55 protein-coding genes and 1 tRNA gene (1 of these 56 running past the window's edge) are annotated in these 57,671 nt (G+C 40.0%); 36 read left to right on the top strand and 20 right to left on the bottom strand.

The genetic code is table 11. The features are described 5' to 3' along the window. The 9 genes from kbl to VGE44_RS18300 form a co-directional block, all read left to right on the top strand. Positions 1-268: the 3' end of a glycine C-acetyltransferase gene (gene kbl, locus VGE44_RS18340; RefSeq protein ID WP_331081898.1), read on the top strand. Its footprint begins 920 nt before the window's first position; only the last 268 of its 1,188 coding nucleotides appear in the window; its start codon lies beyond the left edge, outside the window; it ends in the stop codon at positions 266-268. Positions 269-314: 46 nt separating this feature from the next. Next, complete coding sequence (locus tag VGE44_RS18335; RefSeq protein ID WP_331081896.1) at positions 315-584, top strand: DUF6364 family protein; 270 nt, start codon at positions 315-317, stop codon at positions 582-584. Further along, complete coding sequence (locus VGE44_RS18330) at positions 574-1,029, top strand: PIN domain-containing protein (RefSeq protein ID WP_331081894.1); 456 nt, start codon at positions 574-576, stop codon at positions 1,027-1,029. Before VGE44_RS18335 ends, VGE44_RS18330 begins: the two co-directional genes overlap by 11 nt. Next, positions 993-2,027 carry a phenylalanine--tRNA ligase subunit alpha gene (gene pheS, locus VGE44_RS18325; protein WP_331081892.1) on the top strand — a complete coding sequence of 345 codons (1,035 nt, stop codon included), beginning with the start codon at positions 993-995 and terminating at the stop codon, positions 2,025-2,027. Before VGE44_RS18330 ends, pheS begins: the two co-directional genes overlap by 37 nt. Next, on the top strand, positions 2,027-2,443 hold the full coding sequence (locus tag VGE44_RS18320) for a hypothetical protein (RefSeq protein ID WP_331081890.1): 417 nt from the start codon (positions 2,027-2,029) through the stop codon (positions 2,441-2,443). The genes pheS and VGE44_RS18320 overlap by 1 nt, the downstream gene beginning before the upstream one ends. Before the next feature lies 1 nt (position 2,444). Next, complete coding sequence (locus tag VGE44_RS18315) at positions 2,445-3,020, top strand: TetR/AcrR family transcriptional regulator (RefSeq protein ID WP_305366587.1); 576 nt, start codon at positions 2,445-2,447, stop codon at positions 3,018-3,020. 316 nt (positions 3,021-3,336) lie between these two features. Further along, a complete protein-coding gene (gene rlmD / locus VGE44_RS18310; protein ID WP_331081887.1) occupies positions 3,337-4,746 on the top strand; it encodes a 23S rRNA (uracil(1939)-C(5))-methyltransferase RlmD in 1,410 nt (469 codons plus the stop codon). 47 nt (positions 4,747-4,793) lie between these two features. After that, complete coding sequence (locus VGE44_RS18305; RefSeq protein WP_331081885.1) at positions 4,794-5,192, top strand: hypothetical protein; 399 nt, start codon at positions 4,794-4,796, stop codon at positions 5,190-5,192. Positions 5,193-5,281: 89 nt separating this feature from the next. Then, the gene (locus VGE44_RS18300) at positions 5,282-5,791 is read left to right on the top strand and encodes a phosphoribosyltransferase family protein (RefSeq protein ID WP_331081883.1); all 510 of its coding nucleotides are present in this window, start codon (positions 5,282-5,284) and stop codon (positions 5,789-5,791) included. 9 nt (positions 5,792-5,800) lie between these two features. Here the strand turns inward: VGE44_RS18300 and VGE44_RS18295 are convergent, their stop codons facing one another. From VGE44_RS18295 to VGE44_RS18285, 3 genes are all read right to left on the bottom strand, one after another. Continuing rightward, positions 5,801-6,304: a shikimate kinase gene (locus VGE44_RS18295; protein ID WP_331081880.1), complete on the bottom strand. Its 504-nt coding sequence runs from the start codon at positions 6,302-6,304 to the stop codon at positions 5,801-5,803. Positions 6,305-6,494: 190 nt separating this feature from the next. Next, on the bottom strand, positions 6,495-7,649 hold the full coding sequence (locus VGE44_RS18290; protein ID WP_331081878.1) for a BT_3928 family protein: 1,155 nt from the start codon (positions 7,647-7,649) through the stop codon (positions 6,495-6,497). 69 nt (positions 7,650-7,718) lie between these two features. Further along, positions 7,719-8,258 carry a DUF1599 domain-containing protein gene (locus VGE44_RS18285; RefSeq protein WP_331081876.1) on the bottom strand — a complete coding sequence of 180 codons (540 nt, stop codon included), beginning with the start codon at positions 8,256-8,258 and terminating at the stop codon, positions 7,719-7,721. Positions 8,259-8,312: 54 nt separating this feature from the next. On the opposite strand from VGE44_RS18285, the gene folP reads away from it, so the two are divergent. Next, positions 8,313-9,176, top strand: coding sequence for a dihydropteroate synthase (gene folP, locus VGE44_RS18280; protein WP_331081874.1), 864 nt, complete (start codon positions 8,313-8,315; stop codon positions 9,174-9,176). An 84-nt stretch (positions 9,177-9,260) separates the two neighbouring features. Then, the gene (gene cdaA, locus VGE44_RS18275) at positions 9,261-10,052 is read left to right on the top strand and encodes a diadenylate cyclase CdaA (protein ID WP_324485797.1); all 792 of its coding nucleotides are present in this window, start codon (positions 9,261-9,263) and stop codon (positions 10,050-10,052) included. Positions 10,053-10,112: 60 nt separating this feature from the next. On the opposite strand, the gene VGE44_RS18270 is transcribed toward cdaA, so the two are convergent. Continuing rightward, the gene (locus tag VGE44_RS18270) at positions 10,113-10,523 is read right to left on the bottom strand and encodes a BrxA/BrxB family bacilliredoxin (RefSeq protein WP_331081871.1); all 411 of its coding nucleotides are present in this window, start codon (positions 10,521-10,523) and stop codon (positions 10,113-10,115) included. 480 nt (positions 10,524-11,003) lie between these two features. On the opposite strand from VGE44_RS18270, the gene ahcY reads away from it, so the two are divergent. The 8 genes from ahcY to VGE44_RS18230 all read left to right on the top strand — a co-directional run bounded on the left by ahcY (position 11,004) and on the right by VGE44_RS18230 (position 22,542). Further along, positions 11,004-12,320 carry an adenosylhomocysteinase gene (ahcY, locus tag VGE44_RS18265; protein ID WP_324485798.1) on the top strand — a complete coding sequence of 439 codons (1,317 nt, stop codon included), beginning with the start codon at positions 11,004-11,006 and terminating at the stop codon, positions 12,318-12,320. 426 nt (positions 12,321-12,746) lie between these two features. Further along, positions 12,747-13,469: a pyridoxine 5'-phosphate synthase gene (locus VGE44_RS18260; protein WP_331081868.1), complete on the top strand. Its 723-nt coding sequence runs from the start codon at positions 12,747-12,749 to the stop codon at positions 13,467-13,469. Positions 13,470-13,496: 27 nt separating this feature from the next. Then, entirely contained in the window at positions 13,497-14,549 is a 1,053-nt protein-coding gene (gene mnmH, locus VGE44_RS18255) for a tRNA 2-selenouridine(34) synthase MnmH (RefSeq protein ID WP_331081866.1), read from the top strand. Between the two features lie 82 nt (positions 14,550-14,631). Continuing rightward, positions 14,632-15,690, top strand: coding sequence for a selenide, water dikinase SelD (gene selD, locus VGE44_RS18250; RefSeq protein WP_331081864.1), 1,059 nt, complete (start codon positions 14,632-14,634; stop codon positions 15,688-15,690). A 67-nt stretch (positions 15,691-15,757) separates the two neighbouring features. Then, complete coding sequence (locus tag VGE44_RS18245; protein WP_331081862.1) at positions 15,758-16,330, top strand: hypothetical protein; 573 nt, start codon at positions 15,758-15,760, stop codon at positions 16,328-16,330. Between the two features lie 158 nt (positions 16,331-16,488). Next, on the top strand, positions 16,489-19,371 hold the full coding sequence (gcvP, locus tag VGE44_RS18240; protein ID WP_331081860.1) for an aminomethyl-transferring glycine dehydrogenase: 2,883 nt from the start codon (positions 16,489-16,491) through the stop codon (positions 19,369-19,371). Positions 19,372-19,630: 259 nt separating this feature from the next. After that, on the top strand, positions 19,631-21,856 hold the full coding sequence (locus tag VGE44_RS18235; protein WP_331081858.1) for an ABC transporter substrate-binding protein: 2,226 nt from the start codon (positions 19,631-19,633) through the stop codon (positions 21,854-21,856). A 104-nt stretch (positions 21,857-21,960) separates the two neighbouring features. Then, positions 21,961-22,542 carry a YceI family protein gene (locus VGE44_RS18230; protein WP_331081856.1) on the top strand — a complete coding sequence of 194 codons (582 nt, stop codon included), beginning with the start codon at positions 21,961-21,963 and terminating at the stop codon, positions 22,540-22,542. 184 nt (positions 22,543-22,726) lie between these two features. Here VGE44_RS18230 and VGE44_RS18225 read toward each other — a convergent pair whose 3' ends face one another. Next, positions 22,727-23,491, bottom strand: a complete 765-nt coding sequence (locus tag VGE44_RS18225) for an MBL fold metallo-hydrolase (protein ID WP_331081854.1) — start codon at positions 23,489-23,491, stop codon at positions 22,727-22,729. A 57-nt stretch (positions 23,492-23,548) separates the two neighbouring features. On the opposite strand from VGE44_RS18225, the gene recJ reads away from it, so the two are divergent. From recJ to VGE44_RS18210, 3 genes are read left to right on the top strand one after another with little or no spacing between them, the layout of a single operon-like run. Beyond that, on the top strand, positions 23,549-25,267 hold the full coding sequence (gene recJ, locus VGE44_RS18220; protein ID WP_331081852.1) for a single-stranded-DNA-specific exonuclease RecJ: 1,719 nt from the start codon (positions 23,549-23,551) through the stop codon (positions 25,265-25,267). Beyond that, the gene (lptB, locus tag VGE44_RS18215; RefSeq protein WP_331081850.1) at positions 25,264-25,998 is read left to right on the top strand and encodes an LPS export ABC transporter ATP-binding protein; all 735 of its coding nucleotides are present in this window, start codon (positions 25,264-25,266) and stop codon (positions 25,996-25,998) included. The genes recJ and lptB overlap by 4 nt, the downstream gene beginning before the upstream one ends. Before the next feature lie 24 nt (positions 25,999-26,022). Further along, positions 26,023-27,531, top strand: coding sequence for a GH3 auxin-responsive promoter family protein (locus tag VGE44_RS18210; RefSeq protein WP_331081848.1), 1,509 nt, complete (start codon positions 26,023-26,025; stop codon positions 27,529-27,531). Between the two features lie 255 nt (positions 27,532-27,786). Here VGE44_RS18210 and VGE44_RS18205 read toward each other — a convergent pair whose 3' ends face one another. Together VGE44_RS18205 and VGE44_RS18200 are read right to left on the bottom strand one after the other, a co-directional pair. Beyond that, positions 27,787-28,830: a TerC family protein gene (locus VGE44_RS18205; protein ID WP_331081846.1), complete on the bottom strand. Its 1,044-nt coding sequence runs from the start codon at positions 28,828-28,830 to the stop codon at positions 27,787-27,789. 2 nt (positions 28,831-28,832) lie between these two features. Beyond that, the gene (locus tag VGE44_RS18200; RefSeq protein ID WP_331081844.1) at positions 28,833-29,804 is read right to left on the bottom strand and encodes a polyprenyl synthetase family protein; all 972 of its coding nucleotides are present in this window, start codon (positions 29,802-29,804) and stop codon (positions 28,833-28,835) included. Positions 29,805-30,100: 296 nt separating this feature from the next. On the opposite strand from VGE44_RS18200, the gene VGE44_RS18195 reads away from it, so the two are divergent. The 6 genes from VGE44_RS18195 (at position 30,101) to VGE44_RS18170 (ending at position 35,199) form a co-directional block, all read left to right on the top strand. Next, entirely contained in the window at positions 30,101-30,343 is a 243-nt protein-coding gene (locus VGE44_RS18195) for a GIY-YIG nuclease family protein (protein WP_331081842.1), read from the top strand. 62 nt (positions 30,344-30,405) lie between these two features. Beyond that, positions 30,406-30,492: transfer RNA gene (locus VGE44_RS18190), tRNA-Ser, on the top strand. Between the two features lie 370 nt (positions 30,493-30,862). Beyond that, on the top strand, positions 30,863-32,590 hold the full coding sequence (locus VGE44_RS18185) for an FAD-dependent oxidoreductase (RefSeq protein WP_331081840.1): 1,728 nt from the start codon (positions 30,863-30,865) through the stop codon (positions 32,588-32,590). 65 nt (positions 32,591-32,655) lie between these two features. Then, positions 32,656-34,038, top strand: a complete 1,383-nt coding sequence (locus VGE44_RS18180) for a neutral/alkaline non-lysosomal ceramidase N-terminal domain-containing protein (RefSeq protein ID WP_331081838.1) — start codon at positions 32,656-32,658, stop codon at positions 34,036-34,038. Between the two features lie 68 nt (positions 34,039-34,106). Beyond that, on the top strand, positions 34,107-34,604 hold the full coding sequence (locus VGE44_RS18175) for a RidA family protein (RefSeq protein WP_331081836.1): 498 nt from the start codon (positions 34,107-34,109) through the stop codon (positions 34,602-34,604). A gap of 34 nt (positions 34,605-34,638) precedes the next feature. Then, the gene (locus VGE44_RS18170) at positions 34,639-35,199 is read left to right on the top strand and encodes a RidA family protein (protein ID WP_331081833.1); all 561 of its coding nucleotides are present in this window, start codon (positions 34,639-34,641) and stop codon (positions 35,197-35,199) included. A 91-nt stretch (positions 35,200-35,290) separates the two neighbouring features. Here the strand turns inward: VGE44_RS18170 and VGE44_RS18165 are convergent, their stop codons facing one another. The 7 genes from VGE44_RS18165 to VGE44_RS18135 form a co-directional block, all read right to left on the bottom strand. Continuing rightward, complete coding sequence (locus VGE44_RS18165) at positions 35,291-36,232, bottom strand: sugar phosphate isomerase/epimerase (protein ID WP_331081831.1); 942 nt, start codon at positions 36,230-36,232, stop codon at positions 35,291-35,293. Positions 36,233-36,290: 58 nt separating this feature from the next. Further along, entirely contained in the window at positions 36,291-37,595 is a 1,305-nt protein-coding gene (eno, locus tag VGE44_RS18160; RefSeq protein WP_331081829.1) for a phosphopyruvate hydratase, read from the bottom strand. Between the two features lie 65 nt (positions 37,596-37,660). Further along, a complete protein-coding gene (locus VGE44_RS18155; protein ID WP_331081827.1) occupies positions 37,661-38,635 on the bottom strand; it encodes an aminoglycoside phosphotransferase family protein in 975 nt (324 codons plus the stop codon). Between the two features lie 53 nt (positions 38,636-38,688). Next, the gene (locus VGE44_RS18150; protein ID WP_331081825.1) at positions 38,689-40,344 is read right to left on the bottom strand and encodes a sodium/sugar symporter; all 1,656 of its coding nucleotides are present in this window, start codon (positions 40,342-40,344) and stop codon (positions 38,689-38,691) included. A gap of 73 nt (positions 40,345-40,417) precedes the next feature. Further along, entirely contained in the window at positions 40,418-41,437 is a 1,020-nt protein-coding gene (locus tag VGE44_RS18145) for a type I asparaginase (protein ID WP_331081823.1), read from the bottom strand. A gap of 86 nt (positions 41,438-41,523) precedes the next feature. Next, positions 41,524-42,291 (bottom strand): TatD family hydrolase, encoded by a 768-nt coding sequence (locus tag VGE44_RS18140; RefSeq protein ID WP_331081821.1) that lies wholly within the window; start codon positions 42,289-42,291, stop codon positions 41,524-41,526. A gap of 49 nt (positions 42,292-42,340) precedes the next feature. Continuing rightward, complete coding sequence (locus tag VGE44_RS18135; RefSeq protein WP_331081819.1) at positions 42,341-43,723, bottom strand: pseudouridine synthase; 1,383 nt, start codon at positions 43,721-43,723, stop codon at positions 42,341-42,343. Positions 43,724-43,942: 219 nt separating this feature from the next. Between VGE44_RS18135 and VGE44_RS18130 the strand changes: the two genes are divergently transcribed. The 3 genes from VGE44_RS18130 to VGE44_RS18120 all read left to right on the top strand — a co-directional run bounded on the left by VGE44_RS18130 (position 43,943) and on the right by VGE44_RS18120 (position 49,783). Next, a complete protein-coding gene (locus VGE44_RS18130) occupies positions 43,943-44,770 on the top strand; it encodes a lytic transglycosylase domain-containing protein (protein WP_331081817.1) in 828 nt (275 codons plus the stop codon). Positions 44,771-45,202: 432 nt separating this feature from the next. Next, complete coding sequence (gene uvrA / locus VGE44_RS18125) at positions 45,203-48,052, top strand: excinuclease ABC subunit UvrA (protein WP_331081814.1); 2,850 nt, start codon at positions 45,203-45,205, stop codon at positions 48,050-48,052. A gap of 225 nt (positions 48,053-48,277) precedes the next feature. Then, positions 48,278-49,783, top strand: coding sequence for an NAD(P)H-hydrate dehydratase (locus VGE44_RS18120; protein WP_331081812.1), 1,506 nt, complete (start codon positions 48,278-48,280; stop codon positions 49,781-49,783). A gap of 18 nt (positions 49,784-49,801) precedes the next feature. Here the strand turns inward: VGE44_RS18120 and lipA are convergent, their stop codons facing one another. Further along, a complete protein-coding gene (lipA, locus tag VGE44_RS18115) occupies positions 49,802-50,680 on the bottom strand; it encodes a lipoyl synthase (RefSeq protein WP_331081810.1) in 879 nt (292 codons plus the stop codon). A gap of 150 nt (positions 50,681-50,830) precedes the next feature. On the opposite strand from lipA, the gene VGE44_RS18110 reads away from it, so the two are divergent. Continuing rightward, complete coding sequence (locus VGE44_RS18110; RefSeq protein ID WP_331081808.1) at positions 50,831-51,241, top strand: OsmC family protein; 411 nt, start codon at positions 50,831-50,833, stop codon at positions 51,239-51,241. 26 nt (positions 51,242-51,267) lie between these two features. Here VGE44_RS18110 and ytxJ read toward each other — a convergent pair whose 3' ends face one another. The 3 genes from ytxJ to VGE44_RS18095 all read right to left on the bottom strand — a co-directional run bounded on the left by ytxJ (position 51,268) and on the right by VGE44_RS18095 (position 53,103). Further along, entirely contained in the window at positions 51,268-51,597 is a 330-nt protein-coding gene (gene ytxJ / locus VGE44_RS18105) for a bacillithiol system redox-active protein YtxJ (protein WP_331081806.1), read from the bottom strand. Positions 51,598-51,863: 266 nt separating this feature from the next. Beyond that, entirely contained in the window at positions 51,864-52,358 is a 495-nt protein-coding gene (gene ribH, locus VGE44_RS18100) for a 6,7-dimethyl-8-ribityllumazine synthase (protein ID WP_331081802.1), read from the bottom strand. 64 nt (positions 52,359-52,422) lie between these two features. Continuing rightward, the gene (locus VGE44_RS18095; RefSeq protein ID WP_331081800.1) at positions 52,423-53,103 is read right to left on the bottom strand and encodes a tetratricopeptide repeat protein; all 681 of its coding nucleotides are present in this window, start codon (positions 53,101-53,103) and stop codon (positions 52,423-52,425) included. 170 nt (positions 53,104-53,273) lie between these two features. Here VGE44_RS18095 and recF point away from each other — a divergent pair, with 170 nt between their 5' ends. Continuing rightward, positions 53,274-54,377, top strand: a complete 1,104-nt coding sequence (gene recF, locus VGE44_RS18090; protein WP_331081798.1) for a DNA replication/repair protein RecF — start codon at positions 53,274-53,276, stop codon at positions 54,375-54,377. A gap of 60 nt (positions 54,378-54,437) precedes the next feature. Next, a complete protein-coding gene (locus VGE44_RS18085) occupies positions 54,438-54,728 on the top strand; it encodes a DUF721 domain-containing protein (protein WP_331081796.1) in 291 nt (96 codons plus the stop codon). Here VGE44_RS18085 and VGE44_RS18080 read toward each other — a convergent pair whose 3' ends face one another. After that, entirely contained in the window at positions 54,729-54,920 is a 192-nt protein-coding gene (locus tag VGE44_RS18080) for a hypothetical protein (RefSeq protein ID WP_331081794.1), read from the bottom strand. Positions 54,921-54,978: 58 nt separating this feature from the next. Continuing rightward, a complete protein-coding gene (locus VGE44_RS18075; protein ID WP_305364679.1) occupies positions 54,979-55,398 on the bottom strand; it encodes a nucleoside-diphosphate kinase in 420 nt (139 codons plus the stop codon). A 116-nt stretch (positions 55,399-55,514) separates the two neighbouring features. Between VGE44_RS18075 and VGE44_RS18070 the strand changes: the two genes are divergently transcribed. Together VGE44_RS18070 and VGE44_RS18065 are read left to right on the top strand one after the other, a co-directional pair. Continuing rightward, positions 55,515-56,525, top strand: coding sequence for a DHH family phosphoesterase (locus VGE44_RS18070; RefSeq protein ID WP_331081792.1), 1,011 nt, complete (start codon positions 55,515-55,517; stop codon positions 56,523-56,525). A 151-nt stretch (positions 56,526-56,676) separates the two neighbouring features. Next, complete coding sequence (locus tag VGE44_RS18065) at positions 56,677-57,618, top strand: FKBP-type peptidyl-prolyl cis-trans isomerase (protein WP_331081790.1); 942 nt, start codon at positions 56,677-56,679, stop codon at positions 57,616-57,618. Positions 57,619-57,671: the final 53 nt, after the last annotated feature.

Genomic DNA, 57,671 nt, shown 5'->3' with positions numbered 1-57,671 from the left:
CCGTGAAAAAATGACCGCGGCAGGTTTTGATATCAAACCGGGAACACATCCAATTGTACCGATCATGTTATATGATGCAAAACTTTCACAGGATTTTGCTGCAGAATTGCTAAAAGAAGGAATTTATGTAATCGGTTTTTATTTTCCGGTAGTGCCAAAAGATAAAGCACGCATAAGAGTACAGTTATCTGCTGCACATACTAGAGAACACCTTAACAAGGCCATTGCTGCGTTTATAAAGATTGGCAAGAAACTGGGGACGATATAATACCACGTATATTTTTTTGTATATTTGTACGTATAAACAAAAGGGTATGGCTAATACAAAATTAACGCTCAGCATGGAACCTGAAGTTGTGTATCGTGCTAAACAATATGCAAAAAAGAGACATATAAGCTTATCCAAATTGATTCAGGATTTTTTAGAAAATTCAATTGAGAGTGATAATTTAAAGGATGACCCGGATCTTAATATACCTAAAGAAATAGAAAAATTAAGAGGAATATTGAAAGGTCCTGATCTCTCAAAAAAACAGTTAAAGCAAATGAAGCTTGAGTATCTAAAAGAGAAACATGGCCTCTGAGAAACTTTTTATTGATTCAGATATTTTATTGGATTTGTTTTTTGACCGGAGGCCCTACTCAATATTTGCTACAAAGTTATTTGATATTGGCTTAAGAGAAAATTTTAGTTTATATACCTCTGCATTAGTCACAGCGAATTTATATTATATAATTTCAAAGCAGCAGGACAAGAATTCTGCAAATGAGTGTTTATCGATACTCTTAAAATATATTCATGTGCTGCCAATGGAGTTGGATGATGTTAAATATGGTTTAACAAATGTATTTGATGATTTTGAAGATGCAATTCAATACCACATTGCAAAAAAAAATCATTGCACAAAAATATTAACCCGTAATCTAAAGGATTATAAACATTCTAAAATACCTGTTTTAACAGCAGAACATTTTTTAAACAGTAAATTACAATGCAAGAAAAATTGTCCCAATACACATCAGAAATAAACTCATTTCAACCAAAAAACAATGATGAACTTGAATCATTCAGAATTCGTTTTCTGGGTACAAAAGGCATTTTAAAAGACCTTTTCGAGGAATTTAAAACAGTCTCCCCGGAAGATAAACGGGTTATGGGCAAGGTTCTGAATGAATTCAAGCAAATGGCTGAAGCCAAATATCAGATACTTAAAGAAAGTTTAGAGACTGTTGAGAAAAGTGCTGATTCTGAGCTTGACCTTACTCTTCCGGGAGAAGGATTCGAACTTGGTGCGCGCCACCCCTTATCTCTGGTTAGAAAAGAAATAATTGAGATTTTCAAAAAACTGGGATTCAATGTAGCTGAAGGTCCGGAGATTGAAGACGACTGGCATAATTTCTCGGCACTTAATTTCCCTGAAGAACACCCTGCAAGGGATATGCAGGATACTTTCTTTATTAAAAAAGGAGGAGAAAAGGGGGATATTGCACTTCGTACCCATACCTCATCTGTACAGGTAAGAATGATGGAAGCCGGAAAACCGCCATTCCGCGCTATTATGCCTGGCAGAGTTTACCGTAATGAGGCCATTTCAGCAAGGGCACATTGCTTTTTCCATCAGGTTGAAGGACTGTATATTGATGAGAATGTTTCTTTTGCCGACCTGAAACAAACCTTATTTCATTTTGTTCAGGAGTTATTTGGCGAAGGCACAAAAGTGCGGTTCAGACCAAGTTATTTCCCTTTTACAGAACCTTCGGCGGAAATGGATATTTCCTGTACTATTTGCAAAGGTGTTGGCTGCCAGTTTTGTAAATACAGTGGCTGGGTGGAAATCCTGGGCTGCGGCATGGTCGACCCGAATGTTCTGGAGAACTGCAACATCGATAGCAAAAAATATACAGGTTATGCTTTTGGTATGGGGATTGAAAGAATCACCAATCTGAAGTATCAGATCAAAGATCTCAGGTTATTTTCAGAAAATGACATCCGCTTTTTAAAGCAATTTCAATCAGAAATGATTTGATGAGAACAGGAATTTTAATAGTGCTCATTTCACTTTCTTTGCTTTCCTGCACAAAGGATGGCTTAGACCGGATTCCTGAAGCCTATGTAAATTATAGAATCACCATCCAGGAGTTTAATATTAAAAACAAAAATGGTTTGCTGCTGGTCAACAAGATGGATAATACAGGGGTTGCCGGATTGATTATTTACCGTCGGGCAGACAATGCTTATGTAGCATTTGATCGTTGCAGTTCTGTGAATCCTCAAAACAGATGTGCGGTAGTACCGGATGATCCAAACCTGACGGCTACAGATCCATGTAGTGGTGCAAAATTTTCATTATTTGATGGTTCACCCGTGAAAGCCCCGGCTAAGAGACCTCTTAAGGAATATAAAGTAATTATTAGTAATTTTGAAATCTCGGTATTGAACTGATATGGAAGTCGATAAGATTAAGGAAAGTATAAAAAAAGCAGCCCAGGATTTATTCCGAAAATATGGCTACCATAAAACCAGTGTAAATGAGATTGCCAAACGTGCCAAGATTGCCAAAGCAACTATTTACAAGTATTTTGAAAGCAAGGAATTACTGCTTCAGGCTATCCTGATGGAATATATTCAGCAAAGTGTTCACGAAATCATTCATAATTCATCAGAAGAGCTTGATGAGGAAGCTTATCTGAGTATGATCATCCTTAAAACCAGCCGCTTATCATATACTGTATGTAATGAATTTATTGGATGGGAATTTATACGTGAGTCGGCCAATTCACAGGAATTTCTGAAAACTTTATCTGATGATCTTGAGAATCTGCTTATCCAATCTTTCAATCAAACACAACTCTTTAAAGCTGATGATTATATAGAACGCCTTCGCTTTTTGATCAAAGCAAGTAAAAGTATCGTATTCTCATTTGCTTTCACCTCAGTCAGCGATTCTGATGTTCGCAAAAACTTTATATCCTTCCAGAAAGAAATTCTCCCCTATTTAGTTAAGGCTGCAGTCAAATAAGTCGCGGTTCCACCTGGCATTGTAGATTTAAAGTAAATTTAATATTAAACTACTATACCAATTTGGTTTTTGGTATAAATTTTAATATTTTGCTGATGTCAAAAACCAATTATCATCCATGAGCCGCGAAATTTTAATATTATCCGATTTAATTGATGAACTTTTTGAATTTTAAGGCCTGATTTATTACAGGATATTGTTTTCATAAAGCTAATCTGTCTGTTTTGAACCTGCTAAAAGCATGGTTCCGGTAAATCCTGTGTCAATATATTTCGCCAGCCCTTTCCTTAGATAAAAATCTTTAATTTTGCCGCTCATGAAAAAAATTCCGGCCGACAAAAAATTTTTGCAGAATATACAGGTAATCGACATTGCCGAAGAGGGTAAGGGTGTGGGTAAATCAGATGATCTGGTTATCTTCATTGATAAAGCTGTTCCAGGCGACATTGTAGATGTTGAGTTATTACGAAGAAAGAAAAAATTCTACGAGGGAAAGATTCAAAATCTTGTAAAGCCTTCTGAACATCGCACCGAGCCTTTTTGCGAGCATTTTGGCGTATGTGGCGGCTGTAAATGGCAACATCTCACTTATGAGGCGCAATTACAATTCAAACAAAAGAGTGTGAGCGATGCATTGCAAAGGTTGGGCAAAGTAGATGTATCTGATATGGAGCCTATTCTGGGCTCTGCCGAGTCGCGCTATTACAGAAATAAACTGGAGTATACATTTTCTGATAAACGCTGGCTGACCGATGGAGATATGCGTAACGCTGAAACCATGGAAATGAATGCGCTGGGTTATCACATTCCCGGCAGGTTTGACAAGATCCTTGATATAGATCATTGTTATCTGCAGGCTGATCCATCCAATGAGATCAGAAACAAAGTAAGGGAGTATGCACTTAAGGCAGGAATTTCATTTTACAACCTGAAAAATCATGAGGGCGCGCTTAGAAACCTGATCATTCGTACCTCAAGCACCGGTGAATTAATGGTGATTGTTGTGTTTGCCTATGCAGATGAAGAACAGATTGAGGGTATGATGAAATTCATAGCTTCTCAGTTCAAAAGCATCAACTCTTTACTGTACATCGTCAATCATAAGAAGAACGATACAATATTCGACCAGGAGATTCATATTTACGCCGGAGCAGATCATATTTTTGAGAATATGGACGGATTAAAATTCAAAATCGGTCCGAAATCATTTTACCAGACCAACTCTGCTCAGGCTTTTGAACTTTACAAAATAGCACGTGATTTCGCCAACTTTAAAGGTGATGAACTTGTTTACGATCTATATACCGGTGCGGGCACAATCGCCAATTTCATTGCAGGGAATGTTAAAAATGTTGTTGGGATTGAATATGTCCCTACCGCGATTGAAGATGCAAAAATCAACTCCGAAATTAACGAAATTAAAAATACCAGCTTTTTTGCCGGTGATATGAAGGATATCCTTAATGAGGATTTTATCAGCACCCATGGTAAACCCGATGTAGTAATCACCGATCCACCCCGCGCTGGTATGCATCCTGATGTTGTGAAGCGATTGCTGGAAATGGAAGCTGAAAAAATAGTTTATGTAAGCTGTAATGCAGCAACTCAGGCAAGGGATATTGAACTGCTCAAAGCAAAATATGAAGTAGGCAGAATCAAACCAGTGGATATGTTTCCGCATACCCAGCACGTTGAAAATGTGGTGCTGCTTACAATTAAAGGATAGATCATAACCCGGAGCATATTCTGCCTGGCATTTTAAATTAGATTGCAATGGAAATCAAAGACCTGCTAAATCCTGAAGAAAATACAGAAGGGAATAATAAAGCCAAGGAAAGTCCGCTGAAGAGTCTTGAAACTGATCTAAAGTTTTATAGCGAGTCGGTGAAAGAAGTAGCCATTGAAATAATGGTGGAAGGCATTTCAGAATTTCCGATTTTTGTGGCTCATCAGCATGAAGTAAAATTAGGCGAACCCATTCTGGACAGAAATGAACTGAATACCGGATGGAGCATTCATGCCTCCACAATTGAAGAATTTTCTGAAAAAGGACTTGTTCAACCCGATAAGAAAGAAAAGTTCATCAAACAATATAAAGATCCATACAAGTTCATGTGTGTATTTGTAATTGTTCCTGAAGGAGCTAATTTTATTTTCTTCCCTTATCAGTAGAATCCGCATTTACTTCTTAAATAAATTGAAGGAATAAATAGCAAGGTTTGCACAGGAATATGTAATTTGAATCGAAATTTGAGAACAAGATGGCTGTTAAAAAATTACTCATACTCAATAAAACACAGATTAAGCAGAAGATCGATCGAATGGCTTATCAGATTCTGGAAGATAACCTGAATGAAAAGGAAGTCGTTCTTGCTGGAATTATAGATCAGGGTTATATTATCGCCAAACGCCTGAAAAAAGTCATTGAAGCTATTTCAGAGATCAAAGTTACCCTGATGAAGATCGATATAGATAAAGACAGTTCCCACCTGCAGGCCAGTTCGGATATTGATATCAATGCAGTGAAGAATAAGGTTGTTATTCTGGTAGATGATGTACTTAACAGCGGCAGGACCCTTGCATACGGACTTGGAGTATTCATTGACATTCCTCTAAAAAAATTAAGAACACTGGTGCTGATTGACCGAAGCCACCGTAATTTTCCAATTTCCTCTGATTTTACCGGCCTGGAAATGTCTACACTCGTCAAAGAGCATATTGAGGTGGTTATGGATGATAAATCGAAGGATGATGCGGTTTATTTGAGTTAAGGCAACGCTTCACCCCAAATTCAAATAAAAAGATAAACGCTCGGCCGTCAGGTCACTCGCACTGACCACATATTTAGCCTGATTATAGAACACTTCACGCTCCTTAAGTTTGCTGCTTATAAAATCAATCAGCTCATTTCCCTTCAGGTGGCGGATCAGGGGGCGATCGGTTTTTGAATGCTCCAGGCGACTTGCCAAAGCCTTTGGCGATAAGGAAAGATAAGCTACCAATCCGTTATTGTTCATCCATTCCATATTATCCCCAAAGCAGGGTGCTCCGCCGCCTGTAGCGATGATAACATTTTCAGGAAATTCGGTTTTTTGCAAAATATCGCGCTCCAGCTCACGAAATGCGACTTCACCGTGCAGTTCGAAATAACTGACAATACTCATTCCTGCCTTAGTTTCAATTAACTTATCGAGATCGATGAATTCATATTTTAAATAACTAGCTAGTTTTTTTCCAATGGTTGTCTTTCCACTTCCCATAAATCCAATCAGGAATACCTTCATAAAATTCTTTCTCCTTAAATATTTGACCACAGAGTGAATAACATCTGCTATTGCATTGAGCTATTGATTATTAGACTATGTATTGTTTTGGGGAATAGGGAATGGAACTAAACGCTGTTACATTTCCTTTTTCACTATTTCCTGTTCCCCATTTCCAATTTCCAATTTCCTATTTCCCTTTTCCTATTCCCTATTCCACACTAAAATATCCCTTCGACAATTCATCATAGGATGGCAGATTACGAAAATGCCATTTATTGATAACTGTCCCATTTTTCAATAATAAGACCCCAGGATTTGCCCTCACCATACTTTTCAGGGGAATTGCATCCGCATAGAAAATCTCCATCACCAGTTTATTTTTCTTGCTGAATGCCTCTGCGTCCTGAGCTGAATTTGAAGTTAGAAAAACAGTCCGGATATTGAAGTTTTCTGCCGCGTTGATCGCAATTGCATTCAGATTGCCAATCCCAATCAAATCGGTTTTAGAAAGATCATAAGCCACAATCACCAGATTATAATATGGATTCTCGAGAATCTCAGTATTGTAATCAGTCCCCTGACTATCCGTAATTTTCAGATCTTTGATTTTAACTTCAAAGCCTTTACTAATCAGTTTACTTTCAGGATCTCCGGTAATTTCCCAATTCTTATCCTTCCAGATTCCTGTACTCAGATATTCCTTATCAGTTAAGGATTTTGTCTCGCCAGTAATCTTATTCTTTAAAGTATAGGTAATCTGATATACATCCTGTGGCGCTCCCGGAGGCATGATCATTAATGAAGGGATATTATTCCCAATTTTATACGGCAGAAAATCAAGAATTGGCAGAAAGTTATAGGTATACAAGCCAAATCCGAGGGATATCAGTACAATGAATCCCAATATCCAATTTTGAGCCCTTTCACTGCTGATCAAAGGCATGATCTCAGTTCGCTTATTATAGATATACAGAATCATAATCAGCAAAACTATATCCTTTGAGAAAGACTGCCATGGAGTCAGTGGAATAGCATCCCCAAAACAACCACAGGACGTAACCACCTCAAAAAAAGCCGAATAGAAGGTAAGAAAGGTAAAGAAAATGATAGTTAACAATAAGCCTGAAGCGACATTTCGGGAACGGATGCCAAGCAGCAGCAGTGCCCCGAGAACAATTTCAATGGTACAAAGCAAAATTGCAAATACTGTTGCATAATCATTCAGAAAGGCGATGTGAAAAACTTCAAAATACTCCTGTAGCTTATAGCCAAAGCCAAGCGGATCATTCGCTTTGATCAGTCCTGAAAAGATAAAGAGTAATCCAACAATTGCTCTCAGCAAATTTAATAAGGCCTTCTTCATTAAACTAAAAATCAAGGTATATAAATCAGGGAGGACCGAAATTTAATCCGCCCTGTCGGAACCGGTTTCTTAAAGCCCGAGTTTGATCAATGCAAAGACTGAATAATTGAGCATATCCTGGTAATTTGCCCTGACACCCTCCGAAGCCAGTGTCTGTCCGGCATTATCCTCAATCTGCTTTACTCTGAGGATTTTCATTAATATAAGATCAGTCAATGAACTGATTCGCATATCCCGCCATGCCTCGCCGTAATCATGGTTCTTGGCAAACATAAGTTCTTTAGTCTCATTTACCCTTTTATCAAAATACATCTCAACTTCATCAAGAGGAAGTTCCGTTCTATCATCGTTTTCGAGATCCATCTGCATCATCGCAATGATACAATAATTAACTATCCCAATATACTCTGAAGTAATATCCTCGCCCACTTTCGAGACCTTCTTTTCTTCAAGAGTCCGGATTCGCTGAGCCTTGATAAAAATCTGGTCAGTTATGGATGATATCCTGAGAATACGCCAGGCAGTCCCATAATCGCTACTTTTCTTTAGAAAAAGTTCTCTGCAAACTTTGATGACATTATCGTATTCTGCTGAAGTTTTATTAATCAAAGCCTTAATTTTTTATTTGTTAGAACCATGAATTAATCGGTATTTTGCCAATACATGGCGGGTAAAAATACAGTTTTTCAGCAAAAATCAACGTTAAATGTTCGGGGAACACTCCTCGATCTTTCAAAACCCCAAATAATGGGTATCCTGAATCTCACACCAGATTCATTTTACGACGGAGGCAGAAATAACAATCTCATTAATGCGCTTAAAAAAACTGAACAAATCTTGTCGGAAGGAGCAGACCTGATAGATATTGGGGCATATTCATCCCGGCCAGGTGCAGAGCATATCTCTGAAGAAACAGAATCAGAGCGTTTGATACCTGTTTTAAGGGCTATTGTTAGTAAATTCCCGGATGCCATACTTTCAATTGATACCTTCAGATCCGGAATTGCCAAAATAGCGGTGAATGAAGGTGCTGCAATTATCAATGATATTTCAGCAGGATCGATGGATAAGGAGATGTTTCAAACCATCGCAAAGCTTGGTGTACCATACATTATGATGCACATGAAAGGGACTCCTCAAACGATGTCATCACAGAATGATTATGAAGATATTACAACAGAAGTCTGTCAATACTTTGCCTCCAGAATCCAAAAATTAAGGAATTTGGGAGTCAATGATCTGATTGTTGATCCGGGTTTTGGTTTTGCAAAAAACCTGGAGCAGAATTATGAACTTCTGGCTAATCTGGAACAATTAAAATCGACCGGGCATCCGGTTCTTGCAGCACTTTCACGTAAATCGATGATCTATAAACTGCTGGAGACCGATGCTGAACATGCCCTGAATGGCACAACCGCAGCTAATACAATCGCACTGATAAAAGGAGCAAATATACTCCGCGTTCACGATGTTCAAGCAGCCACTGAAGCCGTTAAAATTGTTAACCAACTAAATTATCATCAATAATCAGGAAATTTAAATTCATACCGATTTCTCTATACTCTACACCAAGTATCCAACCAAATCGCAATTATTATTTACATTTATAGAATGGAAGGATTTGACTTTAGTTTCCTTAATCTTCGCTTTCTGGATCTCCTGGATATTGTACTGGTTGCACTTATTATTTATTACATATACAACCTGATCAGGGGAACAATTGCGCTGAATATATTGCTCGGACTGGTGATCATTTATGCTGCATACATTCTGGTAAAGCAGGCACAAATGCGACTACTAACTGAATTACTGGGAGCATTTGTAAGCGTAGGCTTTATCGCTTTGATTGTGGTATTCCAGCAGGAGATCAGGCGTTTCCTCCTGCTCATAGGACGAAATGCATCATTGCAGAAAAACAAGGCCTGGTGGTCCTTTCTTTTTGGCAGGAAAGAGATTGTTAAAAATAATTCGATCCGCATCAAACCGATCATTGATGCCTGCAAAAGTCTTCAAAAGAGCCGGACAGGTGCTTTAATTGTATTTGCTAAATACTTTGATGAACAATTTTACCAGAATAGCGGAGAAATTATTGAAGCAAAAGTTTCCAGGCGACTACTGGAAAGCATATTCCAGAAAACGAGTCCGCTACATGATGGAGCAGTAATTATCTCTGAAAACCGCATCAAATGCGCCAGCAGTATCTTACCTCTTACAGAAAACGATAAGCTGCCACCACAATTCGGACTTAGGCACAGGGCAGGAATAGGGATTACTGAAATGAGTGATGCAGTTGCAATAATCGTATCTGAAGAAACCGGGGAAATTTCCTATGCCAAGCAAGGGCGGGTCAGAATGAATTTAAGTTTTTCGGAACTGGATAAGCTTCTGAATAAGGATTATTAAAAATTCAGACAAAAAAAATCCCGCATTTAGTGCAGGATTTAATAGAGAACTTTACTCTGATCAGCAATAGTGATCAAATGCCTGTTGAAGATTATCCGCAATCATCTGTGCCGGACGTCCTTCAATCTGGTGCCGCTCAATCATATGAACTAGTTTACCGTCCTTAAATAATGCAATTGCAGGGGAAGAAGGGGGGTAAGGCAACATAAATGCCCTGGCCGTATCAACAGCATCTTTTTCCATTCCTGCAAAAACGGTTACAAATTTATCCGGGTGTTTTTCATGCTGTACTGAAATCCTGGCAGCAGGACGTGCATTAGCAGCCGCACAACCACAAACAGAATTCACCATGACCAATACCGTCCCGTCTGATTTTATGGCTTGTTCAACTTCCTCAGCAGTTCTCAGATCCTGAAAACCTGCATTTACAAGTTCCTGACGCATTGGAGCAACTAAATATTCTGGATACATATCTTAATTAAATTAATCAGTAAAAATTGAATTATACACAAAGTTAAGTATTTACAAATGATATGATGAAATTTGAAATCGTTTGACGTTTAGATTACTAAGGGAGTTGTAAGTTATAAGTTGTAGGTTATAAGTAAACAAACTGTACGGTTTACTGTCTCGACATCAATGCATGAAGCCTAAGTTAAATAAACCGGATTGAAGCGATAGCTTTTGGCTAATGCAATCTTTACATTAAACTAAATTTAAGAGCCAAAACTTAAGCGAAGAGCCGGACAGGTGAGACAGAAGAATCCTAGGCCCTGCTTTCCAAAAACTCCATAAGGCACATTACCAATAAATATCATTCGATCTTAAATACAGCCCTTTACCCTTTTGAATTGACCAAAGTATAATTACCTTTGCGAACATTTCTTCTTAAAATAAGAAATATATAATTATCCATTTATCGTGCGTTAAAACGCACTTAAAACACAAACTATGTCATCAGTAGAGACAAATTATGTTCCTTACAAAGTTAAGGACATTTCATTAGCAGAATGGGGCCGTAAAGAGATCGGTCTTGCTGAAGCAGAAATGCCAGGATTAATGGCACTTCGCGAAGAATTTGGTGCATCAAAACCTCTTAAAGGTGCACGTATTGCAGGCTGTTTACACATGACCATCCAAACAGCTGTTCTAATTGAAACTCTTGTTGAGTTAGGAGCTGAAGTTACCTGGTCATCATGTAACATTTTCTCAACCCAGGATCATGCTGCTGCTGCAATTGCTGCTGCAGGAATTCAGGTTTATGCCTGGAAAGGTCTGAATGAGGAGGAATTTGACTGGTGTATTGAGCAAACCTTACATTTCGGTCCAGATCGCAAACCATTAAACATGATTCTTGATGATGGTGGTGATTTAACTAATATGGTATTTGACAGGTTCCCTGAACTGATTGCTGGTATCAAAGGTCTTTCTGAAGAAACAACTACTGGTGTTCACCGCTTATATGAGCGTATGAAAAACGGAACATTGCACTTACCTGCAATCAACGTAAATGATTCAGTTACCAAATCTAAATTTGACAATAAATATGGCTGCCGTGAGTCATTGGTTGATGCGATCCGTCGTGCAACTGATGTAATGATGGCTGGTAAAGTTGCTGTTGTTTGTGGTTATGGCGATGTTGGTAAGGGTTCAGCAGTTTCTTTAAGCTCTCAGGGAGTTCGTGTAATTGTAACTGAAATTGACCCTATCTGTGCTTTACAGGCAGCAATGGAAGGTTATGAAGTGAAGAAATTAGCAACAGCAATTAAAGAAGCAGATATTGTGGTAACAACTACCGGTAACTGTGATATCGTTCGTGGCGAGCATTTCCTTGCTTTAAAAGACAAAGCTATCGTTTGTAATATCGGCCATTTTGATAACGAGATCGACATGGCTTGGTTAAACGAAAACTACGGCAATACTAAAGTTGAAATCAAACCACAGGTTGATAAATATACCCTGAATGGTAAGGATGTGATCGTACTTGCTGAAGGCCGTTTAGTGAATTTAGGATGTGCAACAGGACACCCTTCATTCGTTATGTCCAATTCATTCACTAATCAGACTTTAGCTCAGTTAGAGCTTTGGACAAACACTGATAAGTATGAGAACAAGGTTTATGTTCTTCCAAAATACCTGGATGAAAAAGTAGCCCGTTTACATCTTGCAAAGATTGGCGTTGAACTTGAAACATTAGATCAGCATCAGGCTGATTATATTGGTGTTCCTGTTGAAGGTCCTTTCAAAGCAGACACTTACAGATACTAATAATTGAACGCCTTATGGCGTACAAACAAAAAGCCCTTTCGATTATTCGTAAGGGCTTTTTTATTGCCGAAAACTCAGACTTTAGGGTTATCTGCGCGTAATCTTCCACTGGTGCCGCGACCGAATAAATTCAACTGGGTAGTGGCTTAGGCAATGGATGAAATTCGATTTTTGGTTGGCTGAATCCTTACTTTCTGAAAAGCAGAGTCTCTGGTTCTTTGATTCTGCTAGTCCTGTGCTCTGCTTTAGTTTTTTGCAAATAACTGGTAAATACAGAAAAATTTACCGCTGGCAAAAAAGCTAACGCGGCCGCCCCAATAGGTTTATTTTACAAAGGCCTGTGTGGCCAGGTTAGGATAGTCTATCACAATTTATCTATCTTTGAATCAGTTGCTGAATTCATATTTAGTGCTGCTTAATAATACTATGACACATCTATCAGTTAATATCAATAAAATAGCTACACTTCGTAATTCAAGAGGTGGCAATAACCCTGATCTGATTAAAGTTGCACTGGATGCTGAACGATTCGGAGCGGAGGGAATTACAGTTCATCCACGTCCTGATGAAAGACATATCCGCTATCAGGATGTATTCGACCTGAAAAAGGTGATTCAAACTGAGTTTAATATTGAGGGTAATCCCAAAGAAAAAAAATTCGTTGAGTTGGTTTTAGCCAATAAGCCAGCACAGGTTACATTGGTGCCTGATGCTGAGGGTCAGTTAACATCCAATCATGGTTGGGATACGATCAAACATCAGGGCTATCTTAAAGATATTATCGCTGAATTTAAATCCGAAGGCATTCGTGTATCCATTTTTGTTGATCCTGCAGAAGAAATGGTTGAAGCTGCGGAGCGTACAGGAACAGATCGCATAGAACTTTACACTGAATCGTATGCCAGTAATTATCATGCCGATAAGGAATTTGCCATTAAACCCTATATTGCAGCTGCCAGGATTGCCAATAAATTGGGTCTGGGTATAAATGCAGGCCATGATCTTGATTTGCATAATTTAAATTACTTTTCAAAAAACATTCCCGGATTACTCGAGGTGAGTATCGGACATGCACTTATTTGCGACGCTCTGTATTTAGGTTTGGAAAATACAATCCAAATGTACCTGAGGGCACTAAAGAATAATTAATTTCATAAGCGGCACTATTCCTTGAGTATGATTCAAACACTGGACATTGATAAATTTCTGCAACTTGCCGAAACTATCCCGGTGATTGATGTCAGAACCCCGCTTGAGTTTGCTCATGCACATATTCCGAATGCTCATAATCTTCCCATTTTTTCTAATGATGAGAGGGTTCAGGTAGGTACAACATATAAGCAAAAAAGTCGTGAAGCTGCAATTCTGCTTGGATTTGATCTTACCGGTCCAAAATGGTCAGGTTTTATTAAGCAGGCTCTTAAAATTGCTCCTCAAAAAAAAATCCTGATCCATTGCTGGCGTGGAGGTATGCGTAGCGGCGCAATGGCCTGGGCATTAAATCTTTATGGTTTTGAAGTATTCCTTCTTGAAGGAGGTTACAAAAGGTACCGTAACTGGGTACTCGATCAATTTAAAGAAACTTATTCCATACTTATTTTGGGCGGGATGACGGGCTCCGGAAAAACAAAGACCCTCAATCAGCTCAAAGATTATTCCCAGCAGGTTATCGATCTTGAAGATCTTGCGCAACATCAGGGCTCTTCCTATGGATCTATGGGTCAGCTCAATCAGCCCGGTCAGGAGCAGTTCGAAAATTTACTCGCGCGTGAGCTGAATAAAATTGACAAAAACACTCCGCTTTGGCTGGAGGATGAGAGTTTGTCGATAGGTCGGTGTTTCATTCCCAATCCCATTTTCCATCAGATGCGCCTTGCTCCTGTGATGAAAATCATAGTACCATTTCAGGAGAGAGTCGATTTTCTGGTAAAGGAATACGGAGTACTTGACAAAGAGTTCTTGATTGAAAGTACCTTGCGAATCGGTAAAAGACTTGGCCCAGAACAAACCCGTGATGCGATTCTGGCAATCAGAGAAAACCGGATGGATGATTTTATAAAAATTGTACTGGTCTATTATGATAAAACCTATGCCAATGGGCAGGGAAAAAGGGAAAAAGAAAGTATCCATATCATTCAATGCAGCAGTACAGATGCGGAAGAAAACTGCAGACTACTCTTGAATCACGTTAAATCAGAAAGTTTAAATAATGTAGATATTGAGTCTTAATTATTTTAAATTAAATAGCATCATAAATATCTCAACCCGATAGTTATCGGGTCTCAATACTCATTACTCACTACTCATTTATATGAACCCCGAAGAAATAAAATTAACCCAATATTCACATGGTGCAGGCTGTGGCTGTAAAATTAGTCCGGCAGTATTAGACATTATTCTGCACAGCCCAATTACTCATTTGGCCGACCCTAACTTACTGGTAGGAAATAATACCAGAGATGATGCAGCAGTACTAGATCTTGGAAATGGGAATGCACTCATTTCAACAACGGATTTTTTTATGCCAATTGTGGATGATGCCTACGACTTTGGCAGGATAGCCTCGGCCAATGCCATCAGCGATGTTTATGCGATGGGTGGAAAGCCAGTACTTGCTATCGCTATATTAGGATGGCCGATCGATAAATTATCGCCCGAAGTTGCACAAAAAGTACTCGAAGGTTCCAGGGCAATTTGTACTGAGGCCGGTATAACTCTCGCCGGTGGACATAGTATCGATTGCCCTGAACCCGTATTTGGTCTGTCTGTCAATGGCATTGTAGATATTAAACATTTAAAGCAAAACTCTACTGCACGAGCAGGATGCAAACTTTATCTAACCAAAGCACTTGGAGTAGGAATCCTGACCACGGCACAAAAAAAGGGAATTCTAAAACCTGAACACGCAGCCATTGCCCCAAAAAGCATGTCGATGTTAAATAAAATTGGTGAAACTCTGGGCAAATTGGATTATGTAAAAGCAATGACAGATGTTACAGGCTTCGGATTACTCGGGCATCTTTCAGAAATGTGTGAAGGCAGTAATTTACAGGCTGTTATTGAGTTTGACAAAGTTCCAAAAATTGAGGTGATTGAAGAATACCTTGATCAAAATTCAGTCCCGGGAGGCACTAACAGAAACTGGAACAGTTACGGTCATAAAATTGGTTCAGGCAGTACAACGCTGACCCGAAAAACCACAATCCTTGCTGATCCTCAAACCAGCGGGGGGCTGCTGGTTGCCGTAGAAGAATCTAAAACCGCGGATTTTGAAGAAATTCTTCGGTCAAATGGCATTCCCGAATCAAATATTATATGTTTCGGGTCGTTAAGAGAGAAGTCCGGAAATTATCTGGTAGAAATAATTTAAAGGAGTATAGCTTCTATGGCTTAAGTATGATTTACTCCGGATTTGATTATCTTTAAGAAACACGATTATGAAAAAAACAGTTTTCTATTTATTCATTGCTTTGGGATTCCTGTTCATCAGCGGATGCGGGACTGAAACAACCATCAATGATGACGAGGCGGCATCGGTGATCTCAAATTATCTGGATGAAAATCCAGAATATAAAACAGCCAGTTTCAATTTTGGTGAAATGAAATTCCGTCAAAATAAAGATCAGGAGGAGCTAAATAAGTACAAAGAGCTGGAAGAGTCGGGGTACATTACGATGGATGTGCAGGAACAAAAGAAGGTTTTCCTTTCCAAAGACAGTTCATTTGTCTATCTGATCAAATTAACTGAGAAATCAGCACCTTTTGTTCTTGAACAGGGTAATGATAAAGCAAAGGTTAAGACTATCATTTATGAGATGGACAATGATAAGCCTGTTAATTTTGTGAAAACCAATGACAATTCTGCAAAAGTGACAGTAACTTTAGTGAAGGCTGAAACAGACTTCTATCCTTTTGACAACAACAAAGGTTCAAACAGTGAGTTTATTACAAAAACCTATAAACTCAAACATAAGAAAGATGAAGGCTGGGTCGTTTCCGCTGAAAAATAAATATCAAAAAATGTTGAAAATCAATAGCATTTAGCTTTTTTAGAGCAAAAATTGGCCATGTAAGTTATTGCCGGTTTTATTTCTGGCAAATTATTATTGCAATTAAATAATGTGCTGAAAATCCTTATTTTTGCCTCATAAAAACTCCCCTCTTTTTAATGAAGCTTAATATAGATTATCAGGAAAAATTTGAGCAGCGTCATATTGCTCCGAATGAGCAGGACACAGCAAAAATGCTAAGCACCATTGGTGTGAATTCCATTGACGAATTAATCAGTCAAACAGTACCTCCAAATATCAGATTGAAAAATAATCTGAACCTGCCGGCAGCAAAGAGTGAAGCAGATTACCTGAATGATCTGAAACAAACAGCCTCTAAAAACAAGGTTTTCAAATCGTACATCGGTCAGGGTTACCATGATGTAATTGTTCCGGGTGTCATTCAACGTAATATCCTCGAAAACCCGGGATGGTATACCCAGTATACACCCTATCAGGCAGAAATTGCACAGGGGCGTTTACAGGCCCTGTTGAATTTTCAGACCATGGTGATGGATCTCACCGGAATGGAAATCGCAAATGCTTCTCTTCTGGATGAAGGAACTGCCGCTGCTGAAGCAATGTTTATGCAATACAGCCTTAGAAAGAATGAGAATGCAAAGGTATTTTTTGTCTCGGAAGAGGTTTTGACGCAGACTATTGACATCCTTCAAACCCGCGCTGCGCCTTATGGAATTCAGATACTTATCGGCAGCCATGAAACAGTAAATCTGGATGAGACAATGTTCGGTGCTATTGTTCAATACCCTGCAGCTAAAGGTCAGATTTATGATTATTCAGATTTTGCAGGCAAAGCCCATGAGAAAGGCATAAAGCTTACAGTAGTTGCCGATATCATGGCCCTTGCTTTATTAAGTCCTCCGGGAGAATGGGGTGCCGATATTGTAGTTGGCTCAAGCCAGCGCTTTGGTATTCCAATGGGTTTTGGCGGACCTCATGCCGCATTTTTTGCTACTAAAGAGGAATATAAGCGTTCTTTACCGGGCCGGATAATTGGGGTAACCATTGATAGTGCCGGAAACTATGCACTGCGTATGGCACTTCAAACCCGTGAGCAGCATATCAGAAGAGATAAAGCAACCTCAAATATTTGCACCGCACAGGCACTGCTGGCAATCATGGCAAGCATGTATGCAATATACCATGGTCCTAAAGGAATTAAGCAGATTGCTGAACGTATCCACGGACTAAGTGTATTCTTATCACAGGCCCTTAAGACTCTTGGATATAAACAGGAAAATAATTTTTTCTTCGATACCATTAAATTGGAATTGGGAGACCTCATCAACCCTATTCATGCAGAAGCGCTTAATAATGAAGTAAACCTGAACTATGAAGGTTCTTTGGTTAGCATAACACTTGACGAAACAACTACTCCCAATGATGTTCTGACAATCATTCGCTTCTTTGCAAAAGTTATGGGTAAAAATGCTCATGAACTGGATTTGGATGGAATTAAATCAGGGATTAGCAGTCATATTCCTTCCCGGTTACAACGTGAATCTGATTATTTAACTCATCCGGTATTTAACTCGTATCATTCTGAGCATGAAATGCTCAGATATATTAAGTCACTGGAAGCAAAGGATCTTTCGCTTTGCCATTCGATGATTGCATTAGGTTCTTGTACTATGAAGCTCAATGCCACAACAGAAATGGTCCCTGTTACCTGGGCAGAATTCAGCAAGATTCATCCATTTGCACCTGCCGATCAGGTTGGAGGATACATGCAGATCTTCGATGAACTGAATAAATGGCTGAGTGAAATAACCGGTTTTGCCTCTATGAGTTTGCAGCCCAATTCTGGTGCTCAGGGTGAGTATACCGGACTTATGGTTATTCGCGCATATCATTTAGACAGAGGCGATACTCATAGGAATATTGCCTTGATTCCTTCTTCGGCTCATGGAACAAACCCTGCATCAGCAGCCATGGCAGGTATGAAGATCATAATCGTTAAATGCGACGAAAGAGGTAATATTGATGTAGCCGACCTGAAAGCGAAAGCTGAAGAACATGCTTCTGATCTTTCTTGTCTGATGGTAACTTATCCTTCAACACATGGTGTATTCGAAGAATCGATTATCGAGATCTGTGAAATCATCCACAAGAACGGGGGACAGGTTTATATGGATGGCGCAAACATGAATGCTCAGGTTGGACTAACCAGTCCGGCAACAATCGGAGCCGATGTTTGTCACCTTAATCTCCATAAAACATTTTGTATCCCACATGGTGGTGGTGGACCAGGAATGGGCCCAATAGGTGTAGCAAAACATCTGGTACCTTTTTTACCAGGACATGCTGTAGTTCATATGGGTAATGAAAAATCAATTTCTGCGGTTTCATCAGCACCATGGGGATCAGCCTCAATTCTACTGATATCACATGCATATATTGCTATGATGGGCGGCGAGGGATTGACAAATGCAACCAAATTCGCGATTCTGAATGCCAACTATATTAAAGCCCGGTTAGAGAATTCTTACCCGGTTCTGTATTCGGGAAGTCAGGGCCGCTGTGCACATGAAATGATCCTGGATTGCCGTGCTTTTAAGGCACTCGGTGTAGAAGTTACCGATATTGCCAAACGACTGATGGATTATGGTTTCCATGCACCAACAGTGTCATTCCCGGTTGCAGGCACGGTCATGATCGAACCAACAGAATCAGAACCTAAACATGAACTGGACCGTTTTTGCGATGCAATGATTGCTATCCGGGCTGAAATATCAGAAGTTGAAATCGGTAAACAGGATGCAGTTGATAACCCTCTGAAAAATGCACCCCATACAGCTTCTGTTGTGACTGCAGATGATTGGACACATCCTTACTCCAGACAAACTGCCGCATTTCCTTTGCCTTATGTCGCTGCCTATAAATTCTGGCCGTCAGTCGGCCGGGTTAATGATACTCATGGCGACAGGACACTAATTTGTTCATGTCCTCCAATAGAATCATATGCAGAGGAAGTAGCATAATCTTATTCTTTTCAACTCTTTATACTAAGAATACCCTGCCCAAAAGCAGGGTATTTTTATTTAATTATATTTATTGCTCTCGTGTTAAATTTATTAACCGTAAAACAATTTTTTAAAATTTTCGTAAAAAATCCTGTGAGAGAAACACGAATTGACAGACCCGGAGCAATATTCTTATATTGTGAAATTAACTGCTTGAAAATCAGTAAATTTAAACTTGATTGATTTCCCAGTGGAAGAGTAATTAATGAGTATCAAAATGAAAATAAATTTTCATTTCCTAGTACAATATACTGCTCTGATATTGCTATGCCTGATTTTTCCTCTACAGACTATTTCTCAAGAATTAAAACCTATAAAACTTCAGCTAAAATGGCTGCATCAATTTCAATTTGCTGGTTATTATGCCGCAAAAGAAAAGGGCTTTTATAAAGATGCAGGCTTCGATGTTGAAATATTACAAGGCAATGCTTTAAATCCACCTGTAGATAATGTACTGAAAGGTAAAGCCGATTTCGGTGTCACCGGATCTGATATCTTGAACTCCTTCATCAATAAAGAACCGGTAGTAGTAGTTTCCGTTATTTTTCAGCACTCTCCATACATCTTCATGACCTTGTCGGAAAGGAATATCAGTTCTCCGTCAGATCTAGCTGGAAAGTCAATTATGGTATCCGAAGATCAGGGAGGTAGTTTATTAAAAGCCCTGTTATTAAACGAGGGAATTCCAAAAGACTCTGTAAACATTATTAATCACAGCTGGCAAATCCAGGATCTTATCAAGGGAAAAGTTGATGCGCAAAGCGCCTACATTACTGTTGAACCACAGCTTTTACGTAAAATGGGACATGAAGTAAGCATAATCAATCCCATGAATTATGGTATCGACTTTTATGGCGACCTCCTTTTCACTACAGTTAAGATGGCAAATAGCCACCCCAGGACTGTTGAAAAATTCAACGAAGCAAGTTTGAAAGGCTGGCAATATGCAATGAGCCACCCTGAAGAAATTACAGAATATATACTTGGGCTACCTGGCGTAAAGAGTCGGGGTATTAGCAGAGAGCAATTGCTTTATGAAGCCGGTGAAATGAATAAATTGATTCTTCCCGAACTTGTTGAGATTGGACATATGAATCCCGGACGCTGGCAGAACATGCTCAATATATATAAGCAACTCGGACTTGCAGATAAGGATGTAACAATCGAAGGTTTATTGTTCAGGTCTTCGAGCACAAAAAAAGTGCAATATTTCGACTATTTGCTCTACGCAATCGGAGTGGCAGGATTTCTATTTATAATAAATATAATCGGTAACTGGCGCTTGCGGAGACAGGTATTAAAAAGAACTGCAGACCTTCAAACTGAGATCATTAATCGAATAAAGGCAGAACAACGTTTGGAGATCGCAATAGAAGCGGCTGGACTTAGTATCTGGAGCAGGGATCTGGATACAGATAAAGTGATTTATGACCGAAACTGGTTCCAAAATCAGGGTATCGACCCGGATGTATTTTTAGAATATGATATCCTTCTGAGTGCTATTCATCCCGATGACCTTGAAAATGTGAAACAGGCTACAACCTATTTAAGAGAAGGAAAAAATTTATATAATAACCTGACTTATCGCATTAAAACTATTCATGGCGATTGGAAATGGATTCTTTCTTTCAGCAAAATGATCAGTTCGAATGGTAGTGCAAGAAAAAATGTAGTTGTAGGCTCTTTACTGGATATCGACTTCATTAAACAAAAGGAGATTGAATTGCAGGGAATCACTAAAGAACTCAGCAAGAAAAACAATGAACTTGAAAAGTTCGCGTATATCACTTCTCACAATCTCCGTGCCCCCGTAGTAAATCTTATAAGTCTGACAGAGCTACAGCAGGAGAGCAACCTCTCTCAGGAGCTTCAGGACGAGATCCGCCAGAGTATTCATGAATGTGTAAGGCAATTAGACAATACCTTGAATGACCTGGTAGAAATCGTAGCCAGCCAATCAGGAAAATCGGTAAAAAGTGAAGACCTGAATCTTCAAACTGAGCTTAATATGGTGATTAAAACGATAGAAAACCAAATCAGGAGCTCTGGTGCAAAAATAGAAGTAAACTTTGCAAATGATTTAAATATCCATTTCCCGAGACATTACCTTCATAGTATATTGCTTAATCTGTTCACCAATGCGATTAAATACAAATCCAAAGACAGGAATCTGGTGATCTCATTAAAAACACGTGAAGGCAAGGATTTTACCCAACTTTTCTTTAGTGATAACGGAATAGGCATAAATCTTGATAAATACGGAAATAAAATCTTTGGCCTATATCAGCGATTTCATTCCAATATTGATGGGAAAGGTCTGGGATTATACATTATCAAATCACAGATTGATGCTATGGATGGAAAAATTGAAGTTGATAGTTTGCCTGATGTAGGCACAACTTTTTGCATCTATTTCAAAAATCACAAAAACACTTTGTCTTAATGTCAGACTCAGGTAATTTATAAGTGACAGTTCCTTAAACAGATAAACAAAAATATATTTAGAATATATTTATAGGAATTGATCAATTAATTAATGAAAAAAAAATGAAGAAACTATTCTCTTTTACAATCCTTTTGGCAGCAACCATCCTTATGATGGCATTTAACCCAATTAAAGAAGATGTTTACACAGTTGACACAGCAAACTCCTCAATCGGATGGTCAGCGAAAAAAGTTGGTGGTGGCCATACCGGAACAGTAAAAATCACAGAAGGAAGCCTGGTTTATAATGGAAAATCTTTGCAAAAAGGAGTGTTTCTTATGGACATGTCCAGCATTACCTCAGATAATGCCCGGGTTACAACCCATTTAAAATCACCGGATTTCTTTTCAGCCGAAAAAAACCCAAGCTCAAAATTTGAGATCACAAAAGTTTCTGCAGCCGGAAAAGAACGTGTAAACATTACCGGAAATCTAACAATCAAAGGAATTACACATCCACTGACATTTCCTGCAACTGTTAAACAAGGTAAAGATGTGGTAGTGGCTGTGGCATCAGGCATCAGGGTTGACCGCACAAAATATGATATCAAGTTTCGATCAAAAACCTTCTTCGGTGATATTGGCGATAAAGCAATTGATGATGAGTTTGAGCTGAACATTAATCTGACAGCAAAGAAAAATTAGATCAGAACAAAGAATAAGGAATAAGGAATAAGGAACAAAGACAAGTTTGGTTAATTAACTTTGAGATTACTAAATGTCAAATGAATGCCTAATAGTCTTTGTTCCTTGTTCTTTATTCTAAACTACTAAGTCTCAATTGAACCCGAATTCCGTCCTGGTTCTTGATACTTGATACTCAATACTTCTAAACTATTCTGAACGCTTCATTCTCAAATGCTACTTTCGCAATGGCCTTGCTTTTAGCATGATAGAATAAACAATTCCAGTGCTCTTCAGCGGCCCGTTTCCCGTATTCCTGTCTTAATTCCATAGATTTTCTGCCATCAAAATCATATTTGGCAATAAATTTTCTTAACAATTGCTCAGGCTCAGGAAGAATATCTGCACCAAAGAATATGGTTTCTTCATCCTCCCTGATCAGGAATACCTGATGATATTCGCAATGACCTCCAGTTAGTTCAAAGGCTATCTCCCTGTTAAATTGTCCGCTTCCTTCAATAAAGTGTACTGAACCACTGCGTTGAACAAAATCAAAAATCTCTGTTTTGTAAGATAATGATGGTTTACTGTAGGCTGCTTCCCACTCCCCTCTTTGGATGACATATTCGGCGTTTGGAAAACTTAATGACAGCTTACCATCTGCATGATTGATCATTCCACCAGCATGATCGAAATGCAAATGCGACATCAGAACCAGACTGACATCAGCAGGATCGTAGCCCGCGCGCCTTATATTCTCATGAATAATTAGCTCACCCTGCTCATTATGAAAGCCAAGACCAGTATCCAGAATAATCAGATCATTCCCGGTTTCAACCAGAAAAGGCTGCACATAAATAAACAGTGAGGCAGGCCGGTCTTTGGGATTATGAATTGCAGGATCAAATGGAATAAATGTCTTTGAATTATCTACAGAATAAGATCCTTCATATAAGGCGAAAGCTTTCAATGTTCTTTGTTTATTAGGATGTTAAATTCTATTTTTACGGTTTATTAAGGCAAAGATATGCAAAAAAGGTGGGTGGAACGGGAGCTTGAAAATCTTGCAGCAATAACGGAATTGCAGGAATCACTAAATATTGACAGGGTTCTTGCCAGCCTTCTGGTTAAAAGAGGAATCACTGATTTTGAAGAGGCCAGAATTTTCTTCAGACCTGAACTCAACAGACTTCACGACCCTTACCTGATGAAGGATATGGCAATAGCAGTATCCCGTATCAATCAGGCAATTACATCAGGCGAAAAGATTCTTATTTATGGTGATTATGATGTAGATGGAACCACATCAGTAGCCCTCACTTTCAGCTTCTTTAAAAAACTTCATTCAGAAATTGATTTCTATATCCCTGATCGTTACCGTGAAGGTTATGGCATTTCCACTCAGGGAATCGATTATGCCTTTGAAAATGGGTTTTCGCTGATTATCGCACTGGATTGCGGCATCAAATCGGTTGATAAAATCGATTATGCAAACGAAAGGGGGATAGATTTTATTATCTGTGACCATCACCTTCCCGGAGATCAGCTACCTGCAGCAATAGCAGTACTTGATCCCAAACGCAGTGATTGTACTTATCCTTATAAAGAATTATCGGGCTGTGGTATCGGGTTTAAGCTGATTCAGGCTTATGCCCTTGAATATGACATTCCTTTTGAGCAGGTAAGCTCTTATCTGGATCTGGTAGCTGTTAGTATTGCTTCCGACATCGTACCAATTACAGGAGAGAACCGGATCCTGGCCTGGTATGGTCTTCTTAAATTAAATACAGATCCCTGCAAGGGCTTATTGGCCCTTATGAATATTTCGGGAAGAAAAGAAAACCTGAGCATCATGGATGTGGTATTCACGATCGGGCCAAGGATCAATGCTGCCGGAAGGATTGATGATGCGAAGCATTCGGTAAATCTGCTGATCGCTGACGACGAAGCCATAGCTATTGAAAAAAGCCAGATCATCAACACAAAAAATACGGAACGTAAGGAGCACGACAGCAATATTACCGAGCAGGCATTAGCAATGATTGATGAAGATCCGGTTCTGATTGAACGCAAAACAACAGTTGTTTATAATGCAGACTGGCATAAAGGCGTAATCGGGATTGTGGCATCAAGGCTTACCGAAAAATATTATCGTCCAACCATCGTTATGACTAATTCAAACGGTTATGCGGCGGGTTCGGCAAGATCAGTAGCAGGCTTCGATCTTTATGAAGCATTATGCGAATGCAGTGATTTGCTGATTCAGTTCGGTGGTCATAAATATGCAGCTGGGCTGACGATGAAAACAGAGAATATCCCTGCATTTCAGCAGCGCTTTGAGGAGGTTGTTGCAGCCAGCATTCCTGAGGAACTGCTCGTACAGGCGATAAATATCGATGCAGAAATTGAACTGAAACAGATTGATCCGAAATTCTTCCGCATACTGAAACAGTTTGAACCATTCGGTCCGCAAAATATGGCCCCTGTATTTGTTAGCAGAAATGTTTATACTTACGGTGCTGCAACAATTGTTGGCAATAAGCATTTGAAAATGTGTGTGCATCAGGATAATCAGACCTACTATAATTGTATAGGCTTTGGTTTGGGTGAATATCTGGACCTGATCAATTCGGGAGCAGCATTTGACATTTGTTATACCATTGAAGAGAACAGATGGAAAGAGAAAAAATCGATACAGCTAAATATCAAGGGGATACGGGCATCTCTTCCAAACCAGAAACAATGATATTAAGAGCTGAGAATCTGGTAAAAAAATATAAACAACGCACTGTTGTTAATAATGTATCCTTTCATGTTTCGCAGGGCGAAATTGTGGGATTACTTGGGCCAAATGGAGCAGGAAAAACAACCTCATTCTACATGATTGTTGGACTGATCAGGCCAAATGAAGGCCATGTATTTCTGGACGACGTAGATATTACCGAGGATGCAATGTATCGCAGGGCTCAAAAAGGCATTGGATACCTTGCGCAGGAGGCTTCAGTTTTTAGAAAATTATCAGTGGAGGATAATATCAAGGCCGTTCTTGAGATGACAAAACTCAGTAAGGAAGAACAAAGGGATAAGCTTGAACAACTGATCGATGAATTCAGCCTGCACAAAGTAAGGAAGAATCGGGGCGACCTGCTTTCGGGAGGAGAAAGAAGAAGAACTGAAATTTCAAGAGCGCTTGCTGCCGATCCGAAGTTTATCCTTCTGGATGAACCATTTGCCGGCGTCGACCCTATCGCAGTTGAAGAAATTCAAAGTATTGTGGCAAAACTTAAGCTGCGAAACATCGGAATTCTGATTACCGATCATAATGTTCAGGAAACCCTCTCCATAACCGACAGAGCTTATTTACTTGCCGAGGGAAAGATCATGCTCACAGGCACCCCACAGGAGATTGCGAATAATGAAATGGCCAAAAAATTCTATCTTGGTCAGAATTTTGAACTGCGAAAAAAGAAACTTTGAGCCCCAAATAAGCCATAAAGCAGAATGACAATTGTAAATTCCATCTTTACCTGGATCATGAAAAAGCGGATGCATCAGATCGAGCTTTTCATAAAATACCCCTATGATGTTCAGGATGAATGGTTTCAGACGCTTATTTCTACCGCCCAACATACTGAATGGGGCAAAAAGTATGGTTATTCATCCATTTATAATCAGGATCAGTTTAAGGAACGGGTTCCGATTCAGAATTATGAATCACTAAAACCATATATCGAAAAAATGATGAGCGGCGAGCAAAATGTGCTCTGGCCATCTGAGATCAAATGGTTCGCCAAATCATCAGGCACCACAAATGACCGCAGCAAGTTCATCCCCGTAAGCGAAGAATCACTTGAAGAGTGCCATTTTAAAGGCGGCAAAGACCTGCTATCTATGTATTGCGATAACAGGCCAGATGCCAGAATATTTACCGGAAAATGCCTGGTTTTAGGAGGAAGCCATCAAATCAACCAATTGAATACAGATTCCTGTTATGGCGACTTATCTGCAGTTTTGATTAAAAATTTACCATTCTGGGCCGAATTCTACCGCACACCGGATATGTCGATCGCACTGATGGATAATTTTGAGGAAAAGGTAGAAAAAATAGCCCGCGTTACTATTGATGTTAATGTAACCAATATCGCCGGTGTTCCTACCTGGAATCTTGTTCTTGCCAAACGCATTCTTGAAATTACCGGCAAAAATAATCTGCTTGAAGTTTGGCCAAATCTGGAGTTTTACTTTCACGGAGCAGTAAATTTCAATCCCTATCGCGAGCAGTTTAAAAAACTGATTCCTTCAGATAATATGTATTATCTCGAAACCTACAATGCATCCGAAGGATTTTTCGGCATTCAGGATCAGCCTAATTCAGAAGAGCTGCTATTGATGCTCGATTATGGTATTTATTATGAATTTCTTCCGATGGAAGATCTGCATGCTGAGAACCCAAAAACCCTCCGCCTTGATCAGGTCCAGTTGAATAAGAATTATGCACTGATTATTTCTACCAATGCGGGATTATGGCGTTACATGATTGGTGATACGATCAAGTTTACCTCCCTCTCGCCGCATCGCATTCAGATCACAGGCCGTACCAAACATTTTATCAATGCTTTTGGGGAGGAACTGATCATAGACAATGCTGAAAAAGGACTCGCCAAAGCCTGCCTGGAGACTCATGCAATCATCCGTGATTATACTGCCTGTCCGATTTACTTTGAAGATGATGAAGTTGGAGGGCACGAATGGATCATTGAATTTGAGCAAAAGCCCGATGATATTGAACGGTTCACAGATATCTTGGACCAAACCTTAAGGGAAGCGAATTCAGATTACGACGCAAAGCGTTATAAGGACATGGCATTACGCCGTCCATTGCTGCACCTTGCCCCCGATAATACTTTCTATCACTGGATGAAAAACCGTGGCAAACTTGGAGGACAACATAAAGTACCGCGCCTTGCGAATGACAGGGCTTATGTAGATGAGATATTAAAAATGCTTTAAGGAGTATCAAGAGCCAAGACCCGATAGCTATCGGGTCAAGATGAATTCTGGTTCGCTTGAGATTTTGTTATAAGAGTAAGGATCAAAGAATAAAGACATTACTGGTGCATATGACATTCAGTACAATTTACTGATAACAGGTAACTGGCAACAATAAATTTGATCATAGAACAAGGAGCAAAGATTAAAGGCCTGGCTGAAACATCCTATTCCCTATTTCCTATTCCCTATTTCCTATTTCCTATTCCCTATTTCCTATTCCCCCTTTTTCGGAAACACCAGCGATGCCACTATACTCGTTGTAAGAATAAATAATATTACAAAGAGCGAGTGCATGGTTGTAAAACCCCATAAGGACAGCCAGTGATGGGCCAGCATTTTGATGCCAATAAATACGAGCAGGAATGCTAATCCTACCTTCAGATAATGGAATTTATGGATCACATTAACCAGCAGGAAGAACATTGATCTTAAGCCAAGAATGGCGAAAATATTTGAGAAAAATACGATGTAAGGATCTTTGGTTACCGCAAAAATTGCCGGGATAGAATCAACTGCAAAAATAAGATCGGTAAACTCTACGATCAGCAAAACAATGAAAAGCGGAGTAACCATTTTCTTTCCATCGACCTTAATAAAGAATTTATTACCCACATACTCCGGATAAACAGAGAAATATTTCGAAGCAAAACGTACGACTTTATGGTTCTCTGTATCAATCTTTTCTTCCTCATCTCTGCTCAGGAACATGCCAACGCCAGTATAAATAAGGAATGCCCCAAAAATATACAGTATCCAGCCAAACTCATTGATGAGCGTAGAACCAAGGAAAATAAAAAGAAAGCGCATCAGAACTGCACCAATGATACCCCAGAATAATACCCGATGATAATATCGCTCGTCCACCCCAAAAGCAGAGAAAATAAGCACCATTACAAAGATATTATCAACCGATAAAGCATATTCTATAACATATCCTGTAAGGAATTCAAGCGCAAGATTCTGTTTATAAACTGAAAGGCTCTCCGGAAAATTGCCCGGGATAAGGGTAATATTATGAAGATGCTTGGCAGTGACCTCCTGAAGTTTGGCAAAACTGGTGATATCATGTAATAATTCACCTTCAGTAAGCAACAGAAAATAAAAACCTATCGCAAAGCTCACCCAGATAAAACTCATAATGGCCGCTTCTTTCATACTAACCTTATGATCCTTCTTGTTAAAGAGACCAAGATCGATGGCTAGCATCAGCACAATAAAAAGCAGAAAGCTGCCGAAAAATATAATCTCGTTTGACATGTTTATTTTTTACGCTCAGTAGTAAATCTGACCAGTTGCTGGAGGGAATCACGAGATTCGTGTTCTGGCAGTTCATTTAAAATAGTAAAAGCTTCCTGCTGATAGGCATCCATACGGCTTCGGGCATAATCAAGTCCACCGCTGTTACGTACAAAATCAATGACTTCAGAAACCTTATCCGACTCCTCATTATGGTTTTTTACCAGGTTAATGATTCTTCTCTTTTCAGAACTGCCTGCTTTATTCAAAGCATAGATCAAGGGAAGTGTAATCTTTTTTTCTTTAATATCGATTCCAAGAGGTTTACCAACATCATCTGTTCCAAAATCAAATAAATCATCCTTAATCTGAAATGCAATACCAACCTTTTCGCCAAAAAGGCGCATTTTCTCGACAATTTCAGCATCGGCACCTGCAGAAGCCGCACCACATGAACAGCATGATGCAATTAATGAAGCTGTTTTCTGACGGATTACTTCATAATACACCGCTTCGTCAATATCCAGTCGGCGTGCCTTCTCAATCTGCAATAATTCACCCTCACTCATTTGCTTCACCGCATCAGATACGATCTTGAGTAGTCCGAAATCACCATTGTTGATCGAAAGTAAAAGTCCTTTGGATAGAAGAAAATCACCTACCAGAACCGCGATCTTATTTTTCCATAAGGCATTGACCGAAAAAAATCCGCGACGCTCGTATGAATTGTCGACCACATCATCATGGACCAGGGTAGCAGTATGCAATAATTCAACGAGTGCTGCACCACGATAAGTTGCTTCTGTAATTCCACCACAAAGGCTCGCAGAAAGGAACACAAACATTGGCCGGATTTGCTTACCCTTGCGCTTTACAATGTAATGGGTAATGCGATCAAGAAGCGGCACAGAGCTCTGCATAGACGCTTTGAACTTTGCTTCGAAAGTTTCAAGTTCTGCGGCGATGGGCTTTTTAATCTCTTCGAGATTCAGCATTAATTATGGCTTGCTGGTAAATATGAATTATTCTGCAAACATATTGAAAATGCGGGATTATTTCAGCACTAAATCAAAGCTCACACATTCAGATTTGATCTAAAATTTGTAAAACCCTCCAATATTTACAGAATTTTGATACTTTTGCATCCCTTCTGAAAGGAAAGGCCGCAGATCCGGAGAGGTGTCAGTCCGAAGGACTCCTTCGGAGAGTGGCCAAACGAGCGAGCTTGGAAAGTTCGTGTACTAGCACTGGTACCGTTATTAATATATTTCTTCAATAGGTATATTTAATAATGTACTTCAGCTATATATTAAAAAGTGAAAAAGATGGGAGATTCTATTATGGAAGCACTCAAAACATAGAAGAACGATTAAAAAAACATAATAAAGGAGATATAAAATCAACAAAAAATAGAAGACCTTTAATTTTACACTTTATTGAGCAGCACGAAACAAGAAGCCTTGCTTATCAAAGGGAGATATTTTACAAATCAATTAATGGGTATTTGTTTTTGAAAGAAAACGGTATAATATAAGTGGGGTATAAGCCCAAAATGTTATAGATAATAAGTAAAAACAATAAATAGGTCCAATTATCGGAGAGGTGTCAGAGTGGCCGAACGAGCGAGCTTGGAAAGTTCGTGTACTAGCAATGGTACCGTGGGTTCGAATCCCACCCTCTCCGCAAGACAAATGCTGTCCGCCCATAGGCGGATGGCATTTTTTGTTTCAAGCGTTGCGAGCCTTAGCTCGTAAAAGCGAGAAACATAAAATGACAATAGCGGAGTGAAACGAAGCGACAGCATTTGGCTTGACGATTCCTCCTAAAGGGATCAATGAATTAATCCCATCCTCTACCCCAGATATTTATGTGGTCGGTGATAACACCACAGGGAAACTAATAGTAGTGTAAATAAATGCTAAAGTTTTTCCTTTAGAAGAAAAATTAGTTCTCGAGTTTCATGGCCGTTCCCAATTGTTTTTCCAGACGATTTCACTTTCAATAAATATTTTCATTAGTTTTATTTCCATTGCTTCTTAATTAATCCCTCCTTATGAATAAATTAAAATCCATTGATGCCCTAAGTAAAGTAATTCTACTTGTCACAATTTTAGTCGTCGGGCGTAGTCATCCAGTTTTCAGCCAAAACATCCAAAACTACGATATCGTAGTCTACGGTGCCACCTCAACAGGTATCAGCTCAGCCATTCAAAGTTCGAGGATGGGTAAAAAGGTGATATTGATTGAGCCTACAAACAGAATCGGCGGATTAACTACCGGCGGACTCGGGCAAACGGATATTGGAAACAAACAGGCCATAGGAGGATTATCCAGGGAATTTTATCAACAGGTGAAAGCCTATTACCAAAAACCTGAAAACTGGATCTGGCAAAGGAGGGAAACTTATAAAGACGGCGGACAAACAACCAGCGCGGTACACGAAGATGCTATGTGGACCTTTGAACCTTCGGCGGCATTGAAGATCTTTAAGGAGATGTTAAGCAAGGAAAAAAACATCAACCTCGTTTATAATCAACGATTAAACCGTAAAAGCGGAGTCAAAAAAACATCCGGAAAAATCACATCCATCCAAATGGAAAGCGGTCAGGTTTATCAGGGCAAGATGTTTATTGATGCGACTTATGAAGGTGATTTAATGGCTGCCGCCGGAGTAAGTTACACGGTTGGCCGTGAATCCAATGCGCAATACGGCGAAACATTAAACGGTATTCAGGCAAACAAAATTAGTCTGACTCTACGCAGAACAATTTCAATGAATACCTATAATCATAATTTCATTGAAGGAGTAGATCCCTACATTAAAAAAGGTGATCCTAAAAGCGGACTCCTTCCATTTATCACAGCCGGTAAACCGGGAATTGATGGAAAAGGCGACAATAAGATACAGACCTATTGCTTCCGCATGACCTTAACGAATCATCCCGACAACAGAATACCTTTTGCCAAACCTGTTGGTTATAAAGAACTGGACTACGAATTATTATTCAGAAACTACGAGGCTGCCGAAGGTCCCATAGAAAAAATGTATGACTATGGCGACCCGTTAGTACCCTGGATAAATTCGGATATGCCAAACCGTAAAACAGATACCAATAACCAGAAAGGATTTTCAACTGATTTTATTGGTCAGAACTACGACTACCCCGAAGCAAGCTATGAAGAGCGCGAAAAGATTGTTGAACGTCACCGTAAATATCAGCAGGGTTTAATGTGGACTCTGGCCTATCATCCCCGGATTCCTAAAAAAGTGCGGGATGTGGTTTCTACATGGGGTACCTGCAAGGATGAATATGAAAGGGAAGACGGCTGGCAGGGACAATTATATATCAGGGAAGCAAGACGCATGATCAGTGATTATGTAATGACGCAAAAAAATTGCGAACGTCTGGTAGTCGCTGAAGATCCGGTTGGGATGGGTGCTTATGGTATGGACTCCCACAACATCAAACGCTATGTAGATGTGAATGGCTTTGTGAAAAATGAAGGCAATGTTGAAGCCCATGTTGCAAGCCCTTATCCGATAAGCTATAAGTCAATAGTTCCCAAAAGATCAGAAATAAATAATCTCTTTGCACCTGCCTGTCTCTCTGCAACTCATATCGCCTTTGGATCCATCCGTATGGAACCTGTTTTTATGGTACTCGGGCAGTCAGCAGCAATTGCCGCAAGTATTGCTATTGACAAGAATTATAGTGTTCAGGATATTCCATACAAAGAGTTGGAAGCAGATCTTTTAAAGTATAAGCAGGTACTTCAATAAGGTTCTGAATTAACATCTTCTGAACAAGGAATCTAACTAAACTTTGCTTATTTTTTTATTATGCCATGAAAAAAAATCTCGTTCTGATTATATTTCTTTCTCTAACGATTGTATCCTGTCAAAATTTATCCGCGCAGGATAAGAATCAGTCTGGCTGGAAAGCCGGAGTAGCAAGTGTAATTATAACTCCTGAAAAATCGATGTGGATGGCCGGATTTGCAGCGCGTACCCGCCCCTCAGAAGGCAAACTTCATGAACTTTGGGCAAAAGCACTCGTATTTGAAGATGCCGCAGGTAAAAAAGCGGTGCTCATCACTACCGATCTATCAGGTATTCCAAAAAGTATTTCTGAAAAAATCAGAAACCGACTTGAAAAAAGTTTCCAGCTTTCACGTAGCCAAATTATTTTCAATACCTCGCATACCCATTCGGGCCCGGTGCTGCAGGATGCCCTACACGCACTATATCCTTTAAATGCTCAGCAAAAAGAAGATATAAGGGTTTATACGATAAAATTTGAAGCTCAGATAGAAGCATTGGTCAAAAAAGCCTTAAATTCAATGAGACCTGTTAACATTTCGACACAAAATGGTATCACCAGATTTGCAGTAAACAGGAGGAATAATATTGAAAACAAAATCGATGCCCAGACTGATCTGAAAGGACCGAGTGATTATGCTGTCCCGGTAATCAGGGTAAGTGATAAACAGGGAAAAGTATTGGCCATAGCCTTTGGTTATGCCTGTCATAATACGGTATTAAGTGGTTATGAATGGTCGGGAGATTATGCAGGCTATGCACAGATTCAGGTAGAAAAAGTACATCCCGGAGCCACTGCCTTATTTTTTCAGGGTTGCGGTGGAAACCAGAATGCCCTTCCGCGTAAAACGGTTCCATTGGCCAAACAATATGGGCAGGAACTTGCATTGGTTGTGGAGGCTGTACTGGAAGGGGAAATGAGAGAACTCGAGCCACGTTTGAAGACCGCCTATTCAGAAGTAAGTATTGAATTTGAAAACCCACCCGGCAAGGAAGAGTTAAACCAAATGATCTCCAAAGAAAATGGCTACATCAGGAATTGGGCTCTGGAAATGATCCGGAAATACGAAAAGGGTGAACGCATCCTGAGTAATTATCCCTATCCTGTTCAGTTCTGGCAATTGGGAAATCAGTCATTAGTTGCACTTGGAGGAGAGCCTGTTGTGGACTATGCGATCAAACTTAAAAAGATCTTTGGCCCTGACCTGTTTGTGATGGGTTACTCCAATGATGTGATGGCCTATATTCCAACCGTTGAAATTCTGCGTGAAGGCGGATATGAAGGCCATACTTCCCAAATGGCATTCGGGTTACCTGCAAAATGGAAAGAATCGATAGAGCCATTAATTATGGGCGAAGTTTTAAAATTATCGAAAGAGATAGGAATTACGGTTCCGGATTCAAAATAAAACCGTACTGATAATTATTGCTTTCATTTTTATTTATATTTAGCCATAGTAAAACACAACTAAAATCGATGAAACGCAGAGAAATATTAAAGGGACTTAGCGTCATTCCACTTGCGGGAGTTGCTAGCGCTGCTATTGCGAAGCACCAAGCCGGAACCGATGCAGAATCGTTGGCAGCGGCAGCCGAAGAATGGCTCCCAAAGAAAGAACTGATAAAGACACCGGCAGGATCCTGCCTTCGCTCTGGTCATTTATTATTCATTGGTGGTATCGGAGGATGGTACGCTAACCAGAGAGCTGAGCCGGGAGATATTCAGGTACAGATCCGTAGTGTTCTGACAACCATGAAGGGAATTCTGGAAGGTGCCGGATCATCAATGGCCAATGTACTGAAGATACAGATGACTGTGGCCGAACCAAACAAAAATATGGCAAAACTCAATGAGGCTTATGCTGAGTTTTTCCCTGAAAATCCACCTGTGCGTTCTTACAGTGGGTCTAAAACAAGTCAGATGGGCAGGGAAGGTATCCTTTGCCAGGTGAGTTGTATCGCTTATGTTGATTAATTAAACGCATTTAAAATTTTAATAAAATAATATTATGGATCGCAGAAAGGTTCTAAAAAGTCTGAGTCTTCTTCCTTTAGCAGGAGCTGCAGCAGCAATTCCCTCAGAAGCCAATGCTCAAAACAAAAAGCAAAAGGGACAATGGATTCCCAAAAAACAGGTAATACGGAAGAGTAACAGTGGTGGAAATACAAACCCTACAGTTGCCGCACCGGCTACAGCTGGGGCAAAACCAGCCGCACCGGCTCCGGTATTATCAGGTTGTATCCGTTCAGGGCACCTCTTATTCCTATCAGGAATCGGAGGCTGGTATGCAGAAAGACGCAAAGAGCCGGGTGATATTCAGGTACAGATACGCAGTGCATTAGACACCATGAAAGAGGTTCTTGAAGGAGCCGGATCATCAATGGCTAATGTGCTCAAAGTACACATGACAGTCGCAGAGCCGAATAAAAATATTGCAGCATTGAACGAGGCTTACCGTGGCTATTTCCCTGATCCGGCCCCTGTACGTTCATACACCGGATGTGGAACTGATCTGATGGGAAGAGACGGAATTCTTGTACAAATTGATTGTATTGCTTACGTTGATTAAAAAATAGAATAAAAAAGGGCAGGATGTAAATGCATCCTGCCCTTTTTATTTAATAGGCAACCTGGGCCATTTGTTTTAAACAAGTCCCAATCTATACCCCTGCCTTTTGTAAAACCTCCAGTGTTTTTCTGAGTCCGGTTTGCGCCACCATCATCAGATCTTCTTTCCAATAACCCGGATTATACATTTCAAGTGAAATGCAACCCTTATACCCCGTTCCCTTTAAATCTCTGAAGATTTGCTGCAAAGGCAAAATTCCATCTCCCGGATAAACCCTGTGCTCATCATTAAGCTGTGCAAGGGGCGGAGATGCAGGTGCATCATTAAACTGGAAAATAGCGATCATATCACCTCTGAGTAATTTAATCCCCTCAAAACCACTCTCGCTGATATACATGTGATAAACATCAGGAATGACCATCGCTTTAGGATGATTGGCATCCAGTGCTATACCGACCGCCTGCCCCAAAGTTTTAACAGGAAAATATTTCACAAACACCAAAGCCGGATTCAGTTTATAGTCATTGATCCCCATTTCAATAATATCCCGATAGCGATCAGCTGCCCATTTTTGATTATAATTTACACCAATGGTATTTGGTATGGTCTGTATATGCTTAGCGCCAATATCGGCAGCCATGCGCATCCGGTTACGGGTATCTGCCAATGACTTATCCCATAATTCCTGAGTAGGTGGCAAGGCATTCCAAAGTCCGATCACGCTGGGTACGAATAAACCATTGTCCCTTATTTCTTTACCCAGATCTTTCAGGTTACCTCCATCGGCCTCAAACTTTTGCAATTCACCATCCCATGGTTCAATAGCGTCATAACCGGCTTTTGCTGCAATCCTGACCTTCTCTTTTAAAGATGCTGGCCGGATGGTGGCAGTATCGAGGCAAACAGGCCAGGGACTCTTCCCTTTCTGGTACCGTTTCTCTTTATTCTGAAGACCCGCAACTGCAATACCGGGTATGGTACTTGCGGCGATACCGGCAACTGCTCCCAGGGTAATGAATTTTCTACGTTCCATGGTTTATGCTTTTTAATTTCTTACAGGTAAATAGCGATAATTAAGTGTTAATTAAACCTTAATATAGACCAAAAGATCTGAAAACAGAACTTCCCGCATAATTATTACCGATCTCTTCATTGATCCTGAGCAACTGATTATACTTAGCTAATCTCGAAGATCCGGCTACAGAACCGATTTTAATCTGCCCGCCGTTTAATCCAACAGCCAGGTCTGCGAGGGTAGCATCTTCTGTTTCACCCGATCGTGCTGAAACTACTGTACTGAAGCCCCCATTCTTTGCCATCCGGAGGGTATTAACGGTCTCGGTCAATGTTCCGATCTGGTTCATTTTAACAAGAATTGAGTTTCCTGCTTTCATGTCAAAGCCTTTCTGCAATCGGACTTTATTTGTAGTAAAGAGATCATCACCAATCAACTGAACATTTTTGCCTAATCGTTGTGTCAGAGCCTGCCATCCCTCCCAGTCGTTTTCAGCCAGGCCATCTTCAATTGATATAACCGGATGTTCTTTGGTCCACTTCTCAAGCATATCAATCATTTGCTCAGAGCTAAGGCTACGGTCTTCAGAATGCAGATGATATATTCCTTTCTCCTCATCGTAGAAATGGGAGGAAGCAACATCCAGTGCTATCGCAACATCCGTCCCTGGTTTATAACCACATGCATGAAATACTTCTCCCAAAACCTCCAGAGCGGCTTCATTTGAAGGTAAAGCAGGCCCGAAACCGCCTTCATCAGCAAGCAAATAGGCATTATATCCTTTTTTTATCAATATCTCCCGTGTTTTCCAGTACACATTATAAATCATTTCGAGTGCATCCGGATAGTTTTTGGGCGATACAGGTATGATCAGAAAATCCTGCAAATCAATATTCTTTCCGGCATGCAATCCCCCGCTGATGATATTTACCATTGGAACCGGCATTGAGACCGCATCTCCTGCAGAAAGATATTTCTTAGCAAGGTATCTGAATAAGGGTTCGGATGCTTCATTCGCAGCCGCATGAATACAGGCAAAAGAAGCACCAAGTATTGCATTAGCACCCAGCCTTGATTTTTCAGGAGTGCCATCCAGTTGAATCATTAAGGTATCCAAATTGTCCTGATCCTCAATATCCTGTCCAATCAAAACATTCCTGATTTCTGTATTGGCATTTTCCACGGCTTTGCTCACCCCTTTACCTCTATGCCTGTGGCCTCCATCACGAAGTTCCAATGCCTCAAACTGCCCGGTAGAGGCACCTGAAGGAACCATCATTCTTCCCATTACACCTGATTCCAGAAATACATCAACTTCAACTGTTGGATTACCGCGTGAATCGAAAATTTCTCTTGCTTTTAGATCTTTGATTTTTGGCATGACATATTTAAATTAAAGGGATAAACGTGTGTATTCAGGAGGTAAAAATATCAAAAGAAATGGTTTCAAAATTGCTTTTTGATGGCATCGAAAACATTCAGGCCAGAGTCCCCTCCTCTGAGCCAGTTAATGGCTGTAGTACGGATAATTTGTTTTAATTTTTCATCCTGAATATAATTTACAGGTGATTTTCCATCCATCCGGGCAAGCAGCATCAAACCCAAATGCGGCAGCAGATTACTGACCTGGCCTTTATAATTAGCAAGAAATGTGCTGATAAGCTCGAGTATCTCAGCAGGTTTTTTTAAATGCCAGGCTTTTAACATCAGGTGACCCAGACAATAAGCAAGATCAAATACCGGATTCCCCCAGTGCGCCACTTCGTAATCAATCAAAACAATATGCCCGCTCTTTTCAACAAGCATATTTTTTGGAGAGAAATCGCCATGGACCAGACAGGTCTTTTGTTCAGTCAGCTCTTCTATCAAAGCATTAATCTCAACCGAAAGCTCAGGATATTTATTGATTAAGAAACGGTGGAAGGGATCAATCCTGAGCTGAACAAAATAATTCTGGTCACTAAACCCGGCCTTCACCTGCTCATCAATTTTATGGCTCTGGCTATGAATCAGGCTAAGAATATCGGCGGCACTCTTGGCGGTATCGGGATTGAACATACCATTCATTAACAAATCCTTCCAGGTCTGAACACCTTCTTCGGCACAGGTCATCATATAGATGTGGTTGACATAATCAACATGAAGGATTTTAGGAATATTGGAATCAGGAATGACCAGCTCCAGTTGCTTCATCACCTCATGCTCCCGATGGATTCGCTCCACATCTGAAAACCAGTCTGCCTTTACATCAAGTTTTTCAAGAGCCTGCTTGATTACCCAACGGTTCTCATTTACCGTGATCTTCCATACCCTGCAAGAAACTCCCCCTGAAAGATGCTCTACCAGGGCCTTATCATCCCCTTTTATAAGCCCTTCCTGATTTAGATATACTTTTACTTCTTCCTTTGAATCAAGTATCATGTCAAAATGTATGCTAATCAGCTAAAATGATCCGGAATTAAATAAAAAGGATTCTACCAGTAAATACCATACAATGCTGCAATGATTCCAATTATGAATAAAGCCCCGACTGCAAATCCAGGGGTTGTTCGGAACATGCTGCTATCCACTTTCAACGCATTCGGAATAATACCATTTCTGTTTTCATAGATACTGATCAGGTACATAACCAACACACAAATAATGAACACAAATCCCATGCGGTCTATGAATGGAATCTCATATACCCCTGCTGAGTTCGCAACCGAAAATCCTGTAGAACTAAGGAATTGCAGATCAACATAATCTGGCATGAACTTAAAAATGATTGAGAGCAGAAAGCCGCCAATGGTTGCAAACAAGGCCGCATTAGAAGTGGCTTTTTTCCAGAAAAACCCAAGCAGGAACATCGCCAGAATTCCCGGAGAGACAAAACCCGTATACTCCTGAATGTACTGAAAGCCGCCTTTCTTATCTATGCCAAGATAGGGGGCAATAACTACAGCCATGATCATGGAGATCACAATAACCCAGCGCCCAACTTCTACCTGCCTTTTCTCATCAGCTACCGGATTTAATACCTTTTTATAAATATCGAGTGTAAATATAGTTGCGATACTATTGGCTTTACCAGCGAGTGAAGCCACCACAGCGGCAGTAAGTGCTGCAAAAGCCAGACCCTTTAATCCCACAGGTAATAAATTCAATAATACCGGATAAGCCCGGTCGGCCATAACCTCTCCGTTCAGCATCATTTCATCTCTAAAAACATTCTCTTTAAATAAAACATAAGCTGCAATACCCGGAAGAACGACGATTATTGGCATTAATAGTTTCAGGAAAGCCGCAAAAAGAATTCCGCTGCGGGCTGTTTGAAGATCCGCACCTAAAGCTCTCTGGGTAATGTATTGATTACAGCCCCAATAGTTCAGATTGACTATCCACATCCCGCCAACGAGCACAGCAAGTCCGGGAAGGTCAATAAAATAAGGATCATCCTTTTCAAAGATCATTTGAAAATGGTCGGCCGAATTTTTCGTCAGCAGGTTGAAGCCATTGATCGGCCCCTCTGATCCGAAATGCTGAGCCACCATATCCAGCGCAAGATAGGTGGTTACCAAACCGCCCAGTACCAGGAACACAACCTGAATTACATCAGTATACCCGATCACATTCATCCCGCCAAGGGTAATAACAATGGCAAATAGGGCTAACCCGACCATACAAACGGCAAAATCAAGTCCGGAGATGCTGCTTATTGCCAATGCCCCCAGAAAGAGTATGGATGTTAAGTTTACAACGACATACAATAAAAGCCAAAAAACGGCCATAATCATCGCAACAGTTTCATTATATCTCGTTTTGAGAAACTGAGGCATGGTATAGATCTTATTTTTTAGATAGATCGGGATAAAAAATACCGCAACCACAATGAGGGTTACTGCAGCAAGCCATTCATAAGCAGCAATTGCGAGCCCCATGGTAAAGCCCGAGCCACTCATTCCGATAAACTGTTCGGCAGATATATTAGAGGCAATCAGTGAGGCTCCAATAGCCCACCAGGTCAGGGAGTCTTTGGCAAGGAAATAATCCTTTGAATTTTCATGTTTCTTTCGCTTGTATACGTACCATCCATACGTACTAACTATTATAAAGTAAATAAAGAATACTATATAGTCTGGTGTTTGCATACTCTTAACAGATTGATTAAATAAACCTATTAAAAAAAATGGAATTTTAAGTTGTAAGTAATAAGTATTAAGTTCAATAAACCGTTAGCTCACCCCTCAGATCAGTTTCAAGATATTCTGCAATTTTCTTATTACTCTTAAAATTACCCAGCAGATACATCAATTTGGTTACTGCAGCTTCAAAGGTCATATCGTAACCGCTTACTACCCCCATTTCCCTGAGTTCCCTGCTGGTTTCATATCGCCCAAGTTCAACCGTACCCACTTTACACTGAGAAATATTCAAAATAAGCTTGCCACCCATAATTGCTTCACGCAACAGATCCAGAAACCATTTTTGAGTGGATGTATTGCCTGATCCGAAAGTTTCCATAATCACTGCCTTACACTCTGCTGAAAGGGCCGACTTTACTATTGCCGGACTAATTCCGGGATATAATTTCAATATTCCAATCGCACTATCCAGCTTCGTATGAAATTTTACAGGTTCAGAATTCGGTTTTAGAATATAGTTTCGGTTGAATTTGAGATAAACACCGGCTTCTGCAAGTATTGGGTAGTTTGGCGACCTGAATGCTTCGAATTTCTCGGAATTATATTTAAATGAACGGTTACCCCTGAATAATTTATAATCAAAGTAGATACAAACCTCGGGCACCATGGCTTTGCCTTTTCTTTTTTCTGCTGCGATCTCTAAAGCAGTAATCAGGTTTTCTTTCGCATCGGTACGTATTCCGTTTACCGGCAGCTGCGACCCTGTAAAAATTACAGGCTTGTCCAGATTCTCGATCATGAAACTCAAAGCTGAGGCAGTATATGCCATCGTATCTGAACCGTGAAGGATGACAAAACCATCGTACTGATCATAATCTCTTTGAATGCGTAACGCAAGCTCTTTATAAATCTCCGGACTCATATTGGATGAATCAATCAAAGGATCAAATGAGTGTACTGTAAACTGATATTTAAGCCTTTTGAGTTCGGGCACATGATCAGTGATCTGCTCAAAATTAAAGGGAACCAATACTCCGGATTTAGGATCATTGATCATACCGATCGTACCCCCGGTATATATTATCAGAACATTGGTCATTGCCTAATTAATTGGTTATTGGATTGTAAATATAGAAAAAGAAGGTAAATGAAATCAATTCCTGAATTGAGATTAATATCAAAGGCCTAAACGCCAAAGACCTTTTCAGAATTAAGGGTAGTTATTCTGGCCACTTCTTCAATAGGAATCTGCTTCAGATCTGCAAGCTTCTGTGCGACATAAACCAGGTAACTGCTTTCATTTTGTTTTCCGCGGAATGGAACAGGTGTCAGGTATGGAGAATCAGTCTCAAGAACAAGGTGCTCTAATGAAATATCCTGTACAACTTTATCCAAACCTGAATTTTTATAGGTCAGCACTCCACCGATACCAAGATAAAATCCAAGGCTGATTACCTTTTCTGCCTGTGCAGCATCACCAGTAAAACAATGGAAGATCCCCCTGAGTTTATCATCTTTTAATTCATCCAGAATTTCAAAGATCTCATCAAATGCTTCCCGGCAATGGATTACAATGGGCAGACCCATTTGCTTTGCCCAGCCAATCTGAGTACGAAAGGCCTCCTGCTGAATGCTTAAGGTAGATTTATCCCAGTAAAGATCGATACCGATCTCGCCAATAGCATAAATCTTTCTGAGCTTTGCTTCTTTATAGATATGCGCTAATTCCTCTTTAAAATCTTCTTTCACATCACAGGGATGCAAACCGAGCATGGGGTAACAATGCTGCGGATACTGCTCCGCCAGTCCGAAAACCAATGGTATTGATTTGGAATCAACATTGGGTAAAAAGAGCCGGTTAACCTGATTATCCAGACTTCTTTGCATCAGTTCTGTCAGTTTTGCGGGATCTGTTTCGTAATATAAATGGGTATGGGTATCCGTCAGAATCATTCTGCAAATTAACAAAAAAGCCTTCGGGTAATCCCAAAGGCTTTAAATCTTATTTAATCAGGTGTTTAAGCTGAATGATCTCTTTTTCTTCCAGATATCTCCAGCGACCTCTGGGAAGGTCTTTTTTAGTTAGCTGAGAATAGACTACACGGTCAAGTTTGACTACTTCATAGCCCAGGCTCTCAAAAATCCTCCTGACTACCCTGTTCTTACCACTATGTATTTGAATTCCAACCTCTTTTTTACTCCCTCCGGCAACATAACTAACCTGATCTGGCTTGATTACACCATCTTCAAGCTCAACTCCAAATTGAATTTTATTCAAATCTCCCTGGGATAAGCTTTTGTTCAGTTCAACCTGGTATAGTTTTGTGATATTATTTCGGGGGTGGGATAATTTCTCTGCCAGATCACCATCATTGGTCATCAGCAATAAACCCGTTGTATTTCTGTCAAGACGCCCTACCGGATAGATTCGCTCACGCGAAGCTTTCTCAACAAGGCTCATAACCGTTTTACGTTCCTGAGGATCGTCAGTGGTAGTGATATAATCTTTCGGCTTGTTCAGTAAAACATAAACCATTTTTTCCCTTTTCAGGTTTTCTCCGTTGTAACGGACTGCATCTTTAGCGGGATCAACTTTAAACCCGAGCTCAGTTACCGGAACACCGTTCACAGAAACTACCCCGGCAGCGATCAATTCATCTGCCTTTCTTCTCGAACAAATACCTGCGTTTGCAATAAAACGATTCAGACGGATTAGTCCGTCATCCTTTGCAATTGCGGGCTTTTTACTTCGCTTATTTCCTAAATGCTCTTCTGAACTCCATTTTCTGTCATCAGATCTATATTTAGGTCGATCGAATTCGGAAGGTTCACTGGGTTGCCGTGATTTGAACGGCTTATCATTAAATCTTTTTACAGGTGCATTTTTGTCTGAATATTTATTATCGCGGGACTGGAACGGTTTCCTTTCGGTGTCTTTAGATCCTGAAAAGGGTTTTCTATCTCCCTGAGGTTTTTGGGTAAAAGATTTTTTACCACTTTCACTTCTATCTGAATAAGGTCTTTTTTCAGTCTGAGATCTGTCAGAAAAAGGTTTTCTGTCTCGGCTCTGTGGACTGTCGCCGAAAGATTTCCTTTCCGGACGATCAGAAGCTGAGCGGCGGTCATCAGAGCGTCCGAAACTCTTGGGGCTTCTCTTTTCTGAGGAGAAGCTGGACCCTGATTTATCATCCGAGCTCCTGAAACTGCTTTTAAATGGTTTCTTTGGATCGTCTGAGAATAATTTCTTCTTAGTGTTGCTTGTACTATCCTGACGGTCAGATTTGTAAGAGTTACTTTTCGAACCAGAACCTGAAGCCGGTTTTGTAGTACGCTTAGACTTTTCGGATTTGTCGTCTCGACTGTTCCTTTTATTTTTGAATGGCATGATACGCTTTTTATCTCCTTAAAAGAGAACCACAAATGTAAGCAAAAATACGGAAACAGAGCCGATTTAATATTGAAAATCAGACCCTAAACCCAATCAGAAATTTACTCCAAAAATAGCTCCACAACAAGGCCAATTTCATAACTATTTGATAATTAGATATATATTTCGTACCTTTGTCAAAAATATTTTTATTTGGAACTAAAAAGAGAGGTAAAAATGATAAAGAAACACTTGATAACGTGTTCTGTGATGTTGGGCTTGCTGTTAACTGCCAAGATGTTTATTTATAGTACTCCTGCAACTTTTGATAATTATATAAAAACGATTCAGGGGTCTCAAAATGAAGAATTTTCAATCGAACCCTATTTTAATACACTGAGTTTCGCGAATGAAACTCTACCATTGGGAGATAAGCGAATCAAGCTAAAAATGAATGCGAGTTTAAAGGCTCATTCATATGAGGCATTGCAGACTTCAAAGCTTCACCGCCAGGCGGAAAAATGGTTCCCGATTATTGAACCTATATTGAAACAATACGGAATTCCTGCTGATTTTAAATACGTGCCATTGGTTGAAAGCGGACTTCAGGGTGGAACCTCACCAAAAGGGGCGTCAGGTTACTGGCAATTTATGCCACAAACTGCCCGGGATTTCGGACTTAAAGTAAGCGCCGAGCTTGATGAAAGGCAAAATATTCGTAAATCGAGTATTGCAGCTGCAAAATACATCAAATCCTTATACCGTGAGTTTAATAGCTGGACACTTGCTGCCGCTGCCTATAATATTGGCGAGGGCAGTCTTAAACGTCAGATGCATAAACAAAGCCAGGACAACTACTATAAAATGAAGCTAAACAGAGAAACAGCTTCTTATGTTTATAAACTAATCTCTATGAAAGAGATTATTGAAAACCCTACCCGTTACGGATACAACAACAGGGCTAGCAGGCTTTTAGCTAATGCGAGTGCAGCAGAAAGTAAATCACTTTTTGATGCAAATACAGGAAGAAATAACACTTCTTACCCGCAAATCCTAAAGAACTAACCATAATAAACCAATCAGATAGGGCCGTATTAATACGGCCCTTATTTGTTTATAGAAATCGAAATCACATAGGCGGTTAGAAAGTAGATTTCGCCAGTCACTTACCAGAAAAGCGACTGACGAATTTATCTTGCATAGCGCCTATGTAAATTCGTAAGTCCGAATTCCCGATCGAAATCACCTAACCGAGCGGAAAGTAGATTTCATCACCCAATAGCTATCGGGTCGCTCAATCTAAATGTGACTGACGAATTTATCTTGCTTGAAGCCCATGTAAATTCGTAAGTCTGAACTATCCGACCCATTAGCTATCGGGTCACAGATAATATTTTGCGAATACGAACTTATCTTGCAATACGCTCAGGTAAATTCGTAAGTCACTAGCAGAAAAAATCGCATATTTGCATAAATTTTTGAGCCTGTATTCAATTTATGAATAAATCTAATCCTGACCTTGGAGAGCAAAGTGAAGTTGAAGTTTTCGGTGCCAGGGTACATAATTTAAAGAATATTGATGTTTCTTTCCCCAGGAATAAGCTGGTTGTAATAACCGGACTGAGTGGCAGCGGAAAATCATCGCTTGCTTTCGACACAATTTATGCCGAAGGACAGCGCCGATACATGGAAACTTTCAGCGCTTACTCCCGTCAGTTCCTTGGTGGTATGGAGCGCCCCGATGTTGATAAAATCTCAGGATTAAGTCCAGTGATTGCTATTGAACAAAAAACAACCAGCAAAAATCCGCGCTCAACGGTTGGAACGATAACTGAGATCTATGATTTCATGCGTTTACTATTTGCCAGAACAGGAGAAGCCTACTCTTATGTCAGCGGCGAAAAAATGGAGCGCATGACTGAGGATCAGATCCTTAAAAGCATACTTGAGAAATTCAATGGTCAGGCAGTAAGTATTCTTGCACCAGTGGTAAAAGGCCGTAAGGGACATTATCGTGAACTTTTTGAACAAATCCGCAAACAGGGTTATTTAAAAGTCAGGGTTGATGGAGAGATCCTGGATATCAGCCCTAAAATGCAGCTCGATCGTTATAAGATCCATGATATTGAAATGGTAATTGACCGGCTTCTGGTCAGCGCAGATGATAGAAAAAGGCTTTATGACTCCATTCAATCGGCTTTAAAAGTTTCAAAAGGAATCATAAAAATCAGCGATAAGGAAAACAGAGAATTCTTTTACAGCAAATTCCTGATGGATCCTGTTTCTGGTATTTCATATGATGAACCGCAACCCAATACCTTTTCCTTCAATTCACCCTACGGGGCATGTGAGCGATGCAGTGGACTGGGCTATATATTTGAAGTCGACCGGCATTCGGTTATCCCGAATCCGAAGCTGAGTATTATGCAGGGCGGACTGGCTCCTTTGGGCGAATACCGCGAGACCTGGGTCTTTCAGATATTAAAAGCACTTGCAAAAAAATACAATTTCTCACTGTCTACACCTCTTGAAAAATTTCCGGAAGAAATTCTGGATATTATTCTGAATGGCTCACATGATATTATTACCGTACCGGTTGAATACAATAAATGGAACGTTCAGAATTACCAGATCTCTTTTGATGGAATCATCAAAATGCTGGAGGAACAGACTGAGCGCCGTGGAGATGAGGTAGGCGAAGACCTCGAAAATTACCGGGTACTGAAAACCTGCCCCGAATGTCATGGTGCAAGACTTAAAAAAGAGTCGCTTCATATTAAGGTGAACGAAAAAAATATTTATGAGCTGGCCTGCATGGATATTTCACAGCTCTTTGAATGGTTTGAAAATCTTGAATCACGATTAAATGAACGACAGAATACCATTGCCCGTGAAATATTAAAGGAAATTCGTTCAAGAATAGGTTTCCTTCTGGATGTAGGGTTAAACTACCTTACTTTAGACCGGACAGCTAAAACATTATCAGGTGGCGAAGCCCAGCGCATCCGACTGGCTACCCAGATCGGATCCCAGTTGGTAAATGTTCTTTATATTCTTGACGAACCAAGTATTGGATTGCATCAGCGGGATAATGCGCGACTGATATCAGCATTAAAAAACCTTCGGGATATAGGTAATACCGTGCTGGTGGTTGAACATGATAAAGATATGATCATGCATGCCGACCATGTCATTGATATGGGGCCGGCGGCAGGAGAACATGGAGGTGAGGTTGTTGGCGAGGGAAGTCCGGAAAAGTTCGCAAAAGCTAAAACTCTGACAAATGACTACCTCAGTGGAAGAAAAGAGATTGCTATACCTGCCAAACGAAGAAAAGGTAATGGAAAATCTCTGACCATAAAGAATGCTACTGGCAATAACCTGAAAGATGTATCAGTGGAATTTCCGCTTGGAAAACTGATCTGCGTGAGCGGAGTTTCAGGTAGCGGAAAATCAACTTTAATTGCAGAAACACTCTATCCTATCCTTAATCATCATTTTTTCAGGGCAAAGAAAAAACCAATGCCCTATAAAAAAATTGAAGGCCTTGAGCATATTGATAAGGTAATTGAGATCGATCAAACCCCTATTGGACGAACTCCACGATCCAATCCGTCAACCTATACCGGCGTATTCTCAGATATAAGGAACCTGTTTGTGATGCTTCCGGAAGCAAAGATCAGAGGATATAAGCCGGGACGCTTCTCTTTTAATGTAAAGGGTGGACGCTGCGAAACCTGTCAGGGTGCCGGCATGAAGCTGATCGAAATGAATTTCCTGCCTGATGTTCAGGTGCCCTGTGAGGAATGCAATGGTAAACGCTATAATCGTGAAACTTTAGAAGTTCGTTACCGGGGTAAATCGATCAGCGATGTGCTGGATATGAGTATTGAAGATGCGGTTGCTTTTTTTGAACCAATTCCGGCTATTTATCGCAAGATTAAAACATTACAGGAAGTCGGATTGGGATATATTCGACTCGGTCAATCTTCCACAACCTTATCAGGGGGAGAAGCACAGCGTGTTAAATTAGCAACCGAACTTTCCAAAAAAGATACTGGAAATACATTTTACATTCTGGATGAGCCAACAACAGGTCTTCATTTTGAAGATATCAATGTACTTCTGGGGGTATTGAACCGTCTGGTTGATCATGGGAATACCATTCTGGTCATAGAGCACAATCTTGATGTGATTAAAGTAGCCGATTGGGTAATTGATCTCGGACCGGAAGGTGGTTCGGGTGGAGGACAGATTCTGTTCGAAGGGAGTCCGGAAGATTTGATTAAAGTAAGGAATAGCCATACCGGGAAATTTCTTGCGTTAGAAATGGCCGCGGCTAAGTAACCCGTCATTAACCACCCTTCATGAATTACCCGTCATTTCGATGAGCGACCTCGATTGTTGTCCTTAAAAATATTTTAAATGCGAAGAGAAATCCCATGGTCAAAAGCATAGCCTAACATCAACAGATTTCTCCACACCACCAATTCCGATTTTAAGAAATAAATACTGCCGGTGTGTTCGAAATGACGGAGAGTAAAATACCATCTCCTTTTCTTAAATTTATACATGCTTCAATTGCTCACATCTCCTCAGATCCGCGAAGCGGACGCCTACACCATTAAAAACAAGCCTATCAGCTCAATAGATCTGATGGAATCAGCTTCGGCAGCATTTGTTAAAGCCTTTATGGAGGAAGTTCCTGACCGGGATACCCTGATCAGTGTTTATTGTGGTACCGGTAATAATGGCGGAGATGGATTGGCTGTTGCACGCCTGTTAAAGGAGCAAGCCTACGATTCTATTTCAGTGAAAATCATGCGTTTTAGTCCGAAAGAAAGTGCAGATTTTAAAATAAACCTGGATCGTCTGAAATTAACAGGAATACCTCTTTCTGAACTATCCAATGCTACTAATCTTCCCAAAGAAAATGCTACTGTTATTATTGATGCATTAATTGGCTCCGGACTTAATAAAGCTTTGGAAGGTGATCTTCAGGCCCTGATAAAATACCTCAATAAATTAAAGAAAAAAGTAATTGCAGTTGATATACCCAGCGGCTTCCCTTCAGATGGAATAATTGATTCAAATGCCACTGTCCTGAAAGCAAAATTGACGATCACTTTCCAGCGTCCAAAGATCAATTTCTTTTTTCCCGAATCAACACAGGCTACCGAAAGGTTTATTGTAGCTGATATAGGTTTGGATGAGTCTTATATACAATCCCAGCCCGGGCCATGGAAACTTATTGAAGAAAAAGACCTGAAAGGTTTGATCAAAACCCGAAAACCATTCAGTCATAAAGGCAGCTTTGGGCATGCGCTGATAATTGCAGGTAATACCAGAACGATGGGGGCTGCACTGCTCTGTGCCGATGCCTGCCTGCATTCCGGCGCAGGATTAACTACTGCATGCATCCCTGAACAGGGCATGCCCGCATTAAATGCTTATGCACCAGAGGTGATGACCCTGCCGAGATCAGAATTGGCATCTGAAGTAAATTCCGGGAAATTCAATTCCATAGCCATTGGTCCCGGATTAGGAACTAATGCGAATGCAGCAGAACTGGTAAAACAGGCATTAAACTTTAATATTCCGATGCTTATTGATGCGGATGCTTTGAATATTTTAGCTGCAAATCCTGCACTTCTGCATAAATTACCGGAACAGACTATAATTTGTCCGCATATGAAGGAATTTGACCGTCTGTTCGGCACATCAGCAACATGGTGGGATCGGGTAGCCTTAGCGCAAAAAAAAGCAAAAGAACTAAGCTTGATTATCCTGTTAAAAAACCAGTATACCTTTATAGCTTTGCCAGAGGGCGATATCCTGATCAATCCGACGGGCAACCCGGCTATGGCTGTTGGTGGAATGGGGGATGTATTAAGCGGGATGATCGCTTCATTTTTAGCTCAGGGATATATCGCAAAAGAATCGGCAATGCTGGCCACTTATATTCATGGAAAAACCGGTGATGTCTTAAATCAGGAGATGGGAATGTATAGTATTCCGCCCGGGGAGCTCACACTCTTGCTGCCTGAAATGATTCAGAGCTTCTGTGAAGCTTCTTAGATTAATTCAGGTCTTTATTTAGAATTCAAAAAGATGCTTTTCTGCATGGTATGAAGAGCGCACAAGCGGACCACTCTCTATGTATTTGAAACCCATCTGAAGTCCGCGGACTTTGTATTTCGCAAATTGCTCTGGTGTGATCCAGTCTACAACCGGATGATGATTTCTGCTCGGCTGAAGGTACTGACCCAAAGTAAGAATATGTACTCCGGCTTCCAGAAGATCAGCCATTGCTTCATAAACATCCTCTTCAGTCTCTCCCAAACCAAGCATAATTCCTGATTTAGTCCTTAAACCAGCTTCATTGATGCGACGAAGGCATTCTAAACTGCGATCATATTTAGCCTGAATCCTTACCTCTTTTGTTAAGCGACGAACTGTTTCCAGATTATGAGAAACTACTTCAGGTCTGGTTGCCAGCACTCTGTCAAGATTTTCCCAGACCCCTCTGAAATCAGGAATCAGGGTTTCAAGAGTAGTTTCAGGACTTTCTTTACGAATTGTATTAATGGTCTCGGCCCAGATTGTGGAACCTCCGTCCTTCAGATCATCACGATCTACAGAAGTAATTACACAATGCTTTACCTGCATCAGGCGTACCGAATTGGCCACGCGATTAGGCTCATCTGTATCCACGGCAAGTGGTCTGCCTGTAGCAACTGCACAAAAAGAGCAGGAACGGGTACAAATATTTCCCAGGATCATAAAAGTTGCAGTTCCCGCGCCCCAGCACTCACCCATATTAGGGCAATTCCCGCTTTCACAAATGGTGTGAAGTTTATGTGTATCTACTAAGCCTCTTACATGAGCATATTCCTTCCCGACAGGAAGTTTAACACGCAGCCAGTCGGGTTTACGCTGCATTTGATTTACTGGAATAACCGGTAGTTCGATCATACTGCAAAAGTAAAGAATTTTAACAAGAATTGAGGGAGAATAGACCCAATCCAATATTTTTACAATAGAAGTATTTAAATCCGGAAGCTTTTCGTTCTTTGACAGGGATAATCAACAATTTAATTATTTTTGGGTACAAGAAAGCACAGAATGGCAACTATAGAAACTATTTACCAGGGAGACCTGAGAACCCAGGCAAAACATGTTTATTCAGGCAACACAATTATAACTGATGCCCCCCTTGATAATCAGGGTAAAGCGGAAGCCTTTTCACCAACCGACCTGATGTCGGCTTCTTTGGGAAGCTGCATGTTCACAATCATGGGAATTGCAGCTAGGGAACATGGAATTGATATTGACGGAAGTACCTGTTCAATTACCAAGATTATGGCAGCAGATCCGAGAAGGGTAAGTGAAATACAAATAACTTTCAATTTCCCTGAAATAATTTATACCGAAAAGCAGCGGGCCATTCTGGAAAGATCAGCAAGAAATTGTCCTGTTGCCAAGAGCCTACACCCGGATCTGGTTCAAAACATTGTTTTCAATTTTAAAGATTAAACTGCTTTCAGCTTTGGGCTTTGGGCTTAAACTATCTGCTCTGCCAGATCTTCTGCAGATATCTCGCTATGTGAGGTTTCATAAACACATTCACCATCTTTTATAAGAAGTAGCTGTGGAGATTCGTGATGAACATTGAATGTGCTTGCAATAGCATTTGAAATATCCCTGTGACTGATCAGATCGAGATAATACACGGGAGTTCCTTCTGGAATTTCTGTCCAATCGTGCTCAAACCTTCTTTTCGCCATCATGCTGACCGAGCAACGGGTACTATGCTTGAATATTACGCTGTAACCTTCTGCATTAACGATATTCTGTAATTGTTCCTGACTATTTAGATCTATCCAGTTCATGATTAAAAATACTATTTTGATTGACCTGCAAAAATACCACAAAATTGCGGACAGGCCGTCAGTGTCGGGTCAAATTGAAGAATTCAGAAAAAAGAAGGATTAGCGCCTTGATTTAGGATAGGTACCATAAGCCGGGCATAGTCTGGAAGAACATGCCTGTAATACAGTTGTGGCTATAAATAAGGCTATTACGCCTATAATTACTCTTTTCATGCTTACAGTTTTTTTAAAATTATTGATTTTAATTCAATAATCAAACAATATATTTATTGAGCGGCATTGGCTTGAACCTCAGCCATCATAATTGCGGTAACTGCTGCCTCTTCACCCTTATTCCCATGCTTCCCTCCAGCTCTATCCTTTGCCTGCTGCTGATTATCTGTTGTTAATACGCCAAATATCACAGGTTTGTTATGTTTAATTGAAACATTTACAAGTCCGCTTGCCACTGCATTACAAATAAAGGTAAAGTGCGGAGTTTCGCCCTGTATTACACAGCCTAAACATATTACAGCATCCAGTTTTTTTGAAGAAAGCAAAATATCAGCCCCGCTCGTTAATTCGAAGCTTCCGGGTACCTGAACTGTTAGAATATTATCTTCAAGCACCCCATTTTTTAAAAGCGCAGAACACGCTCCATTATATAAGGCACCGGTAATTTCAGCATTCCATTGTGCGACCACAATACCGATCTTGTAATCTTTACCTGAAGGAATCTCTATATGAGAGAAATCTGACAGACTTTTTAATATGCTGGCCATGCTCTTAAATAATAAATGGCTGTTACCTGTAATATACGGTAACAACCATTATAAATGTTTTTAATTATAATCTTGCTTCAGCCCTTGCAATATATGCATCTACTGAGGCCGCTTCAACACTTTCAGGAAAATCAGTTTTGATTTTCTTATATGTATCAGCTGCAGATTTAAATTCCTTTTGCTCCTCATAAACCAAACCTAACTTTTTAAGGAAAAGAGGAGTGGTGAAGGTGTTTTTGTTCTTATCAGCAGCTTTCTTGTAGAATGTAATAGCTCTACTGTAATCTTTCAATTCACTGTATGCATCTCCAAGCATTCCCAATACAAGCGGATCAATTACAGGGCTACCTGTGCTGCTGTATTTTCCAAGTGCATCAACTGCTTTTTGATATTCACCTTTCTGAAGATAAAGACCACCAAGATATGCATTTGCAAGATTCGCAGATTTAGTGCTTGAATATTCATCTGCTATTTTTTCAAATCCGGGATATGAACCATCTCCTTTTATTGCCCTGTCTTTCAGAGAGTCGATAGCCACATATTCTTCAGCCTTATACATTTCATTGGCTGCTTTTTCGGCCCTTGGGGCAAGGTAGAAATTTTGGTAACCGAAATATAATAGCACTAAAGCAATAATGGCAGCACCAATTACAGCTAAGCTTTTTGCATTTTCCTGAACAAATTTGCTTGTATTTCCAAGCTGATTGTCAGTTTCTGTTACGTTATCTTTTTGATCTTTTGACATTTGTATATTAAAAGTTGTAAACCGTTTCACTAAATCCAATTCCGCAAAAATACATTTTTCGTACTAAGTATCAACTTTTAAATCAGACAGATTGATTTTTTTTATTTGGACAGTAAAACAAGCTGAAAAGACTAAATTTGTAAAAGCGCTTCTCAGCACAGGCATTAACTATGTGGCTTCAAAAATTATCCGTCATTAATTTTAAGAATTATTCTGAAGCCGAGTTAATTTTTTCGGATACTGTCAATGCGTTTACCGGGAACAACGGTGCTGGGAAAACCAACCTGCTCGACGCAATTCATTACCTGTCGCTCTGTAAAAGCTATTTCAATCCTATTGACAGTCAGCAGATCAGACAGGGTGAAGATCTTTTTATGATTCAGGGAACATTCAGGAAAGATGATACAGATGAGGTGATCTATTGCGGATTAAAACGAAGTCAAAAAAAGAAATTTAAACGCAACAAAAAAGAATATCAGCGACTGGCCGACCATATAGGTCTCTTCCCCTTAGTCATGATTTCACCAAATGATATCAGTCTGATCATTGAAGGCAGTGAAGAACGCAGAAAGTTCATAGATAATGTAATCTCTCAAACTGACAGCCTGTATCTTGACGAACTGATCAATTATAACCGGAGTCTGATGAACAGAAACGCCCTTCTAAGGCAGATTGCAGTTTCGGGTAACTATGATGCATCACTAATGGAAATCTATGATGATCAGCTTGTGATTTCGGGTAACAAGATCTTCGAAAAGCGTAAGGCCTTTATGGAGGTATTTACAGATATCTTCAATAAACATTATCAATATCTGAGTGAAGATGCTGAACAGGTTGAACTGGTTTATGATTCACCCCTGCTTCAGGAAGATTTCTCCAGTATTTTAAACAGAAATCTGGAACGCGACAGGATACTGGAGCGCACCTCCAGCGGGATCCATAAAGATGAACTGAGTTTTAGTATCCATGGGATGACGTTGAAAAAATTTGGCTCTCAAGGACAACAAAAGTCATTCTTGATTGCATTAAAACTTGCACAGTACACCTTTCTGCAGCAGCAAAAGGGATTTGAACCCCTGCTTCTGCTGGATGATATTTTTGATAAACTGGATGATGCCAGAACTACCAAATTAATGAAAATGGTATCTGACAAGGATTTTGGGCAAATATTTATTACCGATACCAGCAGGGACAGAATTGAGAATATTTTCATTAAGCTGAATGTTCCGGTAACTGTTTTTGATATTGAAAAAGGGAATATTGCTGAATCATAACACCTCGATAGTCCCAGAATTTCTTAAATTTAAAAGCAGGGATTCAATAATCTCCCAATTATGAGCCGTACAAACGACAAACCACTTAAGGATGCGATAGAACAGATGCTTCAGGTCTACAAACTGAGAAGAAAGTTCGATGAAACTTCTTTGGTTGTAGCATGGCCTGAAATGATGGGAAAGGCAATTGCAAACCGGACGAAGGATATCTTTATTCGTGATCGCAAGTTATTTATACGACTGGAATCTGCTGTGATTAAAAATGAACTGTTGATGATGCGCTCCAATATTATCGAAAAAATGAATGAACGTGCAGGGGGCAGTGTTATTGATGAAATTGTCTTTCTGTAACTACCTCTTTTTTTCGTTGTAGTTTTTTACCATCAGGTAATATAAAACTGTCATAAAAAAGGCAATTGAGAATGCCTTGAGAACAAATAAATAATTCACACTCCGATCCCATCCGCCCAAATAAGAAACAGCTGCGGGCACGATCAGCATCACCAGAAAAAATATCAGGAAGCGGGCTTGAAGAATTTTCATCGAAGGGTTTTTTATATTGTCACCCTGTACTGTTTCAGGGTGACAATATAAATGAGCATTAGAAACGCTCGAATGCTGTAAAGAAGAAACGTCCTTCTATTTCGGCATTGTCGTCTGAATCAGATCCATGAATTGCGTTTGCATCAATAGATTTTGCATACTTGTTACGGATAGTTCCGGCATCTGCTTTGCTTGGGTCGGTTGCACCGATCAGCTTGCGAAAATCCTCAACAGCATTATCCTTTTCAAGAATTGCAGCTACAATCGGTCCGGATGACATGAAATCAACCAGATCCTTATAGAAGGGACGCTCACTGTGTACTGCATAGAATTGACCGGCAATATCTTTGCTCAAACGTGTATATTTTAAAGCAATCACTTTAAATCCACCCTTGATAATATCATCCAAAATTGCTCCGGTGTGGCCATTGGCTACAGCATCGGGCTTAATCATTGTAAAAGTTCTGTTTGTTGCCATCTTAATTTATCAAAATTGCTGCAAAAGTACTGCTAATTAATTAAAGCATAAAGGATTTTAAAAAATGAGCGGTTTTGAAGCTTTATTTTAATAACTTTGCATTTCTTTTTAAATAGATGTTAGAACTAGCCTCCCTAAAAGAGTTTTTAGCTGAACCAAAGCACATTGTCATTACCACACATCCTAAACCGGACGGTGATGCTATGGGATCTTCTTTAGGTTTATATAATTATCTGATTCTCAATGGGCATCAGGTCAATGTAATTACGCCTACAGATTATCCGACTTTTTTACAATGGCTGCCCGGCAATTCTGATGTAATCATTTACACTGAAAAACCGGAGCAATCCCAACAATTGGTTGAATCGGCTGACCTGATTTTTTGCCTTGACTTTAATTCCCTGGTGCGCATCAACGAGATGGGTCATTATGTGCGTAATTCGAAAGCAAAAAAAGTGTTAATTGATCATCATCTTGAACCTGAAGGTTTTGAGGATTATCGCCTCTGGACCACCGGCGCATGCGCTACTGCTCAATTGGTTTATGAGTTTATTGTGAATGTGATGGGTGACAGGCATCTGTTAAACAAAGATATTGCAAGCTGCCTCTACACCGGAATAATGACCGATACGGGGTCTTTTCGATTCAGATCAACCACATCCAACGTACACAGGATTGTCGCCGATCTGATTGATTGTGGTGCAGATAACACACTGATTCATCAATTGGTTTATGATGATTTCTCGGAAAACAGATTACGATTCCTTGGTCATTGCCTCCTGAATAAGCTGGAAGTGTTAAATGAGTATAATTCAGCAATTATTGTTATCACAAAACAGGAGCTTGAAGAATATAAAATTTCAACCGGCGATACCGAAGGTATTGTAAATTATGCCCTTTCGATAACCGGAATCCGTCTTGCGATCCTTATTATTGAACGACAGGATGTTGTAAAGTTGTCAATACGTTCAACAGGAGATTTTCCTGCAAACGAAATATGTAAGAAATATTTTAATGGTGGCGGTCATAGAAATGCAGCGGGTGGGTTTTCGAATGAGAAAATCGAAACTGTAAGAGAAAAATTTGATCTGATATTACCAGAGTACAGATCGCAATTAACACAGTGAACGGAATTTTATACAGAATTAATTTTATAACAGTAAAAAACAATAAATACAAAAGAAGCTATCAGGTGCTTTTAAAAAAAATAGAAAATATTTCATCTCCTGATTGATTCAATTAAAAAACAATGTATATTTCAAAACAATAGAAAAACAAATGAAAAAATTAGTAATCGTATTAGGGCTGGCAGTTACGGGATTAACGGCTTGCAACAATTTTGACAAGGGTGAGGGGGATATGTTGTACAAGATCCACACTGACAAATCTGGTGAAACAATTAAAGAAGGTGATTTTGTAGCTTTTAAAGCAATTGAGAAAACTGAAGGTGATTCAGTTCTCTACAGTTCTTATGATTATGATCGTCCGTCTTTGCTGGTTAAGGAAAAATCTGTATTCAAAGGGGACCTTTTTGCAGCTCTTGGCCTTTTAAGTGAAGGTGATAGTGCAACTTTTAAAATCAACATCGACTCAATGGTACAAAAGATGGGTCGTCCGCAACCTTCTGATACCACTAAAAAATACCTGGTTTACACCATTAAAATTGACAAAGTAATTCCGAAAGGATCATTAAACGATAGTCTTTTCCGCGGAAAGATCGATGAATTTCTGAAAGCAGAAATGGAGCAGGCTAAAACTGCAGAAGTTGCTAAAGTTAAGGCTTATGTTTCTGCAAAAAGCCTTAAACCTAAAGTTACTGCTTCAGGTTTGAACTATGTAGTTTCTAAAGAAGGTACCGGAGCAAAACCAAATATGGGTGATACAGTTGTTGTAAACTATACCGGCATGTTCTTAAGCGGAAAAGTATTTGATAGCAGCTTACCTGATGTTGCTAAGAAAAATGGAACATTTAATCCTCAGCGTCCATATGAGCCATTGAAACTCCCTGTTGGATTGGGTGGTTCAATTCCAGGATTTGAAGAAGGACTAATGCTTTTAAACAAGGGTGCAAAAGCTACGTTGATACTACCTTCAAAACTGGCTTACGGTGAGCAGGGGAATCAGGGAATTCCTCCTTACTCTCCACTGGTTTTTGAATTGGATGTAGTAAATATCATTCCGGGAACAGCACCTGTGGCTGCTGCCGCTCCGAAACAATAATTATTCGTTTCTAATAAAAAAGCCCTTCCTGAAAATTCAGGAAGGGCTTTTTT

Origin of the sequence: Daejeonella sp. (genome assembly GCF_036405355.1) — a bacterium.
GTDB lineage: Bacteria > Bacteroidota > Bacteroidia > Sphingobacteriales > Sphingobacteriaceae > Daejeonella.
This window is presented reverse-complemented; position numbering and strand designations above follow the sequence as displayed.

Coding starts and splice junctions, on each gene's coding strand:
- VGE44_RS18335 (WP_331081896.1), top strand. CDS start 315: ATGGCTAATACAAAATTAACGCTCAGCATGGAACCTGAAGTTGTGTAT.
- VGE44_RS18330 (WP_331081894.1), top strand. CDS start 574: ATGGCCTCTGAGAAACTTTTTATTGATTCAGATATTTTATTGGATTTG.
- pheS (WP_331081892.1), top strand. CDS start 993: ATGCAAGAAAAATTGTCCCAATACACATCAGAAATAAACTCATTTCAA.
- VGE44_RS18320 (WP_331081890.1), top strand. CDS start 2,027: ATGAGAACAGGAATTTTAATAGTGCTCATTTCACTTTCTTTGCTTTCC.
- VGE44_RS18315 (WP_305366587.1), top strand. CDS start 2,445: ATGGAAGTCGATAAGATTAAGGAAAGTATAAAAAAAGCAGCCCAGGAT.
- rlmD (WP_331081887.1), top strand. CDS start 3,337: ATGAAAAAAATTCCGGCCGACAAAAAATTTTTGCAGAATATACAGGTA.
- VGE44_RS18305 (WP_331081885.1), top strand. CDS start 4,794: ATGGAAATCAAAGACCTGCTAAATCCTGAAGAAAATACAGAAGGGAAT.
- VGE44_RS18300 (WP_331081883.1), top strand. CDS start 5,282: ATGGCTGTTAAAAAATTACTCATACTCAATAAAACACAGATTAAGCAG.
- VGE44_RS18295 (WP_331081880.1), bottom strand. CDS start 6,304: ATGAAGGTATTCCTGATTGGATTTATGGGAAGTGGAAAGACAACCATT.
- VGE44_RS18290 (WP_331081878.1), bottom strand. CDS start 7,649: ATGAAGAAGGCCTTATTAAATTTGCTGAGAGCAATTGTTGGATTACTC.
- folP (WP_331081874.1), top strand. CDS start 8,313: ATGGCGGGTAAAAATACAGTTTTTCAGCAAAAATCAACGTTAAATGTT.
- cdaA (WP_324485797.1), top strand. CDS start 9,261: ATGGAAGGATTTGACTTTAGTTTCCTTAATCTTCGCTTTCTGGATCTC.
- VGE44_RS18270 (WP_331081871.1), bottom strand. CDS start 10,523: ATGTATCCAGAATATTTAGTTGCTCCAATGCGTCAGGAACTTGTAAAT.
- ahcY (WP_324485798.1), top strand. CDS start 11,004: ATGTCATCAGTAGAGACAAATTATGTTCCTTACAAAGTTAAGGACATT.
- VGE44_RS18260 (WP_331081868.1), top strand. CDS start 12,747: ATGACACATCTATCAGTTAATATCAATAAAATAGCTACACTTCGTAAT.
- mnmH (WP_331081866.1), top strand. CDS start 13,497: ATGATTCAAACACTGGACATTGATAAATTTCTGCAACTTGCCGAAACT.
- selD (WP_331081864.1), top strand. CDS start 14,632: ATGAACCCCGAAGAAATAAAATTAACCCAATATTCACATGGTGCAGGC.
- VGE44_RS18245 (WP_331081862.1), top strand. CDS start 15,758: ATGAAAAAAACAGTTTTCTATTTATTCATTGCTTTGGGATTCCTGTTC.
- gcvP (WP_331081860.1), top strand. CDS start 16,489: ATGAAGCTTAATATAGATTATCAGGAAAAATTTGAGCAGCGTCATATT.
- VGE44_RS18235 (WP_331081858.1), top strand. CDS start 19,631: ATGAAAATAAATTTTCATTTCCTAGTACAATATACTGCTCTGATATTG.
- VGE44_RS18230 (WP_331081856.1), top strand. CDS start 21,961: ATGAAGAAACTATTCTCTTTTACAATCCTTTTGGCAGCAACCATCCTT.
- recJ (WP_331081852.1), top strand. CDS start 23,549: ATGCAAAAAAGGTGGGTGGAACGGGAGCTTGAAAATCTTGCAGCAATA.
- lptB (WP_331081850.1), top strand. CDS start 25,264: ATGATATTAAGAGCTGAGAATCTGGTAAAAAAATATAAACAACGCACT.
- VGE44_RS18210 (WP_331081848.1), top strand. CDS start 26,023: ATGACAATTGTAAATTCCATCTTTACCTGGATCATGAAAAAGCGGATG.
- VGE44_RS18205 (WP_331081846.1), bottom strand. CDS start 28,830: ATGTCAAACGAGATTATATTTTTCGGCAGCTTTCTGCTTTTTATTGTG.
- VGE44_RS18200 (WP_331081844.1), bottom strand. CDS start 29,804: ATGCTGAATCTCGAAGAGATTAAAAAGCCCATCGCCGCAGAACTTGAA.
- VGE44_RS18195 (WP_331081842.1), top strand. CDS start 30,101: ATGTACTTCAGCTATATATTAAAAAGTGAAAAAGATGGGAGATTCTAT.
- VGE44_RS18185 (WP_331081840.1), top strand. CDS start 30,863: ATGAATAAATTAAAATCCATTGATGCCCTAAGTAAAGTAATTCTACTT.
- VGE44_RS18180 (WP_331081838.1), top strand. CDS start 32,656: ATGAAAAAAAATCTCGTTCTGATTATATTTCTTTCTCTAACGATTGTA.
- VGE44_RS18175 (WP_331081836.1), top strand. CDS start 34,107: ATGAAACGCAGAGAAATATTAAAGGGACTTAGCGTCATTCCACTTGCG.
- VGE44_RS18170 (WP_331081833.1), top strand. CDS start 34,639: ATGGATCGCAGAAAGGTTCTAAAAAGTCTGAGTCTTCTTCCTTTAGCA.
- VGE44_RS18165 (WP_331081831.1), bottom strand. CDS start 36,232: ATGGAACGTAGAAAATTCATTACCCTGGGAGCAGTTGCCGGTATCGCC.
- eno (WP_331081829.1), bottom strand. CDS start 37,595: ATGCCAAAAATCAAAGATCTAAAAGCAAGAGAAATTTTCGATTCACGC.
- VGE44_RS18155 (WP_331081827.1), bottom strand. CDS start 38,635: ATGATACTTGATTCAAAGGAAGAAGTAAAAGTATATCTAAATCAGGAA.
- VGE44_RS18150 (WP_331081825.1), bottom strand. CDS start 40,344: ATGCAAACACCAGACTATATAGTATTCTTTATTTACTTTATAATAGTT.
- VGE44_RS18145 (WP_331081823.1), bottom strand. CDS start 41,437: ATGACCAATGTTCTGATAATATATACCGGGGGTACGATCGGTATGATC.
- VGE44_RS18140 (WP_331081821.1), bottom strand. CDS start 42,291: ATGATTCTGACGGATACCCATACCCATTTATATTACGAAACAGATCCC.
- VGE44_RS18135 (WP_331081819.1), bottom strand. CDS start 43,723: ATGCCATTCAAAAATAAAAGGAACAGTCGAGACGACAAATCCGAAAAG.
- VGE44_RS18130 (WP_331081817.1), top strand. CDS start 43,943: ATGATAAAGAAACACTTGATAACGTGTTCTGTGATGTTGGGCTTGCTG.
- uvrA (WP_331081814.1), top strand. CDS start 45,203: ATGAATAAATCTAATCCTGACCTTGGAGAGCAAAGTGAAGTTGAAGTT.
- VGE44_RS18120 (WP_331081812.1), top strand. CDS start 48,278: ATGCTTCAATTGCTCACATCTCCTCAGATCCGCGAAGCGGACGCCTAC.
- lipA (WP_331081810.1), bottom strand. CDS start 50,680: ATGATCGAACTACCGGTTATTCCAGTAAATCAAATGCAGCGTAAACCC.
- VGE44_RS18110 (WP_331081808.1), top strand. CDS start 50,831: ATGGCAACTATAGAAACTATTTACCAGGGAGACCTGAGAACCCAGGCA.
- ytxJ (WP_331081806.1), bottom strand. CDS start 51,597: ATGAACTGGATAGATCTAAATAGTCAGGAACAATTACAGAATATCGTT.
- ribH (WP_331081802.1), bottom strand. CDS start 52,358: ATGGCCAGCATATTAAAAAGTCTGTCAGATTTCTCTCATATAGAGATT.
- VGE44_RS18095 (WP_331081800.1), bottom strand. CDS start 53,103: ATGTCAAAAGATCAAAAAGATAACGTAACAGAAACTGACAATCAGCTT.
- recF (WP_331081798.1), top strand. CDS start 53,274: ATGTGGCTTCAAAAATTATCCGTCATTAATTTTAAGAATTATTCTGAA.
- VGE44_RS18085 (WP_331081796.1), top strand. CDS start 54,438: ATGAGCCGTACAAACGACAAACCACTTAAGGATGCGATAGAACAGATG.
- VGE44_RS18080 (WP_331081794.1), bottom strand. CDS start 54,920: ATGAAAATTCTTCAAGCCCGCTTCCTGATATTTTTTCTGGTGATGCTG.
- VGE44_RS18075 (WP_305364679.1), bottom strand. CDS start 55,398: ATGGCAACAAACAGAACTTTTACAATGATTAAGCCCGATGCTGTAGCC.
- VGE44_RS18070 (WP_331081792.1), top strand. CDS start 55,515: ATGTTAGAACTAGCCTCCCTAAAAGAGTTTTTAGCTGAACCAAAGCAC.
- VGE44_RS18065 (WP_331081790.1), top strand. CDS start 56,677: ATGAAAAAATTAGTAATCGTATTAGGGCTGGCAGTTACGGGATTAACG.